Source organism: Acinetobacter sp. ANC 3781 (genome assembly GCF_004331285.1).
Lineage (GTDB): Bacteria > Pseudomonadota > Gammaproteobacteria > Pseudomonadales > Moraxellaceae > Acinetobacter.
This window is the reverse complement of the sequence record NZ_SJOH01000018.1, coordinates 1-57540: the sequence shown is the minus strand read 5'-3', so window position 1 is coordinate 57540 and position 57540 is coordinate 1. Positions and strand designations below refer to the sequence as shown.

Sequence of the window (57540 nt, the reverse complement as noted above, 5' to 3'; positions counted from 1 at the left end):
CAGTTCACGGTAACGGAACAATTCAAAGGTACCGTATTCGGTATCTAGCGTTTGTTGATCAATACGTTCAACTGTTTGCTCATTGGTCATACGATAGTGAATTAGGTCAGCAATCGTACCAATTTTCAAACCATGTTTTTCTGCGAAAACTTCAAGGTCTGGACGGCGTGCCATTGTGCCATCTTCATTAATAATTTCACAAATTACAGAAGCGGGTTCAAGACCTGCTAAACGAGACAAGTCACAACCGGCTTCAGTATGACCGGCACGGTGCAATACCCCACCTGGTTGAGCCATCAATGGAAAAATATGACCGGGTTGTACGATATCCGCCGGTTTTGCGTGTGCCGCAACCGCAGTTTGAATTGTATGTGCGCGTTCTGCAGGGGAAATACCTGTAGTAATGCCATTTGTGGCTTCAATTGAAAGTGTGAAATTGGTACCGTGTTGTGCGCCGTTAGCATCGACCATAAGAGGTAGATTTAACTGTTGGCAACGCTCCTTACTTAAAGTCAGGCAGACTAAACCACGTGCATGGGTGATCATAAAGTTGATGTCTTCCGGACGTACGTGTGTCGCCGCAATAACTAAATCACCTTCATTTTCACGATCTTCATCATCCATCAGGATGACCATTTTTCCTGCACGGATATCTGCTACGAGCTCTTCAACGGTATTGAGCGGCATCAATCTTCACCTTCTTTTTGTCTCAAATGACATTTTGCTTGCATTGATTGCTGCATAGTCTAACGTGTTTTGACGTCATTTGCCTATGCTTATTGATTTCCCTAAACTGTCCATTGTTATACACAGTCGTGGAATGCTTGAAAAGAGGGGGTATTTTAAAAGGGTAAGATTATGCCTAATCTTTAAGCGATTGAAATGCGTAAATGACGAAAAGCTTATGCAAAATGGGAATGATGGATTGCATTTTAAACTGTTACGGCATAAAAAAAAGCCCTATCTTTCGATAAGAGCTTTTTTGAATTTGGAGCGGAAAAAGAGACTCGAACAATCGCCCCCCAGTCTTGGCAAGAGTCACCAACATAAATTACATTAAATATATTAAAATTATATTAATTTAATTATATAAAACATATATTTATAGTTCTAAGATTTTGGGTTGTCATTTAAGGTAGGGTGGGGTAAGAAGAAGTTGGTCACTTTTAAAGTTGTTTATATTCAACAATAATTGCCAACATATATTTTTTAATATTTTTAATTTTTACTGATTGATAAAAAATTAGTTTTGAGTACTGAATTTCGCCAGTAGAAGTAATCAAAATATTGATGAATGATCGGTATTTATTTTTTAGTTAAAAAGCCAATTTATTTTCAATCCGGCTTTGGATCATCGGGAGGGTTTCTGATCGAATCTGCTCAGGTAATCTTTCTTGAGTGATTTTATTGAATCGGCTTGCAACCTCACAAATCGAGCTAATAATTTCATCGACTTCTTTAACAGAAAGATCTGCTTCCTGAGAACCTAGTTTGACCATGGCTTGTTGAGTAATATCCAGCGCCTCACCCATAATATCCATTTGGGCCTTCGCAGAAAGTAATAGCGTAGGCAGGGGCGAGTTTCCATTGCCCATTTTGGGACATCAGAAATAAAAAGCTTTTTACAATGATCATCTCGATTATTAAAACCACATTGAAGACTGCTTGCTTGAATGCAATTACTTTTTCGCGAATATTATTGGTACAAAAGTGTGCAACGCGAAGAAAAGTTACTGTAGTTTAAAGTTCTGGATGATTTAAACTCAGCCACAGTAAAGGCGGCTAAATGAAATGTACCGGTTGATAAGGTAGATTGGTAATGAAGTGCTTTATTAGCTGATTAGATCCTATTAGATTAAAGAAATCTAATTAGACTTTACAATCTAGCAGCCCTGCATTTTAACTGCCTAGCGCAATCCAATAATAAATAATAACAAACCCGCCGCGCAGTTGGCATACAGTAAGTAAAGAAGTGGTTAACTGTGATCATAAAAATAACATCTCAAGCCGGAGGGAAACTAGATGGCTAAGTATAGTGATATCAATAGTTTTAATACCTTAGAAACATTAACCGTCGGTTCAGAACACTATCAGATTTTCAACCTGTCCAAATTGCAAGTGCAGTTGGGCGACCTGTCCCGGCTGCCAAAATCTTTAAAAGTCTTGCTGGAAAATTTACTGCGTTTTGAAGATCAGCTCACGGTGAAAACCGAGCATATTCATGCCTTGGCAGAGTGGCTAAATAACCGAACCTCAGAACAGGAAATCCAGTATCGTCCGGCACGGGTGCTAATGCAGGATTTTACCGGTGTTCCCGCAGTGGTTGATCTTGCCGCGATGCGTGCAGCGGTGGCCAAAGCCGGCGGTGATCCGGAAAAAATTAATCCGCTGTCACCGGTGGATTTAGTCATCGATCACTCGGTAATGGTCGATTACTTTGCCAGCCCGCAAGCTTTTGAGCAGAATGTCGCAATTGAGATGCAACGCAATGGCGAGCGCTACCAGTTTTTGCGTTGGGGACAGGCGGCATTTAATCAGTTTCGCGTGGTACCGCCAGGAACCGGGATTTGCCATCAGGTCAATCTGGAACATCTGGCACAAGTAGTCTGGAGCAATGAGGTCGATGGGCAGCGTTTTGCCTTTCCTGATACCTTGGTCGGTACCGATTCACATACCACCATGATCAATGGCTTAGGCGTGTTAGGTTGGGGGGTGGGCGGCATCGAAGCGGAAGCGGCCATGCTGGGCCAACCGATCTCCATGCTGATTCCGGAAGTGATCGGCTTTAAGCTCATCGGTAAACTCAAAGAAGGTATTACAGCAACTGATCTGGTGCTGACCATTACCCAGATGCTGCGTCAAAAAGGTGTAGTTGGAAAATTTGTCGAATTTTATGGCGATGGTCTGGCCGATTTACCATTGGCTGACCGTGCCACTATTGCCAATATGGCACCCGAGTATGGCGCTACCTGTGGCTTTTTCCCGATTGATGAGGTGACTCTTTCCTATTTACGTTTAACTGGACGTCAGCCCGAAAGAATTGCCTTGGTAGAGGCCTATAGCAAGTTGCAAGGATTGTGGCGCAATCCGGGGGATGAACCAGTCTTTACAGACACTCTGGCTTTAGATATGTCAACGGTAGAAGCCAGTCTGGCGGGTCCGAAACGTCCGCAGGATCGTGTGCTATTGTCGCAAGTACCAAAAACCTTTGATGCCTTCATGGAACTGACGTTGAAACCGGTCAAAGAGGAAAAAGAGCGTCTGGAAAATGAAGGGGGGGGAGGCATGGCTGTTGAAGCGAAACAAGCCAATCTGCCCCATGAAAGTGCTTTTTGTGTCATTGATGATAAAAAATATCCGTTGCAGCATGGCGATGTGGTGATTTCAGCCATTACCTCCTGTACCAATACCTCGAATCCCAGTGTCATGTTGGCAGCAGGACTATTAGCCCAAAAAGCACTCGAAAAAGGTTTGCAGCGGAAACCTTGGGTGAAAAGTTCACTGGCTCCAGGTTCCAAGGTAGTCACCGATTATCTCAATGCAGCAGGGTTGATGCCTTATTTGAATCGGCTGGGTTATAACCTGGTTGGTTATGGCTGTACCACCTGTATTGGTAATTCGGGACCTTTGCCTGAAGCGATTGAAGAAGCTGTGCAATGTTTCGATTTGAATGTAGCCTCAGTGCTCTCCGGAAACCGTAACTTTGAAGGACGGGTGCATCCATTGGTGAAAACCAACTGGCTAGCGTCTCCACCCTTGGTTGTTGCCTATGGTTTGGTCGGGAATATTCGAACTGATCTCACTACTGAGCCGATAGGTGAGGGCTTTGATGGCCAAGCGGTTTATTTAAAAGATATCTGGCCGACACAGGTGGAAATCGATGCCGCACTGCAGAACGTGAATACCGAGATGTTCCATAAAGAATATGCGGAAGTGTTTGAAGGCGATGCCAAGTGGAAAGCGATCCAGATTCCACAAAGTCAAACCTATGCTTGGGATGAACAATCGACCTATATCCGACATCCACCCTTCTTTGCAGAAATTGATCAGCCGGTGCGACCAGTTCAGCAGATCAAACAGGCACGGATTTTGGCTGTATTGGGCGATTCAGTCACGACGGACCATATTTCCCCTGCAGGCAATATCAAAAAAGATAGTCCTGCCGGACGATATTTGCAGCAACAGGGGGTTGATGCAAAAGACTTTAACTCTTATGGCTCCCGCCGTGGCAACCATGAGGTGATGATGCGAGGCACCTTTGCCAATATCCGCATCAAAAATGAAATGCTAGGTGGGGAGGAAGGTGGCAATACCCTGCATATTCCAAGTGCAGAAAAACTCTCGATTTATGATGCGGCAATGCGCTATCAGGCAGAACAAACCCCGCTAGTGATTATTGCCGGGAAAGAATATGGCACCGGTTCTTCACGTGACTGGGCGGCCAAAGGCACCAACCTATTGGGAGTGAAAGCGGTGATTGCTGAAAGTTTTGAGCGGATTCACCGTTCCAATCTGGTTGGCATGGGGGTGTTACCTTTACAGTTTGTAGAGGGTCAGAACCGGCAGATATTGAACCTAACCGGACATGAAACACTGTCAATTTTAGGCTTGTCGGACGATATTCATCCGCATCAAATGCTGCAAGTTGATGTGCAAGATAGCGATGGTACGTGTAGCCATTTTCGAGTGTTGTGCCGCATTGATACCTTGAATGAGGTGGAATACTTTAAGGCCGGTGGTATCTTGCACTATGTCTTGCGCAATTTGCTCGCTTCCTAAATTTAATGAAAAAAGCCCGACACCTGCCGGGTTTTTTGTGTCTGTAAAGACAAGATGGCTGCGGAGAAAATCAGTAAAATAGCGCCAAGTAAATTGCCCATAAATTTCTTGAGTTTCTAGCTGCACTAATTTAACGAGGATTGATTTTTGATTAAATTGTATAGCTCGACGGCTCAATCCGTTACGCAACCAATCATAGAAACCTGAAACAGAAACACTCAATTGACGAACCAAGAAACTAATCGGGAAAGAAGATTTATACTTTTTCATTAGTGCGTACTTCACTGACTTTCTTTGGCGAAGTACGCTGCCGCTTTTTTTAAGAATTCTCGCTCCATTTCAGCAATTTTAAGCAGATTCTTCATTTTTTTGTTTTCTTCTAATAGGGGCAATAAGATTTGGATTATCTTGTTTTGTCCCTGCTAGCCTTCCGGTTTTTGCCTTGTTGAACCAATTTGAAAGTGTCTGCATTGAGATGCCAAGTTTACGTGCGGTAGCACTGACATTGTCATCTTTCTGTTTAATCAATTTAATGACTTCAGCTTTGAATTGATCGTTATAAATCTTTTGTTTTTTGCTCATATAAACTCCTCATGAATATGGTTGTTTACCAAGTTCAAGCCTACGTTTTTATCAGCACACATTAACCACCAAAAGGACGGATGTAGTGAACACCTTCATTAAAGATACTGTCTTTAAGTTGGTTGCAAATAGTACGGGCGTCATACTGAATTTTTTCAGCCAGTTGTTGGGCGGCAAGGTAGGTAGATGTCATAATTGTATTTTTGCAAGAATTCATTGGATTGGTAGAATTTTTATTGGTTATTTGCAAATTACCAATTTTATTGGCAGAAAGAAAAATGCGGGTTACTGATTTAATTTGTGGTACTGGAATTAATAAAACGACTTTGCATAAACTTTATAATGGAGAGTTGACCCGAATCGACTTAAATACACTTGATCGTATTTGTGAGCATTTAGATATTCAAGTCGGAGATTTATTTTTTTTGATAAAATTATTAATAATCATGGTGTTGGATAGTTATTTGGTCATAAAAAAATGGCCATGGTCACAATTTTTTGCTTAAAATAGACTTTAAGAAAGCGAAATGACATGACTGGATATTTTGTAAATAGTTTAAGAAAATTTAATGTAATTTAAGATCATTTATAAAAGTTGGGCACGATTGGGTCACAAAGCTAAATTATATTGCGATGAGAAATAATAAAGCTACCTGAGATATATTGAATGAAATATATAAAATATACTTAAAAATCAATATAAAAAAGCCCCTATCTTCTGATAAGGGCTTTTTGAATTTGGAGCGGAAAAAGAGACTCGAACTCTCGACCCCAACCTTGGCAAGGTTATGCTCTACCAACTGAGCTATTTCCGCAAATTGAGCAGTTTTATAAAAAACTTACACTTAAAAATTTGAGCGGGAAAGGAGACTCGAACTCCCGACCCCAACCTTGGCAAGGTTATGCTCTACCAACTGAGCTATTCCCGCATGCCGTGTATAATACAGTATGCAAAAACAGGGTCAATAACTTTGTGAAAAAACTTGTATCAATTGCATAAAATAAAACCATTTTCCAGGCTTTTGATGATTTTGTAAGCAAAAATAATCTAAATCAGAATGATCACTCATTAAAACTGTTGAATGATTTAGCGGGTTTAGGGTAAAGATTGAAGCGGAACAGGCTATAATCAACCCAGCGCTTAAGTAATTTGGGAATATGATTATGACTTTAGAACAACAACTGATTCAACGCCTTCAGGATTTATCTCCGACACATTTAGAAGTGGTAAATGAATCGTCAGGTCATGGCGGTTATTTTCCCGGTAAAGAATCGCATTTTAAAGTGATTGTGGTCAGTGATATTTTTCAGGGTTTACGTTTAGTGCAACGTCATCAAAAAATTTATGCTGCTGCAGGTGATTTACTGAGTCCAAGCCGTATTCATGCACTGGCAATCCACGCTTTTGTTCCGTCGGAATGGGAAGGACAAGCCACGCCGAGTCCTGACTGTGCCCATGCACCCAAATCTGAATAAGGGATATTGAACAATGGACATGCAGTTGACAGTTAAAATTATACATATGAGCATTGTGGCATTGCTGATTGGTGTGGTGAGTGCTCGGGCTTTTACTCTGTTTGTCGGGGTTCAAGGGAATCAGCCTAATCCTGTAGCACGGAAACTCTTGGTGGCACTTCAACATTTGTCGATGACCTTAATTATATTGACTGGTGTAACCTCTTTAGTAATTAAAAATTTTGAAGTGCAACCATGGTTCTATGCCAAGGTGGTTTTATTCTTGGTTTTGTTTTCATCTTTAATCAAAGCGTATAAAAAAGATGACAGTATTTTATTGGCACAACGTCGCGCAGGCTTAGCCATTGCTGTAATAGCACTGATTGGAATTATTGGTCTAGTTATTATTAAGCCAAATTTCGGTTAATTGTTAGACATAATTGTTTTTGAAGCAAAGCGGGTAGGTTAAACTGTAAGTAATACATAAATATAAAGCATAGAGGGCTGCAATGCGGACACGTGTGGTTTTTAATCAAAAAGGTGGGGTAGGCAAGTCAAGTATTGCCGTAAATTTAGCGGCAATCAGTGCATATCAAGGTTTTAAAACTTTGCTGATTGATCTCGATCCACAAGCCAATTCCAGTCAATATTTGTTGGGAGATGATGCGACTTACTCGGTTGATAAACCTGCATTAGAGCCGAATGTTGAAAATTATTTTGAAGAAGTTCTGGGCAACACCCAGAGTAAGGGACTTTTAAGCAATGCGATTGGTTCAATTTTAAAGAATCGTTCCAAAGGCCTGGAAAGCTATGTTCATCAATCACCCTTTAAGAATTTGGATGTGATTCCTGCCAGTCCGACCTTGGGTGCACTGGCACATGCTTTAGAATCGAAACATAAAATTTATAAATTGCGTGATGCCTTGCAACAGTTGGCTGGGCAATATGACCGGGTTTATATTGATACGCCACCCGCGTTCAACTTCTTTACTTTATCTGCACTGATTGCCGCAGAGCGAGTACTGATTCCTTTTGATTGTGATGTTTTCTCGAAACGTGCTTTAAAAACCCTGATTGAAAATGTCATCGAAACCCAAGATGATCATAATGACCGTCTGGAAATTGAAGGCATTGTAGTGAATCAGTTTCAAGCTCAGGCAAAATTGCCACGTGAAGTGGTACAACAACTCAAAGATGAAGGTTTGCCTGTTTTGGAAAGTATGTTACCACCGTCCATTTTAATGAAAGAATCACATCTTAAAAATCAGCCTTTAATTCATTTGGCTACTGATCATAAATTGACGCAAGCCTATCAATCATTGTTCAATGAAATTGAGCAAAACAAGATTTGAGGTTTTCCATGAAAACAATATATTTAACCCTGTTACTAGGTAGTACGCTTGTATTAGCTGCATGTGCGACCACGGTCAAACCGACTTATGTATCACCAACGCAGTATCAGGCATTGAACTGTCAACAATTACAAAGTGAATATAACCGCATTCAGCAATATGTCGACAATGGTGTACAAACACCGAAGCGCACTGGTGTAGGCGTTGGTGTCGGTGTTGGCGGTGGTTGGGGCAGTCGTGGTGGCTGGGGTATTGGCCCAAGTGTTTCAGTCAATATGGGACAGTCTTCAAATACCAAAAAAACTGAATTATCACGTCTGTTAGGCGAACAGGAAGCTGTGGTTCAGGCGGCTCAATTCAAAAATTGTCCGATTATTATTCGTAATAAAGTACAAAAATGATTTGAATAATCACTCTGTTGTGTGGATTAAAGATACAGCAGAGTGATAAAATTTTAGCAAAATGTTTCAAGAAAATAATTTTAATATCAAATACTTGGTTTTTTGAGAATGAAATTTAAACGTATAAGGTTATGATTTTCTGATCGAAATACTTGTTACTTTTTGTGACTTTCGTATAAGGTGTGCCACTCTTCTAGTGGTGATATCAGGTCTTTATGATTGAGAGTTGGCTTTTTGTGTTGGCAATGATTGCGGTTCTGATGATCCCAGGTCCCACTAACGCATTACTTGCAAGCTCTGCACATCAACAAGGCATTGCCAAGACCAGTTTATTTATTCCAGCAGAGTTGCTCGGATATTTTTATGCGATTAATTTATGGGCATTGCTGATTCATTTATGTAGTCCAGTCTGGCCTAACTTTATTCACATTGTGCATTTTTTTAGTGCTCTTTATGTGGTTTGGATGGCTTTCCATCTATGGAAAGCTTCAGATTTAGAAAAGCATAATCAACGTCATCCTTCTATCCGGCCTCGACAACTGTTCTTTTCCACCTTTAAAAATCCTAAAGCCTTATTGTTTGCCACGGGCATTTTACCGATTGAAACCTGGAATAATCCAACCAATTTTGTCTTGGTGTTTGCATCATTCAGTTTGGTGCTATTGCCTACAGTGATGTTCTGGATGTCGTTTGGAAGTGCAATTTTGGCAGGCCAATCCAAGCAAATAAAAGCCGATCTTTTATATAAAGGATCGGCCATGTTATTGCTGGTGTGTATGTTACCTGTGGTGATTCGTTTCTTTTAAGTTTTAGCGCTGTCTTCACAGGTCCATTAATGTGCCTTTTTCAGCTTTTGACGCATAAAACCAATAATGCCGGGCAATACACTAATAATAATGATGCCAAAAATCAGATGAGTGAAATTGTCTTTGACAATCGGCATATTACCAAATAAATAGCCCAAAGTAATAAATGAACCCACCCAGCAGAACGCGCCAATCAGGTTGTAGGTCAGAAAAAATTTGTAATTCATGCTGCCGGCACCTGCGACAAAGGGAGCAAAGGTACGGGCAAAAGGCACAAAACGTGCAAAAATAATGGTTTTACCGCCATGTTTTTCGAAAAATTTTTGCGTATAGGTTAAATGCTGTTTGTTAATGAAACGTGACTCCATTTCAAAAACACGTGGTCCGATATATTTACCAATATGATAATTTAGCGTGTCACCTAATACGGCAGCAATAAACAGCAGAATCATCAAAATAACAGGATCCATTGCTCCAGTTGACGCCGCTAATGCACCTGCAGCAAATAATAAGCTATCACCCGGTAGAAATGGCATAACCACCAAACCGGTTTCCACAAAAATAATGAGGAAAAGAATGGCATAAATCCAGACGCCATAATTAGTGATAAATTCGAGCAGATGGGTATCAACATGTAATATAAAATCAATCAGTTCCATGGGGTCACAGACAGCGAAAATGTGCTGAAATCCTAGCAGTCTAAGGGGGGAAAGTCAGTATAAAAAAGTAAATAAATTCCGGTTTTATCATTCTATATTTGCAACGATGTATCTACAAATTGCTGCTTTATTCAGCAATAAAATCAGCCTAGTATGAATTCATCATTAAAAAAATATCGAATAGGTGGCCTCATGTTCAATCCGAATGTTGTGGTAAAAAATCTGGTTCAAGGCTCACAAAGCGATGCTTTTATTAGCCTGATCGCACGTGTGCTTATGGCTTATATTTTTATTATGGCAGGATGGGGAAAAATCACAGCTTATAATGCCACGGTGGGTTATATGGAATCGATGGGTGTACCCGGGATGATGTTACCTTTAACCATTTTGGTTGAGTTTGGTGGTGGCTTGGCTTTGTTATTTGGTTTTCAGGCACGTTTGGCCGCATTGGGTCTAGCTGGATTTAGTTTAATCACTGCTTTTCTGTTCCATGGTGGGGCTGAGGATGCAATTAACTTTATGAAAAACATGGCTATGACTGGCGGACTATTGTTCCTGATGCTGCATGGTGCAGGAAAATTCAGTATGGATAATATGCTTGAGAAACCCTCAGTGTAATTGAGCAAATAGCAGGATCATATCAGTGCCGTTATTTCATTTTTGTAATTACATAAATGCTGCGTACCATACATAAAACCTGCGTACAGATAACCCGAACTTTGTTTCAATAATGGTTGAAGCTGCAATAGTGGAGTCAATCATGAACAAAATGTTATTGGCACTGTTTGTTACGGGTTCAATGCTTTCTACAGCATCTGCATGGGCAGGTAAAAGTGATCAGGTGATCATGAGTGAAGCTGCTCAAAACATGGTGACTGTTGCAGAAGCAAAACAACTCCCTGATGAAACTGCGGTAACGCTTTCTGGCATAATTGTTAGAAAAACACATGAGGATCATTTTGAACTGAAAGATAGCTCGGGTGAAATTAGTATAGAAGTGGATGCTGACTTATGGAAACCGATGGGATTGAAAGCAGGCGATAAAGTTAAGGTGATTGGTGAAGTGGATACTCATATGGGACAGCCGACGGATATTGATGTGGTTAAAATTGGAAAAATGACCAATCAATCGGATAAATGGATGTGGTACAACCAGTAGTGAAATCAAAACTTGTCGTCATCAACAGATCAATATAAATGCAGTTAAAATAAAAAATGCAAAATAGAAAAGCACTCGAAAAGGGTGCTTTTTTATGATCGAAATATAATGCAATCAATTGAATGCAGGCCTTGTGCGAATAGTGTGCTTAATGCGACGAAAAATGATAGAATGCAGCGCTTATTTCGTTTGCCTTACATAGTTGTTCGTCATGACTACCAATACTCAAATCACTGAAGACCGCATCCTGATCTTGGACTTCGGTTCTCAATACAGTCAGCTTATTGCACGTCGTGTACGTGAAGCTGGTGTATATTCTGAAATGTATGCCTATGACATGTCTGAAGAAGACATTCGCGCATTTAATCCAAACGGTATCATCTTGTCTGGTGGTCCTGAAAGTGTTCATGAAGAAGGTAGTCCACGCGCACCTGAAGTTGTATTTAACTTGGGTATACCTGTATTGGGTATTTGCTATGGCTTACAAACCATGTCTGAACAACTTGGCGGTAAAGTAGAGCCAGGTACAGTGCATGAATTTGGTTATGCTGCAGTTGACGTTTTAGTCCGTGACCAACTTCTAGGCGATTTAAACGATGGTGAAAACAAACTGAATGTTTGGATGAGCCATGGCGATAAAGTAAGTGCAATTCCAGAAGGTTTTTCTGTGACTGCCAGCACACCTAGCTGTCCATTTGCAGCAGTAAGCGATGAAAAACGTCGTTTCTACGGTGTCCAGTTTCACCCAGAAGTAACCCATACTGCCAAAGGCGCAGAGTTATTATCTAATTTTGTCCATAGCATTTGCGGATGTCGTAATCTCTGGAACTCTGAAAATATTATTGACCTGCGTGTTGAACAATTGCGTGCTCAAATCGGCGACCAAAAAGTATTGCTGGGTCTTTCAGGTGGCGTAGATTCATCTGTAGTAGCTGCACTTTTACACCGTGCGATTGGCGACCAATTGACTTGCGTATTTGTAGACAACGGTTTGCTTCGTTTAAACGAAGGCGAGCAAGTGATGGACATGTTTGCGAAAAACATGGGTATCCGTGTAATTCGTGCTGACGCTGAAGAACGTTTCTTAACTGCACTTGCAGGTGAAGTTGATCCTGAGAAAAAACGTAAAATCATTGGTCGTGAATTTATTGAAGTCTTCGCTGAAGAAGCACGTGGTTTAGATGGCGTGAACTTCCTTGCTCAAGGTACGATTTACCCTGACGTGATCGAATCTGCTGCGACTAAAAACGGTAAAGCACACGTGATTAAATCACACCACAACGTGGGCGGTTTACCGGAAGATTTAGCTTTTGAATTGGTTGAGCCAATTCGTGACTTGTTTAAAGATGAAGTACGTCGTTTAGGCACCACTTTAGGTTTGCCACACGAGATGCTTTATCGCCATCCATTCCCGGGTCCAGGTTTGGGCGTGCGTATTTTGGGTGAAGTGAAAAAAGAATATGCTGACATCCTTCGTTTAGCGGATGACATTTTCATGCAAGAACTTCGTGCCAGCGGTTGGTATGACAAGACGGCTCAAGCATTCGCTGTATTCCAACCGGTTAAATCTGTTGGGGTAGTGGGTGATGGCCGTCGTTATGCATGGGTGATTGCACTTCGTGCGGTTGAAACGGTTGACTTCATGACAGCACGTTTCGCTCATCTTCCATATGAACTGGTTGATAAGATTTCGACTCGTATTATGAACGAAATTAAAGATGTTTCACGTGTTGTATATGACGTGTCATCTAAGCCACCAGCAACGATTGAATGGGAGTAAAACTGGCAAGCAGCACTGCTGCTTGCCAGTTTTAGGCCAAAGGCTGTGCCTGCGGCAGTGAAGGATTTCGGATATCACTGCTGCTTGCCAGTTTTACGCCATGAGCAAAATTCAAAGGGTTGCTTTGAATTTTGTGCAAGATGCTCGCGGCAGTGTTTAAATAAATAGACACCTATTAAGAAAGGACGCTTTAGCGTCCTTTCTTATTTTATACCGAATAAAAATAATACTTTAATGAGTATAAGAATGCCTTTACCGACCTATGATCAACTCATGTTGCCATTGATGAAAATTTTAGCTGAACAAAATAGGCCAATAAAAATTTCAGATATAGTCGATTTATTAGCAGCGAGTTCTAATCTATCAGATGAAGAGTTAGGTCAATCACTCCCAAGTGGTAAAAATATATTTAAAGATCGAGTCTCGTGGGCAAAAACATATTTGGTAAAAGCAGGTCTAGTACAACAGCCTAAAAGAGCATTTTGTGAGATCAGTGATTTAGGTAAGACAATTGATTTAAATGGCTTGAACTCGATTACGAATGATTTTTTATCTCAGTTTGACAGTTTCAAGGATTTTAAATTTAGTAGATCAAATAAAGTTGAGATAGAAAATAGCCTAGTTAGTAATGACGAAGGACATCAAAAAAAATACCAAGAAACGCAAACACCTGAAGAAACGATTCAAAATACAATCAATCTTTTAACATTAAATTTAAAAAATGATTTACTTAAATTTATAAAAGAGAACTCTCCATCTTTTTTTGAAAGATTGGTTGTCGATTTACTCGTTGCAATGGGATATGGCGGATCACATCAAGATGCAGCTCAAGCAATTGGTAAAACCAACGATGGCGGTATCGATGGTGTGATTAGTGAAGATCGTCTAGGTTTGGATAAAATATATATTCAAGCCAAGCGTTGGGAAAATACTGTTGGGCGTCCGGATATTCAACAATTCAAAGGTACTTTGGCGGATCAAGTAGCGAAGAAAGGTGTATTTATAACGACATCAAATTTTAGTAAAGAAGCGAATGAATCAGCTAAAAAATCTGGAATTGTATTAATTGATGGCGATAAACTCACGTCACTCATGATCGAATTTAAACTGGGTGTTCAAGTTGAGTGAAGTTTTCATATCTATAAAATCGACCAAGACCGTTTTGATGAAGAAACTTTTTAGTGATTTATTTTAATTATTCACACGTATAAATAGCGACTTGATTACGTCCATTTTTCTTGGCTTGGTACAGGGCAATATCGGCATTTTTAATCAGTAAATTCAGATCATTTTGATTGGGTTGTAGTTGGGATACCCCAATCGAGACACTAAAATTGAAAAAGAACTTATCTTTAATACAGATTTGATGATTTTCAATGGTGCGGCATAAGCGATTCGCAATCGCGACAGCATCCTCCAGTGTAGTATTTGGCAGTAATGCAATAAATTCCTCTCCGCCAAAACGTGCTAATACATCGGTGTGTCGCATTTCCTTACGAGCAATTTCAGCAAGTATTCGAAGGACTTCATCCCCTATATCATGTCCATAAGTGTCATTAATGTTTTTGAAAAAGTCGATATCGAGCATCAATAAACAGGCTAAATTATATTTTGGCCATTTCTGAATGGCTTGTTCAGCAACCTGCAAAAACTGTCGACGATTATTGAGTTGTGTTAACTCATCTGTATGCGCCAGTTCAGTTAGGGCATAGTAGTTCCAATCATTTAATAGAACCCGCAAAAAATTGCGTTTTGAATTTAAAGTATTATTCCAGCTGATATACATGCTGAGTAATAAAATAGGGGCGTAGATGAACGAAAATAAAACAGTTTCCTCCAAGCTGATCAGTTGAAATACGCCATGAAAAATGACCGCACTAATCAGCAAAGAAGTAAAGATTGAATTTCGAAAGGAGACTTGTACACATAAATTGCCCAATAAAATAAAAATTACGGCAGCATATATATAGGTGGTCACAAGTGCACTATGTGACAAAACCAGAAGACCTAGCCACAGTGCTGCTGCTGCTGCGACGGATAGGGGAAGCAAGCTATCTAGAATTTTAATATTTTTGCAGTAACGGAAGGCAAGCCAGTTGATTAAGATGGCACAGAGTACAAGAATGAGCCGTGAAATACCTGAAAATATACCAATTTCAGGTATGAGCAACCAGTCTACAAAGAAATAACTTAAAAATGTAATCTGACCAATAAAATTGACGCATTTTAAAAATTGTCGTTGGTGTTTATTTTGATAGTCCAAGTAATATTGTTGAAATTGATCTGGAATGCGTGTGGTTGGATCTTGTAATTCCTGTTCTATCACTTTTCGATTTTCAATCGTACACAGTTGCTTAGGTAGAATATAAGCAGTTTCATAATTTGAATTTTTAGCCTCATTTATCCCAATCTGATGAGGATTTTTATTATTGTTATAAGAATTTTTTTGATCTCCGCTCAACATGAAGATACCCCTTTCTGTGTGGGATTCATAGAGCAAGAATAATAGGGAGGGGAATAGACTTTGTATATAACTTAAACAATCAATAAAGCAGACAATTGTGACAAAATTTTATTTATGTATAAAATTCATATGAATAGGAGATAAATAGTGACGTATATAAAAAGTGAAGGGATTGTTTTATGAAGGAAAATTTCAAAACTCATATTGTCCTATACATAGTATTCAGCGTATTAACTTAGCTATAGGCTGAATCCGTAACAGTCTATATGATCATAACAATAGATTCAGGCCATTAAAAAACGGTTAGGCCGTACGATTCAGGATACAAATATGACCAATAGCAACTATACAGAGCTTTCCGATTCAGATGATTGTGAAAAATATGTAAATCAATTTATTCAGGAATTTCCTTTACGTAGCGCGGAAATTGGTCAGGGAACCGTGATTAAACGCGCTTTGCCAAGTCGCCATAAACGCTTAATTGCGGCATGGTGTTTCTTGGATCACGCCGGTCCCGTGACGTTTCCGCAAGGTGATGGACTGGATGTTGGCCCTCATCCACATATCGGTTTGCAGACCTTCACCTGGATGATTGAAGGCACCATGATGCATACTGACAGTCTGGGTACAAAACAGTTGATTCGCCCAAAGCAGGTCAATTTAATGACTGCAGGTTATGGTATTTCACATACTGAAGTTACACCGGAGACGGAAACCCATATGCATGCTGCACAGCTTTGGATTGCGTTGCCGGATGATAAAATAAATATGGCACCCTGCTTTGACCATTATCCAGAACTCCCTGTGGTTGAAAAAGATCAGGTTGAATTTACTGTATTGGTGGGTGAGTTTTTAAAAACCAGATCGCCGGTAGCCGTGCATACAGAATTACTCGGGGTAGATTTAACCGCAAAAGAATCGACCACCACCCGAATTAAGCTCAATCCAAAATTTGAATACGGTTTCATGGCTTTAGATGGGGCTGCTGTCGTAAATGGTCATGAACTGACTGAAGACAATATGGTCGTTCTGGAGCCCGGGATTACTGAAATTGAAATCCAGCTGCATAAGGGTAGTCGTATTTTGTTGTTGGGTGGTGAACCTTTTGAGTCGCCAATACTTTTGTGGTGGAACTTTGTCGGCCGTACTCAGGAAGAACTTTGCAAGGCACGTGACCACTGGATTGAACAACATGAACGCTTTGGTAATATTCCTGATTATCCAGGACCACGCTTGGAAGCACCTACATTCCCAGATAAAATGCGTGCCTCTAGATAAAGATAAAATTTTAAATAAAGATAACATTTAGGAATCATGATTCTTATGGCCATTATTGCAAATGCTGAAGTACATCGCTTGGCTGAACCTTGGTCAGGCGAGATCAGGACGGGTACACACTCATTGATGACCGATAAACCTGAATCTTTTGGGGGGCAAGATAAAGGTCCTGCACCCTATGATTTTATTTGTTCAGGCTTGGTTTCTTGTACTATGATTACGCTGCGAATGTATGCCAGTCATAAAGGCATAGAGCTGGGCGAATTTTCTGTTGAAGCCGATTTTAATGCCAATAAAGAAGGCAAAGAGTGGATTGAACGCCGTTTGTCTTTTGCACAGCCCTTATCGGATGAGCTAAAGCAAAAAATTTTAGACATTAGCAGTAAGACACCAGTGACCAAAACATTGTTACGTAGCCTAGAGATTCATACGGTACTTGTCTAAGTTGATATACAGATAAAAATGACATTTTGTGTAAAGCAGGATGTCATTTTTTTAGGGCTATGCGTATAGTCAAAGCAGAAAAAATAGAGAGCAAAATAATGATTACATTGCACCACTTAGATCAATCGCGTTCTTTTCGAATTTTATGGGCCTTAGAAGAACTGGCCCTCAATTATCAGGTCAAGTTTTATAAGCGCTTACCCACTTTTGCTGCGCCGCCTGAGTTAAAACTGGTTCATCCTTTAGCCAAAGCGCCGGTATTGACCGATGCTGATCAAACCATTGCCGAATCTGCGGTGATTTTACAATATCTGCAAGAAACCTATGATCAGCAGCAGAAATTTAAACAGCAGAATAAAAAAGATCAGCAGCAATATCGCTATTGGATGCATTATGCGGAAGGTTCACTCATGCCTTTATTGGTGATGCAGTTGGTGATGAGCAATGTACCAAAACATGTACCCTGGCTGGTGAAACCGGTTGCAAAAAAAATTACTGGAGGAGTGAAAGCCGGATTCATTCAGCCGCGTTTAAAAGATCATATTAACTATTTGGAAGACTATTTGGCTAAGCATGAATATGTGGCAGGCGAATTTTCTTTTGCCGATATTCAGATGGGTTTTCCACTTGAAGCCCTGCAGTCACGAACATCAGGGTCTTATCCTTATATCGCGGCTTATGTAAAACGTTTGGCGGAACGTCCGGCTTATCAGCGAGCAAAGTTTAAAGAACAGAACTTGGCTTGAGTTGAATTAGATATGCTGTACCTCTAGCTCATGTGATAGAGGCGTTCTTTAGGAAAGATTACTTTAAAGGTCGAACCTTGATTTTCTTTCGATTCAATTTCTAAATATGCGCCGTGTTGCATCAGTACATGTTTCACAATCGCCAGTCCTAAACCGGTTCCGCCAGTTTGACGGCTACGTGCACTATCGACACGGTAGAAACGCTCGGTTAAACGCGGCAGATGTTTCGGGTCAATCCCGATCCCGGTGTCCTCAACCGTAAAGATGCCGTGTTCACCGTCATCATGCCAGCCCATGGTAACAGTTCCGCCTTTAGGGGTGTATTTAATGGCATTGGTAATCAGGTTGCTGAAGGCACTGGCAAGTTCGGTATCTGAACCAATCAGGTCGCAATGACTGTCGATATCCAGATTCAGCGTGTGATGGTAGTCAACGTTGTAGGCTTGAGCATCATCAAACAGTTGGTTCATCAGACTTGGCATTTCAATAATCTGGTTTTTGGCAATTTGCTTGCTACTTTCTAAACGTGAGAGTAACAGCAAGTCATTGACCAAGGCATTCATGCGCTTGGTTTGTGCCTGCATCTGGTCAAAAGCACGTTTCCAGCGCGGATTTAAATCTTCCTGGTCGGTAAAGGTTTCAATATAACCACTGAGTACGGTTAGGGGAGTACGTAATTCATGCGAAATATTATCGACAAAGTCTTTACGCATTTGTTCTAGGTTATGCATGCGGGTGACATCATAAGCCACCAATAGACGACTTTCGCCCCCAAAACGGGTCATTTTGACTTGGACATAATGATCTTCAAAGGCGGAAGATTTCATTTTTAAGCCATCAGGTGCCTCGTCAATATGGTTGAAATATTCAATAAAATTTGGCTGACGCAGCAAGGTTAAAATATTACGACCACGATCTAAAGGTTGAATGCCGAGCAACTTTTCCGCTGCCGGATTCCACCATTCAATCTGGTGTAATTCATCAATTAAAACCACAGCTTCGGCTAATGCAACCAAGGACGATTGAGCGCGATCAATTAAGCCGACCATTTCTGCCTGGACAATACGTTCGTGACGCTGTGCGCGATAAACATTAAACAGCAAGGCACCCCAAATCCCCCCCAAATTGGGTGGGACATCGTAAGGGCGATTAGAAATCCATTCATTCACCAAATACAGTGAACGGAGTTGCAAAGCAAAAAACATCGCGAAAGCGATAAAAATAAAAATCCAGAAATACCCAATCCCGATACCCATTAAACCTGCTATCAGCAGTAAAAAGGCGAGTAAACGTAAGTCTTGCTTGGCAAAAGTCCATAAACTGCTGTAACGGAATCGTTTATGGTCTCGTGCAAGTTCTGGGACAGGGTAGGGTTCATACATAAAACACAATTTACCTAAAAAACGACTAACCTAAAGCGACATCTGTGCGGGTAGAAAAACGATAACCTGTGCCACGAACGGTTTGTATGTAGCGATCTACCCCAAAAGGTTCCAGCACTTTACGTAAACGGCGAATATGCACATCAATAGTACGGTCTTCAATATATACGTTACCACCCCAAACCTGGTCAAGCAATTGAGCACGGGTATAGGCACGTTCTGGATGGGTCATGAAGAAGGCCAATAGACGGTATTCCGTAGGTCCCATCTCTAAAATACTGTCTCCATAACTGACACGCTGGCTGACTGGATCAAGGATCAGGCCATTGGCATCAATGGTTTTTTCGCCACTTAATGCATTGGCACGACGTAACACCGCTTTAATGCGTGAAACCAGTTCCCGAGTCGAGAAAGGTTTGGTCATATAGTCGTCTGCACCTGCATCGAGACCTTGTACTTTATGGTCTTCTTCACCGCGCGCAGTCAACATAATCACTGGAATTTCATTTAAGCTTTCATCGCGTTTCAAGCGACGGCAGAGGTCAACTCCGCTGATACCACCTGGTAACATCCAATCTAATAAAATAAGCGCAGGGCGTTGATCCACGATCATTTGGTGGGCTTGTTTAGCATCTTCTGCCTGTAAGCATTGAAAGCCTGCCATGTCTAAAGATGTATGAATCATCTCTCGAATGGGGAGTTCGTCATCGACGATTAATATATAGTCATCTTTCACAACGCAATATCCTATTTGATGTTAACGGTGAACCGTTTTGTATTTATGACAGGCTTATTACAAAGATTAATTATGACAGTATCATTGCAGAAAAGGGCTATATGCCAATTTTAGCAAAGAAATGTGACAATTTTTATGCGAAAAAAATAAACAATTTAAAATAAATCAGTCATATAAATTTAACTATTTCAATAGATTGTGATGATTTTTAACCTAAATTTTAAGATCAACTTTGTTTTTTCACTATTTTTTCTTTTTCTGAAAAAGTATCGAGTAAAGATAGAAAAACAAGACTGCAAGACGATAAAACATCTTGCATCGATTGTTTGAAGCCACTGACTACCCAGCGAATCGCAATTTGTGTGACATATCCATTTAGCCCGGTTGCGACTAAAGAAATTTCACGTTCAGAACGGTTAATGTGCGGCATCATCAACATGACAAAAGCATGAATCATGCGGTCAAAACGCAACATGGTTTCATGAATGGTGGCTTGATTATGCAGCTCTTGAACCAGCATGGCATCAATATAAATAATCCGTGCCATACCTGGATTGTCTTTTAAAGTGGTGAGTAAAGCGGTTAAGCCAGATTCAATCATTTTTCGCGGATCGGTCGATGCCTGCATGATGGCTTGCATGACATTGTGCTGCAATTGATCGATCAGTTTTAAGAAGATGGTTTGAAAAAGCTCATCACTTTTCTTAAAAGATTCATAGAAATAGCGTTCAGTCAATTTGGCTTCATTACAAATATCTTTTACCGTCACCGCAAAAAAACCATGCGTGCCATAAGCCTCAATACCCGCTTCAATCAGCTTTTCACGACGTGCCTGTTTACGCTCAGTTAAAGACAGGCCTTTAAATTGGCGTTCTTTGGTTTTTGAGGGTTTATTTTGTTTTTCTTCAAGATTTTCGTGTTGTTCAGTCATAAATGTCGTGTGCCGAATTAAATCCAGGTTTTGCCCTATGTTAACAATAATTTAATCGTAGACCTATGCTCGAAATGGACAGATGCTGTCTGATCTTGCGATTGATTCCATATTATATTGACAATGATGATTGTCAAAATTATATTAGAGGGATGAACTGCACATCATCCCTACAGAAAAAGAATCGAAATGTTTAGATAGGTGGCGCAGAAAAAAATTGAATAAGGATGTGTAATGAAGAATTTTAAAAATAAAGTTGCTGCGATTACCGGTGCCGGTTCAGGTATTGGTCAGCAATTGGCTGTACTTTTGGCCAAGCAAGGTTGTCATTTGTCTTTAAGTGATGTGAATGAACAAGGCTTGGCACAAACTGCTGAATTGGTAAAACAAAGTCATGTGCGCGTAACCACCAAAAAGCTTGATGTGGCTGACCGTGATGCTATGAAAGAATGGGCTGCAGATACCGTGCAGGATCATGGTTCAGTAAATATGATTTTTAACAATGCCGGAGTTGCCCTAGGTTCAACTGTTGAAGGGGCAAGTTATGAAGAACTGGAATGGATTGTAAACATTAACTTCTGGGGCGTAGTCTACGGTACCAAAGAGTTTTTACCTTTAATCAAGAAATCGGGTGAAGGCCATGTCATCAATATTTCCAGTCTGTTTGGTTTAACGGCTCAACCGACCCAGTCTGCGTATAATGCCACCAAGTTTGCAGTACGTGGTTTTACTGAATCCTTACGTCAGGAACTGGATATGGAAAACTGTGGAGTGAGTGCGCTATGTGTTCACCCAGGCGGTATTCGTACCAATATTGCCAATGCAGCAAAAATGAATGACAGTATTCGAAGCCTAGGCATGCATCCTGAAAGATCAGCAAAATCTTTTAATAAATTATTGCGCTGTCCTCCTGAAGAAGCAGCGCGTCAAATTATTGAGGCTGTGCAAAAAGACAAGCGTCGTTTATTGATTGGTAATGATGCTAAAGCTGTTGATTTGATGCAGCGTATTTTGCCGACCGGGTATCAGCGTGTTATTGCATTGGCCACAAAATTAGGCAATAGGAACAAGAAATCGGCTTAAAACATAGATATTAAAACCCGCAAATAGCGGGTTTCTTTATGCCTTAAATACCCAAAACTGGCTAAAACAGGATTGAAATCAAAAAGAACTTATATCTAGAAATAAGACATAAGAAATAAGAAATAAGAAATAAGAAATAAGAAACTAACAGAATTTAAATAAGTAAGGGTTTAAATATCAGTACTTAAATTACGTTAAAATCAAATTTTTTAATAATAGAAAAAATAAGTTAGATCAAAAAAATCTTATAGAGTGGGCATGCATTTTGCGAAACAGCAAAGACGAAAATATGAAAAATAGCCCACTGCCTAGATGCAATTTACATAATTTAAAAGCAATACCGCAACGCTTAAGCATGGTCAACATGATTTCAGTTCAGTTCAGTTCAGTTCAGTTCAGTTCAGTTCAGTTCCTGATTTGTATGCCCATTTGTGGTTAGAGATGCTATCCCTAACAGAAATAGATTTAAAAAATCCCTGTTGGATGATCTGGATTATTGATCATGTGAATTATCCGAAGTTTGTTTCAGTAAATAAAAAAAGACTAAAGAGCAAACCAGCCGCATAGTGTAGAAGAAAGCATCCACTTCCTCGCAATCTCCAAATTTTTGTGTCACTTCAATAAAATCATCCGCACGTTCGCAACGGACTTTTGCGTCCGGATGCGCAGTAAACCCAAAGCTGCGTGCCGTATCTGCGGAAAGGGTAGTCACCACATTTCGTGTCACATGACCTTTACTGATATGGTCTAAAGAGGCATATTTAGGTACCAAACGCTAGGATTCTTCATAGGTGGTTGAGGCCGCGGCAATAAAACCAATGTATTTGGTGACTGCTGAAATGGCCGCAAATAATGTTACCGGTTTGAAACCCACCACTTTGTCGCTATAACCCATCCTTTGCTTGTTTTTAGAAGCACTATGGCTGCTATTCACCGATAAGCCATCGGCAAGAAAACAGCCATCAAATCAATTTTTTACTGTAGTTTTCGCCAATTCAATAACGTAATTACTGCTTAAATTATTGTGGGGGCGAGACTGCGGATGACTCCACCCGGCAGCGTGCTGTAAGATGGTTGGAAAAGGTAATAACTGGCCTAAATTGATTTTTAAATTAGGGCTTGAACTGTTTTTTTCTTCCACACAAACTGATAATACAGAGCTTGAAGAATACATAAGCAGACAAAGGCCAATGCATAGGCATACCAGATGCCCTGTAAACCCCACCATTGACTGAACAAATAGGCACATGGCACTTCAATGCCAATAATGGCAACAATATTAATGATCATTGGAACAGTTACGGTACCGCTGGCACGCATGATTGAAGCAAAAATGGCGCTCGCACCAAAAAAGATAATCGACCACAACACAATAAATAAAAGTTGCTGCCCAAGGACAACCACCGTCGGGTCAGTGATGAACAGCGCCATCAAATATTTTGAAAATAGATAAGCCAAAGCCACCAAACCACCGGTAATCAGGATATTCATACCGAGGGCAGTACGCGTCACTTTGTTCAGGAGTTCCGATTTCCCCGCACCAATGGCTTGAGCGGCAAAAATGGAAGCGGCAATAGAAATAGACAGGGCAGGGAACTGAATGTAATTCAATACCTGATTGACTGCACCATAGGCGGCGGTTGCATGTGAACCATAACGATTCACCAAGCCTACAATCACCAAACCGGCAACGGATGTCGTGACCATTTGAATACCGGTTGGAATGCCTAAACGCAGAATAATTTTACTGAGTTCAGGTTGATGACGAATATGGCCGAGCAGATGACGGTCAGGTTTTAAAGGATGATCTTTTTTATTTAAGTACATGGCCAAAAAGATTAGTACTGCCAGATAACCGACAATGGTGGCAATGGCAGGTGCAACAATGCCCATTTTAGGAAAGCCAAAATACCCTGCAATTAGTACCGGAGTAATGAATACGCCAATCAGAATAGTCATACCAGAAGCAATTAGCGGTGTAGTGCTGTCGCCGACACCGCGCAAAATTGAAGTATAAATGATATAGATAAACAGCAAGGGGCTGCCGGCAAGCATCCACTGTACATAAGGCAATGAAAGATGCATCACATCCGGATCTGTCCCTAAGGCAAGCAAAATATGTTCAGCAAAAAACACTCCCAACAGGGCAATAATACTACCGCCAATTAAAGTCATGAACAGGGTTGAACCGACCACACAGCGGACTTTTTCAACATTTTGAGCGCCCCAGGCTTGCCCAACCAATACCGTCGCGCCCGCTGAAAGACCAATCACAAAAGCCATCAGACAAAACAAAATCGGAAAAAATACAGCCACGGCGGCAATGGCATTTACCCCCATCATTTGCCCGACAAAAATGGTATTAATAGTTCCGGACAGGTTTTGTAAAATATTGGTCGCAATCAATGGCAACAGGAAAATTAAAAAAGTTTTCCATAATTTTTGTTGATTGAGCAATGGTTGATGATGAGGCATTGAACGTCCTGTAAAAGGTATTTTTATCATTTTCAGACTTAAGCTCACCCTACCTGAGTTCGCTTAAAAAAGCCTTAGTGATTAAGTAACTAAGGCTTGAAATGATGAAAAAATCATGAACTTAAACAGTGGATAAAATGGCAGATGCCTGTTCTAGGGTTTCATCTTTTTTGGCAAAACAAAAACGGATTAAACGTAAATTTTCGGGAGCTTGCTGATAAAAAACCGAAACTGGAATTGCAACGATGCCATGATGCTCAGCGAGAAATTTACACATTTCGACATCGTTTAAATCGGGGCGAATGGCGCTGTAATTTAAGTTCTGGAAATAAGTTCCTTGCGACGGGGTAAAATGAAAGCGTGAGTTGCGGATGCCAGAATTAAAAAGATCGCGTTTTTCCTGATAGAAGTCGGCAAGCTGATCAATATGTTCAGGATGTTGCTGCATAAACGTCGCCAGTGCCATCTGTATGGGTGTGACACCGCAGAAACTGACAAATTGATACACCTGTCTAAAGAGTTTCATCAGTTCAGGTGAGGCAATGCAGTAACCGGTTTTCCAACCAGTGACATGGAAGGTTTTACCAAAAGAGCCGACCACAATACTTCGATCACGCAATTCAGGAAAAGACAGTGCTGAGTAGTGCTTTTGACCATCATAAACTAGATGTTCATAGACTTCATCGGACAGCACCACAATGTTCTTGTCACGAATCAGTTCAATTAAATTTAACCAGTCCTGATGAGACCAAGTCGCTCCGGTCGGATTATGGGGAGTATTCACAATGATCATGCGGGTCTTGTCACTGATGGCATCTTTGACTTGATTCCAGTCCACGGAAAATCCGGGCGCAAGCAAAGGAATATGGACTGCTTTAGCGCCAACCAGTTTCACGCTGGGTCCATAACTGTCATAACAGGGATCGAAAATGATGACCTCATCACCGGTATGAATGAGTGCCTGAATAGTGCAAAAAATTCCAATGGTTGCGCCGGGGGTAATGGTGATTTCAGAGATGGGATCTATCACCAATTGATCACGTTTTAAAAATTGATGTGCCAATTGTTCGCGTAGTGAAATTAGTCCATCACTTGGTGCATATTGATTAAAACCATCTAAGGTAGCTTGGCTTAAAGCTTTCAATAATGCGGGCGGGGCTGCAAAATCGGGAAAACCTTGAGAGAGATTTAAGGCATTCAGACGATGTGCCATTGCGGTCATTACACTGAAAATAGTCAGCCCTTGTGCAGGTAGTTTGGAATGGATGTCAATCATGACCCGAACTCTTGAGTATTATTATGCTTTTCAGTGTAGCAGTAAGACAGGAACCGAAAAATAAAAGTCTAATTTAATCTCTGTATTTTTTGAAAGATTTAAATAGGCTGGACTGAATTTATGGTTTTTTATCGCATTAACAAAAAATTCACTAGACTAAAAAAACAACATTTCCTAGAATGCAGCCACTAATTAAAATAATATCCTTAAAACAATAAATTATTATGTTAAACACTATTCATGCTGTGATTGAAGGTATGGGCTTAAGTTTGCAAAAGCGTGCCCTGCATTTATATTTTTCCAATGAGTTACTCAACCCTCAGGTCTTTATTCAAAGAATTGAAGGACAACATCGCATTAATCATGGGTTCAAGGCTGAACTGATTTGCTTGTCGACTAATGCTTATATTCCCCTGAAGCAATTTATAGGCGGGCGAGTCGCTGTCGATCAAGTTACTGATATAGGTGAACTTTCTCGAATCACAGGTGTGGTTACGGGTGCGAGCCAAGGTCAGAGTGATGGGGCATTAACGGTTTATAAAATCATGATTGAAGATGCGACGGCACTTTGGCAGAAGCGCCGGAATAGTCGTGTTTTCATGAATAAAAGCGTACGAGATATCAGCGAAATACTGTTTAAAGAATGGCGAAGTAAAAGTAGCTTATTTGCAGCCAGCTTGAGTCTCAATACTCAGGGCTTAACCCGAGATTATGATATCCGTCCTTTTGCAATGCAATCCAATGAAACGGATTATGAATTTCTGACACGACTATGGCGCAGTGAAGGCATTAACTGGCTGATTGATGAGTCTGAACACTGCGTTAAAGTTTCCGCCTCCACAATTCAGCCACAGAAGCTATGTTTAATTGATGATAATCATCAATATAAGGCGTTAAACAGAAGATCGATCCGATTCTATCGCAGTCATGCTACAGAATGCTTAGATAGCATCACCAGTTTTATCGCCGAACGCTATTTGCAATCAACAGCCATTCAGGTACAGCGTTGGCAAGCCAGTAGTCTATCCCAAGATCAAGCCAATAGTCTGCTTAGTAATCATCAACATAGTAATGTACAAGATAATGAAACCTTAAGCTTGGAGCAAGTCTGGAGCATCAGCCCGGCCTGGACAGCAGATTTAACCGATGCGGATCAGACTACAACTGCATGCAGTCAGCAGTTAGATAAACTGAATCAGCAGCTGTCACAGTACCAAGACTTACAGTCAAAATACTTCACTGCCCATAGCAGTGTACGTGATGCACAGGTAGGGTATTGGTTTGAATTAATCGATCATCCAGAAATTGATCTGCATTCAGGTTCAGATAAAGAATTTTTAATTTTGGGCAAAGCTTTTTATAACCATAATAATTTGCCCAAAGATATTCTGCATCAGTTAGATGCCTTACTAAGTTTAAGCCGCTGGCAACATCAAGGTGATGAACGACAAGCCAATGAACTGTATGTGGTACGTCGTAATGTTACCGTGGTGCCTGAATATAGTCCTTTAATGCATCGACCTATGGCCTATCCGCAACGCGCCAAAGTGGTTGGACCTGAAGGTGAATGCATTTATGTGGACGCTTGGGGGCGTATCAAAGTCCGTTTCATGTTTACCCGTGCGGACGACCATGGTCATGATGGCGGAGCCGGAAGCAATGATAATGATACTGACTCGGCCTGGGTAGATGTGTTGACCCCTTGGGCAGGGGAAGGTTATGGCGCGCGATTCCATCCTCGAATTGGTGAAATTGTAGTGATTGATTTCTTTGAAGGTGATGTGGATCGACCTTTTGTGGTCGGACGAATTCATGAAGCTGAACGTCATCAGACCATGTTCGATATTCAAGGTCAGTTACCCGATACGAAAAAACTCAGCGGTATTCGCTCTCAAGAGGTGGGTGGTGCCGGTTTTAACCAGCTCCGTTTTGATGATACGGCAGGACAGATCAGTACCCAATTGCACAGCAGCCATGGTGTAAGTCAGCTAAACCTCGGTAACTTGAGCCACCCTAAAGCTGCCGAGACCAGTGATGGTCGTGGCGAAGGTTTTGAATTAAGGACAGATCAATGGGGAGCTCTACGAGCGGGTAAAGGTTTGCTGATTTCGACACATAATCAAGATCAGGCCAATGCTAACCATCTCAGTACAAATGAAGCAAGCACTCAACTGCAATCGAGTTTGCATAATGCTCAGGTATTGAGTCAAGTTGCGGAAAATCAGCTGACAGATCCGTTGGATGTTTTGGAAAATTTAAAGGCTTTTCTTGAGCAAATTGAAAGTGGGGAAAAAGAAAAGGCGGATAATTTTAAACAGGCTTTAATGCTACTCGCTTCGCCTCATTCGATTGCACTTTCCAGCAATGAAAATATTTATATTTCTACAGATCGACAGATTAATCATAGTGCCGGAGAGAGCATTAGTTTCAGTACGCAAAAGTCTTTGATTGGGCATGCGAGTAAAAAAATTAGTCTTTTTGCAGCACAAGAGGGATTCAGGGCTTTCGCTGCAAAAGGAAAGGTTGAATTACAAGCTCAAGATGATGCAGTTGAACTCATTGCACGCAAAGTCATTAAGCTGATTTCGACCGAAGATAAGATTGAAATGATCAGTCCGAAAGAAATTGTACTGACTGCTGGCGGTTCGCAGTTAAAAATTAATGGTGAAGGGATTTTTACTACTACGGGTGGCAAGTTTGAAAGTAAGGCGGGGCAGCATAGTTTTGTGGGAGGGGGGAAGGTGGCATATGAGATTCCTCAACTTCCGAATAACGCTTTCTACAGCAATAGGCTAGATGTATATGATCTATTTTGGCAGTCTGATTTCAGTTTACTAAGCTATAAAGCTTTTATTCCCGACACGAATTCGTATGTTTCAGGTCAGCTTGATGCGCATGGCCGTACTGGCAAAATTACTACAGCAGATCCTTCTAAAGTAGAAGTCTTGGTGGGCTTAGATGAGTACTGGGGATTAAGTGTTCAGGGCTATGACATAGATAATTTGATAGAACATAATAATAACTAGGGTATAAAAGAAAAATGAAGAATAAGTCTTTAGCGACAGTACAACTTTTAGATTTGTTAGGCAATCCGATTCCTAAAGTCCAATATGAGATTAAAAACAGTAAAACAGGCCAGCATGTAGTACACGGCTCTACTAACTCTAAAGGGTGCCTGCATGAAATACAAAGAGATAAAGGAACGGTCTTAGATGTATACGTTAAAAGTCTTTTTGGCGGCCGTATGAAAAAAGTTCAGACATTTACAATGTCTAAAGATCGTATGCTGGTCAAAGTGATTAGTCCTAAAGTACTCTTGGAGTTAAAGACTATAGAGAATAAGGGGAGCGAAGGAAGTTATAAGCGTAAATCGCATACGGTTAAAAAGGGTGAAACCTTATTTTCTATTGCGCAGCAGCATCATACAACAGTTCGGGTGCTAGAGAGACTGAATGAGATAAAGGATCCTAATAAAATCAGTATCGGGCAAGCGATTAAACTGCCACTCAACACGCCTGCAACAGGAAATAATACAAGTATTGATAGAAAGCCAAACCCTCAAAATAATAAGTCTCAATCAGCAGAGAAAAGTAAAAAAGAGACTAAACAGGCTGATAAAGGAATTGTGAATACATTTGAAGAATACGAGAAGAAAGCATTAGAGCAGCTTAATGAATGGTATGAAGAAGGTAAGAAAGCTTTATCGGATGCAATAAAAATTGATATGAAAGAGAACCGCAGTCAGGATGGCGGAACACCAAAAACTGATACTTTCAATTTATGTAAAACTAATCCTCAATGTATATCTCAAGGAAAAAGTGAACTTATCAGAGAGGTTAATATTAGGCTAGCAGGCTTTGGAGGCGCATTACCTACAGATGAATTTACTCCTTTAACAGCGGAATGTATAAAACAATTTCAACGGGATTATATGGGGGTTCCTGAAACTGGAAAAATATGCGGAAGTATTTTAGCAGCTTTAGATAAGTTCCGTGATGAATATGGAATTGCTAAATTTATAGATTCTTTTAAATGTTCATGCGGTAAGTGTAGTGGATTTGGAATGAGAAGAATCGGGACGTTTACATTCGAAAACTATCAGAAAACTTCAGACAAATATGTAAAAGTTCAAAAAACTATTAAGGAATCAGAAGGGATGCATCGAAGCCTTGTGTGGGGGTTAAAAGCAATGATGTTCTACTTTGATAAGGAAATTAATCCTAAAGGATATAAAATAGCTAAAATATCATCAGGTTACCGTTGTGTAGATAATAACTTAAAAAATAGAAGAGCTACAACTAATCATATGGGTACAGCTATAGATATAGTTATCTATAATAAAAATAGTCAAGTAGTTAGTCTAGATGAATTGGAAAATACCGTCAGAAAAGAGTGGTTTTGCACATATTTAAACGCAACGATGGGGTGGTCGAATAATAGATTTGGATTAGAGCGCTTATCTCATGGAGCAACTACTTGGATTCATTTAGACGTAAGAGAGTTTTCAGATGAATTTAAAATCGATAAGTTATTTTCCAAGACCGCAAATGGTTTAAATGGTGATTATCTAGTTAATTTGTTTAGAAGAGACGGTAAGGCTAGTACAATTTTAGGATGCACTGGACTTGCGACTGCGCCTATGAACAGTCCAGCTTTAAAGGACAGTTCTTTAGAAGAATTGATCAAGCAACTAGGTTCTGCAATTTCACATGGTGAAGGGAATTACGAATCATACAATACAGGAACTATTAAGAATAAAGTGATACATTCCTTTTTGTATCCAGCAAAAGGTACAGTCACTAATAAAACAATTAATCAAATTATTGAAAGTTATACTTTGTCTCCTAGAGATACTTCTAGAATGTTTGCGGTGGGTAAATATCAGATAACTCCAGATCCTATGAGAGAGGCAAAATTAAAACTTAAACTAAGCGGAAATGAGAAATTTGATGAAAATCTTCAAGAAAGAATTTTTCGAGAATACCTAATTCCTTCTAAGAGGCCTAAACTAGGAAATTTTGTTCTTAAAGGGATTGGAAATACGGAAGATGCTCAATATGAGGCAGCAAAAGAATGGGCATCGATCGCTACTCCACAAGGCTATCAAATTAGCCAAAACTGTGGCGGTCATATTTCAGATGGCACTAAATCTTTTTATGAAAGTACGGCTAATCATGCTAATAAAAAATCAACAGAAATGGTTAAAGAAATTTTAGAAAAAATTAATCAATATCATCAACAATAGTATAAGTGTGAGATATAGAATGAATAAAAAAATTAGTATATTATTATTTTCTGGTTTTTTTTGTATAGTGGGCTGTAATGCAAAAGTAATTGAAAGTAATAAGGCATCAAAAATAAAAGTACAGCCTTGTGGATTTGACTATGATATTGATAATTATTATTGTAAAGTTGAAAATATAAAGTTGTATGAAAATAATATTGGTAAAAGTGCAAATTATAATAAAAATTATACAGTTATTAAAATTGATGATGGGAAGTATATTCGACTAGTGGCTTTGAACCAAAAAACATTAATTATCTATCCCCTAAATTATAAAATTGAAAAAGAAAAATCACAAATTAAATTCACCAATTCCAATGAAAATTTATGTGTTACTGGTGATTTATATAGCTACCGGAATACTTATAATGATTCAAAAGTATGCTTTAGAATTATAGAGGATGCATTTGTAAAAATAAGTATTGATGAAAATATAAAAGATCTAAGTTTATCTAAATTTAAACAAATTTTGCTGCCAAATTCTTCAGATTATTTTAATCAATGTTTGAAAATTAATTCGCAAAATAAGTGTGAGAAACTTAGTGACTCAGAAAATCATATTTATAGATTTGATGAAATAAAGAAAAATTCTAAAGAAATAGGAGATATTTTAAATAATGAAAAAATCAAAAAACTGAATTTAGATGGTTTTAAATTTTTACCTTATTCGGAAAAATCTCAATATTTAATAGGTGAAAAATATGAAGATACAGATGAAGAGTCTTCATGTGTATATTATCTCATTAAAATAAAACCTGATATTGAAGCTAGAAGAATTGGAAATTTTTATTCTATAGATAAACAATTTAATTTAAGTTATAGCGATTCTTCAGGAAATAAGAAAAATATTAAATTAGAATTATAGAAAAAAGCCGGCTCTCGCCAGCTTTTTCTTTTTCACCCTTCCAAAACTTTTTCTAACAACTCCTCACTCGGCGCAAAATAATAAGCCCCATCCATCGGAGTAACAAAGTGAAGCAGGCGGTCATGAATACCGTCACCAGCTGTACCAAACATATGTTTTAACATATGGTCGATAATTTCTAAGTTCTTGGTATAAGCAATAAAGAACAAACCTTGGTCACCTCGACCTTCTCCATACGGAAGAGAGTGACGTAAAATTTCCATTTCTTCGCCTTTCTCATCCTCAATCACTACACGGGAAATATGAGCATTTTTAGGTTTAACTTCATCGTCCAGTTCAATCGATTCCAACTTGGTTCGACCCATTACATTTTCTTGGGCATCAACTTTTAACTGTTTCCATTTTTCCAGATTATGTGCATAACGTTGCGCGAATACAAATGAACCATCGGCAAAAATTCCAGCATCTTCCCCCAGTAAAGCGACTTCGGCACGGTCATCGGGAAATTGTGGATTTTCAGTTCCATCAATAAAACCGGTAATGTCACGCCCATCGAAATAACGGAAACATACACGTTCATCCAGTACTTCAACTTTATCTTGAATCCCTTCAAAGAAAGACTGACTTAAGGCAAAACAAATGTCAGTGCGTTGAGATGCAACATGAATCAATATATCAGCAGCGGCAACAGGCATTTGAAATGAACCTTGAATCGGCTCTAGTTGTTTAAAACCTGCAGGTGTCTGGCTATATAGTTTTGCCCAAAGTTCAGGACCAAAAGCGACACCCGTTTTAATTTGCGCGTTAGGATGCTGGGTGATTAAACGATCCCGTGTAGTAAATAAATCTTCAAGTTTTTCTTTTAACTCATCAATTGTTAAGTCTTTTAAACGCAAAACAATAAACCGGGCATGATCTGAAGGTAATGGTAAAATTACAGATTGGGCAGTCATACATGGCTCCTAACAATTTTTATCAAATACGTGGCTGGCTTTATTGTGCCTCATCACTGCCTAGGTGAATAGCCCAATGCTTATTTTTTAATGATCAATTTTTCAAACATATAAAAGGTGAAAAATCATATAATAGCTATACTTTTATTTCTGCCTATATTTTATGTCTTACCAGGTTTGGCTGGCGTATATGCTGGCTTGTTGGGTCATCAGTATTTCACCGGGTGCAGGGGCAATTGCATCTATGTCCAGTGGTCTGAATTATGGCTTCCGCCGTGGCTACTGGAATGCGTTAGGTTTACAGCTGGCATTATTGCTACAAATCGGAATTGTGGCTGCTGGGGTAGGGGTGCTTTTTGCGACGACGCCTTGGGCTTTTCTAGTGGTGAAATGGTTCGGGGTAAGCTATTTATTGTATTTAGCTTATCTGCAATGGAAAGCACCGACTCAGTCGATTGAAATTCAACAGGAACAACCGGATAAATCAATTGCCAAATTGGTCTTGCATGGTTTTTTGATCAATATGAGTAATCCCAAAGCCATTGTGTTTTTACTTGCAGTATTGCCACAGTTTTTGGATTTGTCCAAACCACAAGGGATTCAATATCTGATTATGGCAGCAACCATGGTTACAATTGATTTGATCGTGATGGCGGGCTATACCGGTCTGGCTGCCAAAGTTTTAAGATTATTGAAATCCCCAAAACAGCAGAAATATATGAACCGAACTTTTGCGGTGTTGTTTAGCTGTGCAGCCGGATTACTGAGTTTAATCAGTAATTAATAAAGATTTTTCCCTCTCTTGAAAGGAGAGGGTTAGGCAGAGGTTGTTGGAAAATAAAAAGCATCTTAAAAAAATAATGGATATAAAGGAAAGACTAAGCCATCTTCTTCATTTTCTGCACTGCAAAAATCAGCGCAAATAAAATTGCCATGGTCAGCACAATGGTTAAGCCGGTCGAGGTATCTAAACCTGCACTTGACCATAAACCGACACTAATCCCGATTTGTGCAATCACAAAAGCCCAAATCACCATCTGTTTTGGAGAGTTAGCCAGTAAGCGTGCAGTTAATGCTGGAATCACCAGTAAAGCACCCATCAACAATGAACCGACCGCTTTAAGTGCTAAAACTGTAAATAGTGCCAATAACAACATAAAAACCAGACGCTGCCATTTAGCATTCACGCCTTCACTGACTGCCATGTCAGGATCAATCGCAATTTGAATTTGTGCTTGCCAGTTTTTATACAACACAGCTAAAGCTGCAATAATGACAAAAGCAAACATGGGTAGATTTGACCATGAAATTTGTAGCAGATCGCCAAACAAATAGCTGAGCAGTTCCGGTCTCAAACTTGGAATATGTTGAATAAACATTAAACCAGAGCAGAGCAAGGTGGCTGAACAAAGAGCCAGCAGTGCATCATTGGGCAGACGAGGGTCATGCAGTACCCATAAAATACCGACCAATAAAAATGCCAACGCAGTCACGCCTAACCATAGCGGCAGGCTTAAGGCACCGGCAATAGCCACACCCAGTAAAGTGCCATGTGCCATGGTGTCCGCAAAAAAAGACATCCGTCGCCATAACATTAAACAACCCAGTGGCGCAGTTAGAAACACCAGTAAAGTTCCCATGGTCCATGCAGGTAACAATAGTTGTAACCATTCCATCATGGCTTAAGCTTCCGGTTCTGGGTGAATATGAGGACGCGGATCATGCTGGCACGGAGTTGCACTGTCGCCATGCGCGCAATGATCATGATGATGTTGATAGAATGCTCGGTTGGTGCCAAAAATGGCTTGATACTCTGGATGCTTCTGCACGTTTTCAGGTAAGCCGCTGCAACAGATATGCTTATTCAAACATACCACGCGGTGCGTACCTTGCATGACCCATTGCAAGTCGTGCGATACCATTAATACGGCACAACCATATTTGATCGGCAAGCTTCTTACATATTCATATAGTTCAGCTTCAGATTGAATATCTAAGCCTTGCATCGGTTCATCAAGAACCAGAACATCAGGTTGGCGCAGTAAAGCACGTGCCAACAAGACACGTTGCCGTTCACCACCTGAGAGTTGCTGAACTTTAGAGTCTTGGAGTTTAGTAATACCGGTATCGTAAATAATTTCTGCTTTTCTATTGGCATCACATTTTTCTAAAGCCAATAAGTCGCTTACGCGTAAAGGCAGACTATGCGACGGATTAAACTTTTGTGGCACATAAGAAAATTTTAATTTTTTATTGCTATGAATTTTGCCTGCATTGGCTTTAACAATCCCTAAAAGGACTTTAATCAGGGTAGATTTTCCCGCACCATTCGGACCAATCAGCGTGACAATTTCTCGCTCATGCAAGGCGAAATCGACATTTTTTAAAATGTCACGCTCATCGATACGTACACTGATTTTGTCTAATGTAATCAATGGAAGGGCGGTTATTATTTGTTGCGACACTGCTGACATATCCCAGAAATTTCAATAATACTGTGATGTGCAGTAAATTGATCAGATGCTGAAAGCGCATCTAATTGTGTTAATAAACCCTGTGCAGAGGCTTCTGTCACATTTTTACAATTGGTACAAATTAAAAATGCAGCCTGATGGCCCTCACGCGGATGACAACAAGGAATGTAGGCATTAATAGACGTTAAACGGTGGATCAAGCCTTTTTCTAATAGAAAGTCTAAAGTACGATAAACCGTCGGTGGGGCAGCAGGGCGGTCTGAATCGCTCTTGATTTTAGCCAATAAGTCATATGCCCCCATAGGACCTGTGGCATTTAAAATTAGTCCTAATACTTCTTTGCGTAACGGAGTTAAACGCGCGCCTTTTGTTATACAGAGGCTTTCCGCTTCAGCAAGTCGTGTTTCGACATTATGATGGTCATGTACGCCATGTAATGCATTATGATGTTCGTGAGAACATGAGCTCATAGCAACCTCAAGTGCGAAATTTATAAAAACAAATGGACATTAAATCTTAACATGAAGCGACACCGGTTTCGATTAGACGTAGGTATTTTTGTTGATTTGTTATATTATAACACCTGTTGAATATTTGGTGATCTTCTTTCATGTCCCGTTTCTTTGCATTTTGTGCACTTGCTTTATTCAGTACCTTAAGCTGGTCACAGAGTTTAGTGGTCTCTACGCATCCAATTTATCTTATTGCTGAAGAAATCACGCAAGGAGTTGAAAAGCCTGTACTGTTATTGGCAGATCAAACCGGACATGATGTCACGCTTACGCCTGCACATCGCAAAGCCATTCTAGATGCATCACTGGTGATCTGGCTGGGTAAGGCACATGAAGCACCGCTTGATAAGCTGTTGTCTGATAATCCCAAAGCTATTTCTGTTTTAGAGTCAGGTATCGTGCAAACGTTGCCGCAGCGCAATACCCGTAGGGTCGCTTTAAACAATACTGTGGATACCCATGTCTGGCTTGATCCAAATAATGCGGTGCGGATTGGCTTCTTTATAGCTGCATTGCGTTCACAACAATTACCTGAACATAAAGATCTCTATTGGGCGAACGCCAAGCGCTTTGCACAAGAGATGTTACTCACTGCACAACAATATAATACCAAATCATCTGCAAAGACTTACTGGGCATATCACGATGCTTATCAATATTTAGAGCGTGCCTTAAATTTGAAATTCGCTGGCGCATTGACCGATGATCCGCATGTTGCACCTACCATGGCGCAAATTAAATATCTAAATGATAGCCGTCCAAATCGTAATATGTGCTTGTTGGCAGAAGGACATGCCAGTAAAAACCAATACCAAAAATTGAATCCGATTACCTTCCAAGCAGTAGATGAAAGTATGAGTGGGGCAGGGGATTTTGTCGTGGCTTGGAAAAAACTTGCCGAGCAAACCCATAACTGTGTGCTAAATGCACGAAAGTAATACAAAAAATAAACAGTGATTGATTAGTAACAAAGCAACTTAATCATTGAAAAAAACCAGACTTAGGTCGGGAAAAGATTGCATGTTCAGGGGTGTAACTCTATAATGCCTGCGATTAAAAACGATCATCAGCTAAACTTGTCAAGCATGATTGCTGTGAGTGAATAAATAATGAGCCGAACTAGTCGCATGATTGATCGACGATTAGCGAAAGCTTTGGTCATCTTACAAGCATGCATGATTCCTGTTTCAGCCTTGATAGGGTGGGTCCTGAAAGACTCAACTGCAGCTTACAGCGCTGCACTTGGTGCGTTGGTGTGCTGGCTTGCAAGTTGTTATTTTTCTTGGCAATCGTTTCGAGCTGCAGGTGCGCGAGCTTCAAAGCAGGTTCTTTCGAACATGTATAGAGGTCTGATGGGCAAGTTTGCAATTGTGATCGTTGGTTTCATTTTAATTTTAAGTAACGTTAAACCGTTGTCAGCGGCAGCGTTGTTTTGTGGTTTTATCCTCGTTCAAGCCATGTCGTGGGTCGCTCCTTTTTTAGCGTCACGTCTACAAAAACGGGTTTAAGCACAACAAAAAATTGAAAAGTTTTTTAGGAGATGGACGAGATATCAGGCAGCACGCGATGTTCGTTCACTCTATTTAGTATTTGACATTGACCAGGTGTGATTTATGGCTGCTGAAGAACATGCCCTCACTTCGACCGAGTATATCAAGCATCACTTGACCAATATGACCTATGGCAAGATGCCTGATGGCTCGTGGAAGTTGGCTGAGACTGCTGAAGAAGCTCAACAGATGGGGTTCACTGCTATTCACTTGGATTCAATGGGTTGGTCTATCGGACTTGGTCTGATTTTCTGTTTGTTGTTCTGGTGTGTAGCGAAAGCTGCAAACTCTGGTGTTCCTACCAAGTTCCAGTCAGCAATTGAAATGATCATTGAGTTTGTTGATTCAAGTGTTCGTGATACTTTCCACGGAAAGTCACGTTTGATTGCACCGCTTGCACTGACCATTTTCGTGTGGATTTTCCTCATGAACTTAATGGATTTGATGCCGGTAGATTTCATTCCTCATTTAGCTACGCTTATTGGTAGCAATGTATTCGGAATGGATCCACATAGTGTGTATTTCAAAATCGTACCAACAACAGATCCAAACATCACATTAGGGATGTCTTTATCTGTATTCGCTCTAATCATTTTCTACAGTATTCGTGAAAAAGGTGTGAGTGGCTTTGTTGGTGAGTTGGCGCTGAACCCGTTCAATCCAAAGAATCCAATCGCTAAAGCGCTTTTAATTCCATTTAACTTGCTTTTGGAATTGGTAACTTTCCTTGCACGTCCAATTTCATTGGCTCTGCGACTGTTCGGTAACATGTATGCGGGTGAGTTAATCTTCATCCTTATCGCGTTACTACCGTTCTGGATCCAATGGGCATTGTCTGTGCCATGGGCTATTTTCCATATCTTAATTATCACGCTACAAGCATTTATTTTCATGATGCTGACTATCGTATATTTGAGCATGGCAAGCGAAAAGCATTAATGGTAATTGCCTAACTATCATAAGATGGTTGGGTACAATTTTTAATTTAATTGGGTAAAACCTAACCTCTGAGGAATTTTTCATGGAACTCACTTTAGGTCTAGTTGCAATTGCATCTGCTATCTTGATCGCTTTTGGTGCTTTAGGTACTGCGATTGGTTTTGGTCTTTTAGGCGGCCGTTTCCTTGAAGCTGTTGCACGTCAACCAGAATTGGCTCCACAACTTCAAACTCGTATGTTCTTAATCGCAGGTCTTCTTGATGCTGTGCCTATGATCGGTGTTGGTATTGGCTTGTTCTTCATCTTCGCTAATCCATTTGTAGGTTAATCAGCTTAATTCCTAAATTAAACTATTGAGGAATAGCTATGAATATCAACCTCACATTGATTGGCCAAGCGATTGCATTTGCGATGTTTGTCGCATTCTGCATGAAGTTTGTATGGCCACCACTAATCAATGCGATTAGTGAGCGTCAGCGTCGTATCGCTGATGGGCTAAATGCTGCTGAAAAAGCAAAAGCTGACCTTGCCGATGCGCAAGCTCAAGTGAAAGCTGAATTAGATGCGGCAAAAGCACAAGCGGCTCAATTGATCGAGCAAGCGAACCGTCGTGGTGCACAATTGATCGAAGAAGCGCGTACTCAAGCATCTGCTGAAGGTGAGCGTATTCGTCAACAGGCGAAAGAAACTGTTGACACTGAAATCAATGCTGCACGCGAAGAATTACGTCAACAAGTTGCTGCCTTGGCAGTTACTGGTGCAGAAAAAATTCTGAACCAGCAAGTTGATGCGGAAGCTCACAATGCCATGCTTACTCAGCTGGCTGCTAAACTTTAAGCGAGGCGATTATGGCTGAACTCTTGACGTTGGCACGCCCGTACGCAAAAGCAGCATTTGCTTTCGCTTCTGAGCAAGGTGCAACTGACAATTGGTCGAATGTGTTACAAGTGCTCAGTGCTGCGGTGCAAGACGAAGCATTTTCCGCTTATTTGAATCGCCCTGAGCTTACTCCTGCTGAGCAGGTCAGTGTTTTTGCAAAAGTTTTAGGTGAGAATCAAACTCAAGAAGTGTCAAACTTTTTGACTCTTCTTGCAGACAACGATCGTTTAGCGTTGTTACCTGAAATTGAAACAGAATATGAACTGCTCAAATCACAGAATAACAACACTGTGGATGTTGTGATTGAATCAGCATTCCCTGTGACTTCTGTACAGGAACAATTACTGGCTCAAGCGTTAGAGAAAAAATTTAACGCTGCGGTAAATGTAACTGTAGAAGTTAATCCAGCCCTTATTGCGGGTGTGGTTATTCGTGCAGGCGACCAAGTGATAGATGACTCTGCACTTAACAAGCTTGAAAAAATGCGGACTCGTCTTCTTGCATAATTTTTTGTCAAAAATTACTGCATAGAAGAAGACTGAACTTAAAAAAGATTGAGGTATAGCGCAATGCAACAACTGAATCCATCCGAGATCAGTGCGCTCATTAAACAGCGTATCGGCGATCTGGACACCAGCGCAACCGCTAAGAACGAAGGGACCATTGTTATGGTTTCCGACGGTATTGTGCGTATTCACGGCCTTGCTGATGCAATGTACGGTGAAATGATCGAATTCGACGGCGGCTTATTTGGTATGGCACTGAACCTAGAACAGGATTCAGTGGGCGTCGTTGTTTTAGGTAACTACTTAAGCCTTCAAGAAGGTCAAAAAGCGCGTTGCACAGGTCGTGTATTAGAAGTTCCGGTTGGTCCAGAACTTTTAGGCCGTGTAGTAGATGCTTTGGGTAACCCGATTGATGCTAAAGGCCCAATTGATGCAAAATTAACTGATGCTGTTGAAAAAGTAGCACCAGGCGTAATTTGGCGTCAATCAGTGGATGAACCTGTACAAACTGGTTATAAATCAGTAGATACAATGATCCCTGTAGGCCGTGGTCAACGTGAGTTGATCATTGGTGACCGTCAAACTGGTAAAACAGCAATGGCGATCGACGCGATCATCGCTCAGAAAAACTCTGGCATTAAATGTGTATACGTAGCAATTGGTCAAAAACAATCGACTATCGCTAACGTTGTACGCAAGCTGGAAGAAACTGGTGCTATGGCGTATACAACTGTTGTCGCAGCAGGTGCATCTGATCCAGCAGCAATGCTGTATTTGGCTCCGTACTCTGGCTGTACAATGGGCGAATACTTCCGTGACCGTGGTGAAGACGCGTTAATCATTTATGATGACTTGTCTAAACAAGCTGTTGCTTACCGTCAAATTTCATTGCTTTTACGTCGTCCACCAGGTCGTGAAGCGTATCCAGGTGACGTGTTCTATCTACATTCACGTCTACTTGAACGTGCTTCTCGTGTATCTGCTGACTACGTTGAGAAATTCACTAACGGTGAAGTTAAAGGCCAAACTGGTTCATTAACTGCATTGCCGATTATTGAAACTCAAGCAGGTGACGTATCTGCATTCGTACCGACCAACGTGATTTCGATTACAGATGGTCAGATCTTCTTAGAAACATCATTATTCAACGCAGGTATTCGTCCTGCTGTGAACGCGGGTATCTCTGTATCTCGTGTAGGTGGTTCTGCGCAAACCAAGATCATCAAAAAATTGTCTGGTGGTATCCGTACTGCTTTGGCGCAATACCGTGAATTGGCAGCGTTTGCTCAGTTCGCTTCTGACCTTGATGAAGCAACTCGTAAGCAACTTGAACATGGTCAACGTGTAACTGAATTAATGAAGCAAAAACAATATGCTCCATATTCAATTGCTGACCAAGCTGTTTCAATTTATGCATCTAACGAAGGTTATATGACTGACGTTGAAGTGAAGAAAATCGTTGCATTTGATGCTGCGCTTGTTTCTTACTTCCGTTCAGAACACGCTGCGTTAATGCAAAAAATTGACGAGACTGGTGCTTGGGATAAAGAAATCGAAGCAGCATTCAAAGCTGGTATTGAAAGCTTTAAAGCGACTCAAACTTACTAATTTTAGCAATTGCTAAAAGCTAGTGGGCTTGGTTCACGGAATCAACCTTCGGAGGCTTGAAAGAGCCTTCGAATACTAGGTTAAGCGTATGGCAAATTTAAAAGAAATTCGCGCCAAAGTAGCTAGTATCAAGTCGACGCAGAAAATTACGCGTGCGATGCAGATGGTAGCTGCTTCTAAAATGCGTCGTGCGCAAGAGCGCATGGCTCAAGGCCGTCCGTATGCCGAAAATATGCACCGTGTAATTGCTCATTTGGTCCAAGCGAACCCTGAATACAAACACCGTTATATGGTTGAACGTCCGGTAAAACGCGTTGGCTATATCATTGTGTCTTCAGATCGTGGCCTTGCTGGTGGTTTGAACATTAACCTGTTCAAGAAAGTGGTTAAACACGTCCAACAGCAACAAGAGCAGTCAATTGAAGTTCAATTTGCTTTAATTGGTCAAAAAGCGGTTTCGTTTTTTAAAAACTACGGCGGTAAAGTGCTAGGTGCAACCACTCAGGTGGGTGATGCTCCAAGTCTTGAACAGTTATCTGGTTCTGTACAGGTGATGTTGGATGCGTATGATAAAGGCGAGTTAGATCGTATTTATCTTGTATCAAACGGCTTTGTGAATGCCATGACTCAAAATCAAAAGATTGAGCAACTCGTTCCTTTGGCAGCGGCTGAAGAAGGCGAGAATCTGAACCGTTCATACGGTTGGGATTACCTTTATGAACCAGAGGCTGAAGAGCTATTAAATGGTTTGTTAGTTCGCTATATCGAGTCTGTGGTGTATCAGGGTGTGATTGAAAACATCGCATGTGAGCAATCTGCACGTATGGTGGCAATGAAAGCTGCGACCGACAATGCAGGTGACATCATCAAGAGCCTACAACTTATTTATAACAAGCTGCGTCAAGCCGCGATTACTCAGGAAATTTCTGAGATCGTTGGTGGTGCCGCTGCCGTTTAACATTATTTTGAATTGAGGAGACAGCAATGAATAGCGGTCGTATCATTCAGATCATCGGCGCGGTAATCGACGTCGAGTTTGAACGCAACAGCGTTCCTAAGATCTATGACGCTCTCCATGTTGATGGTACTGAAACTACTTTAGAAGTTCAGCAACAACTTGGTGATGGCGTAGTTCGTACTATTGCAATGGGTTCTACTGAAGGCCTTAAGCGTGGTTTGAACGTAGTTAACACTGGTGCTCCAATCTCTGTACCTGTAGGTACTGCATGTTTGGGTCGTATCATGGACGTTCTTGGTCGACCAATCGACGAAGCTGGTCCTGTTGCGACTGAAGCACGTTTACCGATTCACCGCGCAGCACCTTCTTATGCTGAACAAGCGGCTTCTACTGACCTTTTAGAAACTGGTATTAAAGTCATCGACTTACTATGCCCGTTTGCTAAAGGCGGTAAAGTTGGTCTGTTCGGTGGTGCCGGTGTTGGTAAAACTGTAAACATGATGGAATTGATCAACAACATCGCGAAAGCTCACTCAGGTTTATCTGTGTTTGCTGGTGTTGGTGAGCGTACTCGTGAAGGTAACGACTTCTATCACGAAATGAAAGATTCTAACGTTCTAGACAAAGTAGCAATGGTCTACGGTCAGATGAATGAGCCACCGGGTAACCGTTTACGCGTAGCGTTGACTGGTTTGACTATGGCCGAATATTTCCGTGACGAGAAAGACGAAAACGGTAAAGGCCGTGACGTATTGTTGTTTGTTGACAACATTTACCGTTACACATTGGCTGGTACCGAAGTGTCTGCACTTCTAGGTCGTATGCCATCTGCAGTAGGTTACCAACCAACTCTTGCAGAAGAGATGGGTGTTCTTCAAGAACGTATTACATCTACTAAGTCTGGTTCTATTACGTCAATCCAAGCGGTATACGTACCTGCCGATGACTTAACAGATCCATCGCCTGCTACAACGTTTGCTCACTTAGACGCAACTGTTGTATTGAGCCGTGACATCGCATCTTCTGGTATTTATCCAGCGATCGATCCACTAGACTCAACTTCACGCCAACTTGATCCATTAGTAGTTGGTGCTGAGCATTACGAAATTGCTCGTTCAGTTCAAAACGTTCTTCAACGTTATAAAGAATTGAAAGACATTATCGCAATTCTTGGTATGGACGAGCTTGCTGAAGAAGATAAATTGGTTGTTTACCGTGCGCGTAAAATCCAACGTTTCTTCTCTCAACCGTTCCACGTAGCTGAAGTATTTACTGGCGCGCCTGGTAAATTAGTATCTCTTAAAGAAACGATTCGTGGCTTTAAAGGTCTTCTCGCTGGTGAATACGATCACATTCCAGAACAAGCGTTCTATATGGTTGGTGGTATTGACGAAGTTATTGCTAAAGCCGAGAAACTTTAATTAGCTGCTCTAATTTAGGAGATTCTCATGGCGACTATGCAATGTGATGTTGTAAGTGTAAAAGAGTCTTTGTACTCTGGCACTGTAACTATGCTAATTGCGAAAGGTGCTGGCGGTGAGTTGGGTATTATGCCTGGCCATGCTCCGTTGGTAACTTTGCTTCAACCGGGCGCAATTCGCGTTCTGTTGGAAAACGGTACAGAAGAGTTGATCTATGTATCTGGTGGTGTTCTAGAAGTTCAACCGCATGTCATCACGGTTCTTGCAGATACTGCAGTTCGTGCTGAAAACTTAGATGAAGCTGCAATTCTTGAAGCGCGTAAAAATGCTGAAACTTTGCTAGCTAATCAAAAGAGCGATTTGGACTCTGCTGCTGCTTTGGCTGCTCTTGCAGAAACTGCTGCTCAGTTGGAAACCATCCGCAAAATCAAAAACCGCGCTCAATAAGAGACGGTTCGAGATTGAAAGACCACCCGAAAGGGTGGTTTTTTTATGCCCAATTAAAAGCATGAGTTTCTTAATTGATATATCTAAAGTTGCATATATTTTATTCATCCCCTGTATTAAGTTGAATTCATTCCATTCACAAATTTTATCTTATGAACCTCATTGAACATGAAGCCCACTTTTGGGAACTTTACCAAGACTTTGAACAGTATTATCTCGGCATTGCTGTAGATATGAGTTCAGTCGTATCTTGCTGGGACTTGGTTTTAACAGAGGATGAAATTCAAACTTATAAACAGCAGGGTCGAGCGGGTATTCAGGAGCTAGCAAAATCCATGGTTGCTGCAGCTTATAAAGGTGATTTTTCCATAATGGAAAGCCGTTTAGCCGAACCTGAAGCACAGCAAGCGATGCAAACTGCTTTTAAAGCATGGCGTGAACAGTAAAATCAATTGATCAGAAAAGATTAGCAGGACATAGGCAATACAGAAAACTCGCCATTACCGATGATTTTCACTACGTAAATTTCAGTAAAGCCTTCCTCTAAAGTTGGCATTCCCAGTTTTTTATAAGTCGCTCGAACCCCGACTTCAGGAATATTGGCTTTACCGATACGATAACTATTACGCACTAAAGTGTTTGTTAAATCGGTTTCAAAATAATAAGCAATCACTTCAAAGCCAGCAGCTTTAGCACGCTCAATATAACGTGCGCGATCTGCTTTTGTCGGGTTGGTATTATCAATGACACATTTGGCTTTACTGGCTAAACACGCTTCAAAAATTAAATTTTCACGGTGCCGGGTCTTCAGCATATCCAGATTAATCCGCAAATGGCTGTGATGCAAATTCAGTAAATAAAAAGAAGATTTACCCGAAGCCTGAACACCAGTAAAAATAATCAGTTGCATGAAAAAATCTGCGAACTAGAAAGAGAGACCTGATTAAATCATGCAATGAAGGATATGGCGAAATTTACCGTGAATGACAGGACTTAAATTATCTATTTTAGTTGTAGTTAGAATGCATAAAGATGATGAAATTTTTATAATAAGTCTAACTCTAAAAGAAGCACCAGAGATAATCGTTCATAGCACGGTGAAAGCAGATATCAGTGTAGAAAACTCTAGACAATATCAATGATCAATTTCGACCCACCCAGTTATGCTGAATGGGTCGAAACTGGTTGAAATATTAGCTTTCCTGGTTTTGTTCATTTGAGTCTTGTTCATTCTGATCTGATTCATCCTGACCTTGTGGAATGATCATACCAGCCAGTTTGATCATTTCCATTTGAATGCTGCCCATCTGTTTTTCAATTTTCTTGAAATCGACCTGACTTAAATCGACATCACCATTTAACAACGGGGTAGCTAAAACTTGCTGATTGGCTTGCATAATATTTTGACGAATCGAATCAATCTCCTGACTTTTCAGGTTCAAGCCAGTCAATGCCTGATTAAATCCAGTCAGTTCCTGTTGCAGATTTTTGGCAGTAGCTTGCAGCTGCTGTTGATCTTTATCATTAATTGCGGTTTGCAACTCACTTTGAGTTTGCTTCAGCTGTTCAACATAATCACCGGCTTTAAGCTGCATATCTGCAACGTCACGCACGATATAAAACATGTTTCCACTTTTCAGCTCAGCCTTAGAGGTTGCTGCCGATTCTGTAGCTGATTCTTTAGATGGCTGTTCAGATATTTCGCTTGATTGTGAAGTTTGGGTTTCTGTTGAATCAGGTGAGTTTGCTTGTTCACAACCAATCAATAACAGACCCGCACTAAACATCACAAAAGGAGAAACCACATTTTGGATGATTTTTTTCATAATCAATTCATATCTTTACTTTAATGGTTGTTAATATAAGGGCGAAATGTGGAGAAAAAACTGATTGTTGCAAAGCGATAACAAATTTATTTTTAAAGTATAAAAAGAGCACCGAAGCACTCTTTTTTGACTAAGATTGTTGAAATTAACTGCTAATAATTTTAATGATTTTATGATTCATGACATTGGTTAACACATAATCGCCATTCACTTTAATCCATTGCTGGTTTTTACCGGGTTTGCTCAATTTTTTAAATTTTTTGTGATCCACTTTATAGCTTTGACTATAGTATTGAGTTGGGACTTTTTGACCCACTCTCCAGTCATGTGACGGATTGACCGCTTTTTTATAGACAGTATGGTGATGTTGCTGAACAGGTGCTTTATGGTGATTTTGAACTTGATGAGATTGACCGTAATGATCTTGTGGGGCAGCCATTGCAGGTGCAGCAACTAAAGCAGTAGAAAATGATAAAACAATTGCTTTGACTAGAGTATTCATACTTCACCTTGTCTATATGGCGGTTGGTTGATAAGTTCATCCTATGCCTAAGTCATTGATAGATAGTGAACGTCGTGTTATTGAATAATTAAAATAAAGGATGAAATATGAAGTAGGGAAGATGGATTTTCATTACTTTAAATTATTGTTTTTATAATAAAAAAATAAGCACCTACACGGTATGTAGATGCTTACATTGTTGTTACAAATTATTTGGCAAGTTCGGCATTCACTGCATCAACAATACGGGCATCATCCGTTGTAATATCCGGTGCAAAACGTGCCACCACTTCACCTTGTTTATTCACTAGGAATTTTTCAAAGTTCCACAGCACTTCCGGTTTTGGATTCGGTGTTAAACCATAATCGACCAGATCTTTCCACCACGGCCCTTCACCAGTACGTTCTGGAATGGCTTGAGTCAAAGTTTGATAAAGCGGATGCTTATCTTCACCAGCAACCGAAATTTTAGAAAAAAGCGGGAAATCTACTTGATAATTGAGTGAACAGAATTCTTGAATTTCGTCGTCAGAACCTGGTTCTTGTGCCAGGAAGTTATTGGCCGGAAAACCTAAAATCTCAAGTCCTTGATCTTTTTTGTCCTTATATAGTTTTTCTAAACCTTCATATTGTGGCGTTAAACCACATTTAGAGGCAGTGTTTACAATGAGCAGAACTTTACCTTGATATTGGTTCAGTGTGGTTTCATTGCCTTGAATAGTTTTGACAGGAATGTCATAAACGGAATGGCCCATTCTATTGTCCTTAAATACTTGAGATAATCACTGTTTTGTTTTAACGGTTATTAACGCTATCGACAAGCATTTATTTTGATTTGTAGATTAATTTTATTTGGGATAAAAGAATTAAAAAACAGGTCAATAGACCTGTTTTTTAATATCAAGCTTAGATTAGGGTGCTGTTTTGGCTTTATTTTGCAAAGCTTGGGTTTCAGAAACCAGTTCTTTTTGCAATGCAGCAACACGGTTTTGAAGCTCGGTTATTTTTTTCTTGTCAGGGGTATTGGCAATACTTGCTTCAGAAAACTCTACACCCACATTATTGGATTCTTTAATTTTTTTACGTAATGCATCCACTTCTGAACTTTTCAGGTTTAAAGCATCAAGGTCTTGGTTAAAGCGTCCAATATAGGTTTTCATTTCTGCAACAATTGTATTTAAAGAAGCTTTATCGCCTTTTTGCGCGGCTTCATTGGCTTTATTTTGCAAAGCAGAAGCTTCTTGGGTTCGGCTGGTAGAGAGGGTTTCGATCTGGTTTAAATCGTTTTTAATATCTGCAGCATTGTTTGAGCTTAAGGCAACAGTTGCAGGCTGAGTACTAGCAGGAGTAGATACCGCTGAGCTACTCGTCGATGACGATGCAGGTGCTTCATTTGTTTTTTTATCACATGCTGTTAATGCCAAAGTGGCAAAACACAGTGAAGCTAATAATCGTTTTTTCATAATGCATCCTCACAGGTTTACATCACTAAACCTGATTCTATTCATTCAAATTTAAAAAATATGGCACATACTAGGCGGAGTCCAAAAAGTAAAGTCGCATATCTGACTGGCTGCTGACTATGGTGTTTTTGTTGGTAAGCTGCTGCAAATTGCAAAAAGAGTTACTTATTTAATAACATGAGAATTTAGATGTCACGCAATTGTGCAGGGGTTTGTTCGGTATAACGCTTAAAGAATTCAATAAAACTGGAACTGTGCTGATATCCCAATTCATAGGCCAGTTTTTTTACTGTTTTGCCTTGGCGAATCTGGGTGATCGCATATAAAATTTTGGCCCGATTGCGCCACTCAGATAAACTCAACTGTAATTCCTGCTGGCTTAAACGCAGTAAATGTCGTTCGCTGATGGATGAATCCCTAAGAAGTTGCTGCAAGCTTTTGTGAAATAGCTCTGGACTGGCCAATTGCTGTAATAGGGGCTGAAGCAAAACATGATTGGTTTGCGGTAAATAATGCTCATACGCAGGTGCAGTTTTCAGTTGATCAAATAATACCTGTAATAAATGCTGATAATGGGGCGTGGTTATGTTTTGCTGTTTTTGTCCCAGAATTTCATGCACCAGGTGACGCAGAAAAGGGCGAATACTTAAAGTTTTGGTGCAAGTAGAAAAATGCTCACACAGGTAAGGATGCACTCGAATACAGACATAGTGAGTAATTTGTTCATCCAGCGCGATCGAGGCATGCGCGGTTTTTGGTGGCAACCACAGACCATAATTGGGTGGTGACAGATACCTTTTTCCTTCTATTTCATATTCCAGAATACCGTTCAGACTAAAATTAAAATCACCCCATAAAGAACTGTGTGGCGCCACAATTTCATCTTTTTGATAAAAGAAATCATTCACTTCTATATACTGTTCAATATGCTTTAGCATATAAAAATCCTTGTGCTCATTTTTTATTGATCGATTGATGATGGAAATATTCTGAAGCTGATTTGAATAACCACAACCCGATCAATCAGTGTCTGTAGCTCAATACTGATGTCTGAAATTCGATATTCTAATTATTTCAGACTTCGGTAAAAATGAATATCGAATATTCAGGTACGGGAAAGGGTATGACACAGCAAAATAAAACAGTCTGGTGGGCACTGGCTTTGCCATTACTGGCAGTTTTAATCTGGTCTTTGAATATTACTGTGACCCGGTATGTCGCTGACTATATTTCCCCGGTCAGTATCAGTTTTTATCGCTGGTTAGTAGCCTTTGTGGTTTTAACGCCTTTTATGTTGGTTAAAGTCTGGCGTGAACGTCAATTGATTATGCAACATTGGAAACAGCTCGTAGTATTAAGTGCTTTTGGCATGGTGTTGTATCAAGGGCTGGGCTATACCGCTGCACATTATACGACTGCGACTAATATGGGCATTATCAATGCCTTTATTCCGGTGTTTACCATTTTTGTTTCCATGCTTATGTTGAAGGATATTCCCAACCGTTTTGCAGTGGTAGGCAGCATTTTATCTTTTATCGGCTTGTTGTATGTGATGGCACAGGGAAATCTGCTCAATCTGGTTCAGTCAGGTGGACATCTGGGCGATGCCATGATGGTGCTTGCTGTGTTTTTCTATGCCTTTTATGGAGTATTTCTTAAAAAGTGGCAACTCCAAATTCCATTGATGATTAGTTTGTATGTGCAGATCGCTTTTGCCTTGCTTTACCATTTACCCTTTGTTTTATATTTAGGACTGGATCCAGTTGATCAACACAATCTAGGCAGTGTGCTATATGCCGGAATTTTTCCCTCTTTGATTGCACCATTCGTCTGGATGCTGGCAGTACAAATGATTGGGCCGAACCGAACCAGTATTTTTATGAACTTAATGCCGGTCTGCACTGCAATTATTGCCTATGTGTGGTTAGCAGAAGCGTGGACGATTTATCACAGTATTGGGGGAGTCATCATTTTGCTGGGAATTTTATTGGCACAAAAGAAAGCAATTCCAGTCAAGACAGCAGAAAAACTGAATGCTGAAGTTAAAATGTGGTTTAAAAAATAAGCAAACGAATCTATTTTATTTATTTATTCTTCATCGAGTTTGGCTATGAATCATGGTTTCTCAGTGTACAGAAAACAGTGATTTGAAGAAAACATAATTAAAAAATAGTGAGATAATTTAACTTATTGAGAAAATATGATGAATGTTTCATAGTTTTTAAGTGTTTTATAAGATAAATAAGATATTTGTATTACAAAACAATTTATTAGATAATATATATATCGTGAATGTTTAAGTTATTTTTAACAATATTTAGACTTTTGCAACCAAATTTACCGACCCTCTGGATGTGATTTATGCACATCCTTTTTATGCTCAGCCGTCCCTATATGGCTGAGCTTTTTTTTGCCTAAAAATCAGCATTTATTATCAAATCATGAAATGACCCCCGCTTAAGCGCGGATCACTTCACCTGTTTCGGCATCAATGATGCGGCTCGGTTCTTGGCTAAGCCCTAAATCACCATTCAAGTAATCGATTTGCATTGAGAAATATTGGTTGGCTTCTTGCAGTGAGCGGGCAGGTTGGCCACCGGCAGGATTGGCACTGGTCGATACAATAAAACCATCAAATGCATTGCATAGCGCTACGCATAAAGGGTGGGTGGTTACACGGACGGCCACTTTAGAATGATTACCTCTAATCCAGTTGGGAATATGGTTGCCAGCAGGCAGTAACCAGGTGGTTGCTCGTTCACCGGGAGAGCGATGACTCCATGAATCAAGCACTTTTTGACGCATTTCTGCGGTGAGGGATTCTAAGAGATGCTCAACTTGTGCGATCTGAGCCGCCAGTAAAATCACCCCTTTTTCCATCGGACGCTGTTTTAAACGTAAAATTTCCAAAAAAGCCTGTTGGTTAAAAGGATCACAGCCTAAGCCCCAAACTGCCTCTGTAGGATATGCTAAAACATGTCCTTGTTTTAAACATTCAGCAGCTTCGGCAACAGAGGTGGTAATCATTGGATTTTATTCCTTCAAATATATTCAAAGGCTTATTGTGAACCTTATTTGCTTGGACGACAACGTAGATACAAACCCGCCTGCTGCATACATAAGCCCAGCAATTCCAATTCCATCAGTTGGCTGGTCAGTGTGCCGATATCTAATGGCTGTTTAACAATAATCTCATCTATATTTTGCCCCACCCAATCCAGCTGGTTATACAGTGACGTTAAGTGAGGCGGTAATTCGGTTGGTGCTTCAAGGCTATGTGAATTTTTTGTTTGTTCGCTGTGCTGTTGAGTATGCCATTGGGTAGGGAGGGCCAAGTCTTCAATCACCTGTTCAGGATGCTCGACCAAAATAGCACCTTCCCGAATCAGTTGATGACAGCCTTGATGATGCTCACTATAAATATGTCCTGGAATGGCAAACACCAATTTGCCTTGTTCAGCAGCAAGTTTGGCCGTAATCAGTGAACCACTCTTTAACGTGGCTTCAGCAACAATTACGCCCAGACTTAAAGCGCTGACAATTCGATTACGCCGTGGGAAATGGTGTTGTAAAGGCGGTGTTCCCGGTAAAAATTCAGTCATCACCGTACCCGAATGAGCAACAATTTGTTGTCGCAGCTGCTGATGCTGGGTCGGATAGGTTTGATCTAAGCCGGTGCCCATTACGGCAATAGTTCGACTATGACGTAAAGCCCCTTGATGTGCGGCTTCATCAATCCCTTGCGCCAAACCACTACCAATATAAAAGCCCTTTTCACTGAGATAAAAAGCAAAATCATAAGCCACTTGGCGTCCATGACTGCTGGGTTTACGACTACCGACAATGGCAACTTGCGGTTGCAACAAGGCTTGAGCATCTCCTTGACCAAACAGAATAGGCGGTTTATCTGCATAGGGTAACAGTTGAGTCGGGTAGTCGGGATGGTCGAGCGTAAGGATAAAATCGCTATTTTTTTGAATCAGGGCAATACAATGCTGAAATTGCAACTGTGCTTCGGCAAGGTGAAAATCTCGCAGGCGTTGAATATGATTTTTGTGAATGCCAAGCTTTTGCCACGTTTCAATTTGATCAGGCAGGGTTGCCTCGGCCAGATGGGTATAGTGTGCATTAATTTTATAAAAGCTGGTCAGCGAGTGTTGCACCAGAAACCACAAGCGAATGTAATCCAGCTGTACGGAGCTTAATGAATTGAGCATAACGAGACCTTTAAATATGTCTTCTTTTTATTGTTTAAAATAGGGTCTGTTGCCAGTTCATAAATGGTTTGCAGTGCAAGACGCAGCTGGGGACTAGAGTATTTTTCAATGCTACGTTGTTGTGAACTACGCACTTCGAATGACTAAATTGTGTCGTTCACGCCTCGTATCCTTTAAAAAATACTCGTCGTCGCAAACATAGACGAATTGTCAACAGACCCTAGAAATGAGGCCAAATTGCAGCCTCATTTCTAGATGTAAGGATTAGTCATCCATCAGGGGTGGCTGAATGTCAGCACCGACTTTAATCGGTAATTCGCTATCAAGCACATAAGCATAGCTTAAGTTTTCAAAGCTTTTGAATACCATGATGTTGCCAATACGTTGACCGGGTAATTGAACACGTTCTTTAGTTTTCGGATCGGTAACCACTTCACCTTTTTGGTTCACTGTAAGCACATGTCCGACTTGGACGCCTTGCAAGCTACCACGGTCAATGGTCACTACGCTGTGTTTTGCAGCTGTTCCGATGGAACCCATTACGCGAACCACTTGGCCACCGGCAATCACATCTTCTGCATTGGTCGGATAGAACAGGGTAGGAAGCATTGCATCAAATTCAGGCAGAACACGGTCACCACGACGAACTTCAGAATTATACGTATCTGTCAGTTCAAGGGTGGTAATGTCGTTTTCACCGCTTATAGCCACACCAGAGGCAACTTGAATTAACTCAAGACCAGCATTGTACTTTTTACCCTTGGCGTCGCTAAACATATACGGTTCGCCTTCACGATAAACTGCATAGCGTTGACCAACTTCCAAGCCATTTCCGCGTGCATAAACGGTTTGACCTTTGGCAGCAAGAACACGTTGATCCGCAGTACCTAAAATGTATGGGGTACCTGTAATAGATTCAGGCGCCACAATGGTGCTACGTTCTAACCAGTGTTTAATGTATTCCAGTGGAATGACAGGAATGGCGTTGTTTAAAGATTCAACCCGAACTTGAGGTTGAAGTTTTGTACCCGTACCACCCGTATAACGACGGATAATCCCTTCACAGCCATCACCTTCATCTTTACCGATGATTGGTTTGCCGTTATAGGTACACATGAGCAGACGGTCGCCCGGGAAAATCCAGTGCGGATTTTTCACATGTTTGTTGCTTGCCCAAATTTCAGGCCAACGTACCGGATTCTTTAAGAATCTTTTAGAAATATCCCATAAAGTATCACCTTTTTTCACCACATAAACTTGTGGTGCTCCGGCTTTTAAGGCCGGTGGGTTGATATTACGGGCCGGGGCTGCTTCAGCAAGGCTTACCATCCCGATTCCAACACTTACACATACGGCAAGTGCCAATAATTGTTTTTTAAACCCCAAGGCACTAAAATTTGGTGTGCCTTTCAAAACCTTTTTCATTATCATAATTCCTAAAATTATGTATGTAGTTGCGTTATAATAACGATATTACACACATTTTTTTGATGAAGCATTCCTTCATTTTGTTTTTTGATCAATGGCATAAGTGAGGACACCGTATGGCCTTATTACCTGTTTTAAGTTTCCCGGATCCCCGTCTTCGTACCATTGCTAAACCAGTCGAAGAAGTCACTGATGAAATTCGTCAGCTTGCAGCAGATATGTTTGAAACCATGTATGAAGCGCCTGGTATTGGTTTGGCTGCAACACAGGTCGATCATCATATTCAGCTGATTGTTATGGATTTATCTGAACATAAAGATCAACCCATGGTATTTATTAACCCCAAAGTCACCCCATTAACTGAAGAAACTCAGCCCTATGAAGAAGGCTGTTTATCAGTGCCTCAAATATACGATAAAGTTGAGCGTCCGTCACGTGTAAAAATCGAGGCAATTAACCTTGAAGGTCAGTCATTTGAGCTAGAAGCAGACGAACTTCTCGCTGTTTGTATTCAACATGAAATGGATCACTTAAATGGTAAGTTATTTGTCGACTATTTATCGCCATTAAAACGTCAACGTGCACGTGAAAAAGTCGAAAAAACTATTCGTCAACGCCAGAAAGAGAAAGTTACGGTAAAACGTTAAGCCCAAATTGGCAGGTAAAATGAACATTTACAAAGTCCAATTCCGATTGGGTTTTGCTATACTTAAGTTAGACAAATTTTAGGGTCTGCTGGTGCTTTTGCGTAGTGGTCTGCTGCTATCGTGTATAGCGGTATTTTTACAGATTGCTGTTTTTTTACAGCCTTTGCTTCCGAAGCAATATCAGATTGCTCCGGTCTGTGAAACCATTACGCGTGCATTATTACTCAGCGCTACTCCTATTCATCAAACTTCAACTTCTGAACACTCCCATCATCAAGTAACTCAAGACACTCAACGGCATGATTCGCATGCCGGGCATGATCATGATGCCAGTCATAAGTGTCAGTACTGTACCGTCTACGGTAATTTGGTTTTACCCCCTGACTTAGACGTCAAAGAAGTTTTAGACCGTATTCAAATTCGCTTAATTGCATTCCAAAAGACGTTTAGTCATGTCTGGTTTGTTTTACAGCGACTCTTTCTGCTGCCCCAAGGGCGAGCCCCGCCACTATTTGCATAAATCAACCATTTGAAATTTCTGGGTCTTGGATGACTCCAGCCTAGTTGTATTTATGTATTAGTGAGATTTAAAAATGGCTCAGCCTAAATTTTATTTACAGCCTCTTGCGGCTGCAATTTGTGTGGCTTGTTATTCAGCTTCGGTATTTGCCGAGCAACAAAATACCATCGTTCAAACTTTAGCACCGATTGTGGCAACAGCTCATTCCGGCAATGATGCCAATGGACTCATTGTGCGTGCAGATCCTAAACAGCCGATTCAGCCAATTCCAGCCAGTGATGGTGCTGATTATCTGCAAAGCATTATGGGATTTAGTTCGATCAAAAATGGCGGTACCAATGGCGATGTGACTTTCCGTGGCATGTTTGGTTCGCGGATTAAAATTTTAGCCGATGGCACAGAAAATCTGGGTGCCTGCCCAAACCGTATGGATGCGCCGACATCATATATTTTACCTGAAAGTTATGACCGTATTTCGGTGATTAAAGGACCGCAAACGGTGCAATATGCCAATACCGGTTCGGCTGCGACCGTCATCTTTGAACGCGAAGCCGAAAAATTGAGTCAAGATAAGCCTTACCGAGGTCAAGCCAGTGTGCTGATGGGTTCATACGGTCGTCTTGATCATAATGTCGAAGCGGCAGTCGGGGATGAGAAAAAATATATTCGCTTAAATGCCAATCGCTCAGTTTCAGATAGTTATAAAGATGGGGAGGGCAACACGGTTCCTTCGGATTGGCAACGCTGGAATGCTGATGTGGCGTTAGGTTGGACGCCTGATGAAAATACTTGGATCGAACTTACTGGCGGGAAAGCAGATGGCGAAGCGGTCTATGCAGGTCGTGAAATGGATGGTTCTCAATTTGCACGTGAAAGCCTTGGGCTTCGTGTAGAAAAGAAAAATGTCACCGATGTGATCAAGAAAATTGAAGCGCAGGTGAACTATAGTTTTAACGATCATGTCATGGATAATTTTAGCTTACGTGAATTCAAACCAAGTGGGATGATGAGTATGCCAATGGCTTCAAACGTCGCACGAGAAACCTTAAATGCGCGTCTGGCTGTGACGCATGAATGGGACAAGCTGCAATTTATTAGCGGTTTGGATAGTCAAAATAATGAACATTCCAAGCGCAGCGGCAGCTTAATGACCCCCTATCAAGATCAAGCGCGTAGTAAAGATATGAAATTCCGCTCTTATGGCGCTTTTGGCGAACTTAGTTATGAGTTGAGTGAGCAAAATAAATGGGTCGGTGGTGCTCGTTTAGATCAAGTCAATGTAAAGGACCTGCGTACGGAATCTCTCATCAGTGGCTATAACCGCGAATTGGATAAAACTCTACCCAGTGCATTTATTCGTTTTGAAAACCAACATCCGGAACATGATGCCAAAACCTATATTGGTGTAGGTTATGTCGAGCGTATGCCGGATTATTGGGAGTTATTTAGTACAGCTCATGGAAATGCCGGTACAGTGAATGCCTTTAATGGAATCGATACCGAAAAAACCTTACAGCTGGATTTGGGCTATCAACATGAGCATGGCGCCCTGAATTCTTGGGTTTCTGCTTATGCAGGTTTAATCAATGATTATGTGTTGATGAGTTATCACGTGCATAGCATGCCTGGAATGATGAACCATGGTAAAACAGCGGGTGCTAAAAATGTCGATGCCACGATTGCCGGAGCTGAAGCAGGGATTGGTTACCAATTTACCGATCATCTACAGGCCGATGTCAGTGCTATGTATGCATGGGGTAAAAACACTACCGATGATAAACCTTTACCGCAAATCTCTCCTTTAGAAGGGCGTGTCAATCTGCGCTATGTGCAAGATCAATATACTTTAGGTGCATTATGGCGTGTAGTGGATAGTCAAAATCGTATCAGTAAAGATCAAGGCAATATTGTGGGGTATGATCTAGCTGAAAGCAGTGGTTTTGGAACCTTGTCACTGAATGGCACCTACCATGTTCGTGAGGGAGTAGATCTTTCTGTAGGCATTGATAACGTATTGGATAAAACTTATAGCGAGCACTTAAATAAAGCCGGTAGTGCAGGCTTTGGTTTTGCAGCGGATGAGCAATTCAATAATATTGGTCGTAATTATTGGGCGCGTGTGAGTATGAAGTTCTAATCATTTCGTATTTATAAAAGTAAATGAAGTCAAAAAAGCCATTGTTGTAAAACAATGGCTTTTTACTATTTGGAGGTAAGCAAAGAAACTTTAGGAAAGGCTGTTATAAAATCTGAACAGTAAGTAATTGAGCTTTACAGCATATTTTGTATGTTTGAACAGCATCTTGGTGAATAAGAAAACAAAAATAGAATTAATACTGAACGATCATCTTGAGATTGAAAATAATTTTCAAACTAAAATATATATAAAACAGTATCTTAATAGTAATTTGGCTAGATTTTAAATAGGGGTCTAAATAAAATAGAAAAATAATTAAAATAAATTATTATTAAATAACAATAACTTATTTTTTTATTGGTTTGAAAAATAAACACACGATAAAAAATGTTTTTTAGAAGTGTTGCAACCCCTCTGAAATGCTGTAGAATGCACATCCATCGGCGGTGATGTTGATTAAAACTTGTTGAGAAACAAGGATTTAGCCTAAAGGGTTTAAATCTGGAAGTCTTGAAGAAGTTGAAAATTAATCAATAAAACCTGTTGACTTTCTTTAGATAGAGAGTAATATAGCCGACCTAGCTTGCTGCTGATGAAGTTGCAAGACACTCATTAA

At 40.5% G+C, this 57540-nt stretch carries 58 protein-coding genes, 2 tRNA genes and 2 pseudogenes (1 of these 62 only partly in view); 34 read left to right on the top strand and 28 right to left on the bottom strand.

Translation table 11 applies throughout. The annotated features are described in order from the left end of the window. Positions 1-687: the 5' portion of a bifunctional 3,4-dihydroxy-2-butanone-4-phosphate synthase/GTP cyclohydrolase II gene (gene ribBA / locus E0H89_RS13250; RefSeq protein WP_131217753.1), read on the bottom strand. Its footprint begins 429 nt before the window's first position; 687 of the gene's 1116 nt are visible here — the first part of the coding sequence; its start codon is at positions 685-687; its stop codon lies off the left edge, out of view. A 629-nt stretch (positions 688-1316) separates the two neighbouring features. Continuing rightward, positions 1317-1786, bottom strand: a pseudogene (locus E0H89_RS16930) (HipA domain-containing protein); the annotation flags it as partial. 236 nt (positions 1787-2022) lie between these two features. On the opposite strand from E0H89_RS16930, the gene acnA reads away from it, so the two are divergent. Continuing rightward, positions 2023-4779 (top strand): aconitate hydratase AcnA, encoded by a 2757-nt coding sequence (gene acnA, locus E0H89_RS13235; protein WP_131217752.1) that lies wholly within the window; start codon positions 2023-2025, stop codon positions 4777-4779. A 96-nt stretch (positions 4780-4875) separates the two neighbouring features. Here acnA and E0H89_RS16760 read toward each other — a convergent pair. Beyond that, a pseudogene (locus E0H89_RS16760) lies at positions 4876-5361 on the bottom strand (transposase); the annotation flags it as partial. Positions 5362-5422: 61 nt separating this feature from the next. Then, a complete protein-coding gene (locus E0H89_RS16865; RefSeq protein WP_284702747.1) occupies positions 5423-5554 on the bottom strand; it encodes a hypothetical protein in 132 nt (43 codons plus the stop codon). 43 nt (positions 5555-5597) lie between these two features. Between E0H89_RS16865 and E0H89_RS13225 the strand changes: the two genes are divergently transcribed. Continuing rightward, positions 5598-5867, top strand: a complete 270-nt coding sequence (locus tag E0H89_RS13225) for a helix-turn-helix domain-containing protein (protein WP_250697876.1) — start codon at positions 5598-5600, stop codon at positions 5865-5867. Between the two features lie 233 nt (positions 5868-6100). On the opposite strand, the gene E0H89_RS13220 is transcribed toward E0H89_RS13225, so the two are convergent. Together E0H89_RS13220 and E0H89_RS13215 are read right to left on the bottom strand one after the other, a co-directional pair. Next, positions 6101-6176 (bottom strand) — tRNA-Gly (locus E0H89_RS13220). Positions 6177-6217: 41 nt separating this feature from the next. Continuing rightward, positions 6218-6290: transfer RNA gene (locus E0H89_RS13215), tRNA-Gly, on the bottom strand. A gap of 235 nt (positions 6291-6525) precedes the next feature. Here E0H89_RS13215 and E0H89_RS13210 point away from each other — a divergent pair. The 5 genes from E0H89_RS13210 (at position 6526) to E0H89_RS13190 (ending at position 9375) form a co-directional block, all read left to right on the top strand. Continuing rightward, positions 6526-6837, top strand: a complete 312-nt coding sequence (locus E0H89_RS13210) for a BolA family protein (RefSeq protein WP_131217750.1) — start codon at positions 6526-6528, stop codon at positions 6835-6837. Positions 6838-6850: 13 nt separating this feature from the next. Continuing rightward, a complete protein-coding gene (locus E0H89_RS13205) occupies positions 6851-7243 on the top strand; it encodes a SirB2 family protein (RefSeq protein ID WP_131217749.1) in 393 nt (130 codons plus the stop codon). Between the two features lie 82 nt (positions 7244-7325). Continuing rightward, positions 7326-8168 (top strand): ParA family protein, encoded by an 843-nt coding sequence (locus E0H89_RS13200; protein WP_131217748.1) that lies wholly within the window; start codon positions 7326-7328, stop codon positions 8166-8168. Between the two features lie 8 nt (positions 8169-8176). Then, the gene (locus E0H89_RS13195; RefSeq protein ID WP_131217747.1) at positions 8177-8569 is read left to right on the top strand and encodes a hypothetical protein; all 393 of its coding nucleotides are present in this window, start codon (positions 8177-8179) and stop codon (positions 8567-8569) included. 215 nt (positions 8570-8784) lie between these two features. Continuing rightward, positions 8785-9375, top strand: coding sequence for a LysE family translocator (locus E0H89_RS13190; protein WP_131217746.1), 591 nt, complete (start codon positions 8785-8787; stop codon positions 9373-9375). 26 nt (positions 9376-9401) lie between these two features. Here E0H89_RS13190 and E0H89_RS13185 read toward each other — a convergent pair whose 3' ends face one another. Further along, positions 9402-10034, bottom strand: coding sequence for a DedA family protein (locus E0H89_RS13185; RefSeq protein ID WP_131217745.1), 633 nt, complete (start codon positions 10032-10034; stop codon positions 9402-9404). 192 nt (positions 10035-10226) lie between these two features. Between E0H89_RS13185 and E0H89_RS13180 the strand changes: the two genes are divergently transcribed. The 4 genes from E0H89_RS13180 to E0H89_RS13165 all read left to right on the top strand — a co-directional run bounded on the left by E0H89_RS13180 (position 10227) and on the right by E0H89_RS13165 (position 14101). Further along, positions 10227-10652 (top strand): DoxX family protein, encoded by a 426-nt coding sequence (locus tag E0H89_RS13180; RefSeq protein WP_131217744.1) that lies wholly within the window; start codon positions 10227-10229, stop codon positions 10650-10652. A 142-nt stretch (positions 10653-10794) separates the two neighbouring features. After that, a complete protein-coding gene (locus E0H89_RS13175) occupies positions 10795-11193 on the top strand; it encodes a NirD/YgiW/YdeI family stress tolerance protein (protein WP_131217743.1) in 399 nt (132 codons plus the stop codon). Positions 11194-11404: 211 nt separating this feature from the next. Next, entirely contained in the window at positions 11405-12973 is a 1569-nt protein-coding gene (gene guaA / locus E0H89_RS13170; RefSeq protein ID WP_131217742.1) for a glutamine-hydrolyzing GMP synthase, read from the top strand. A gap of 246 nt (positions 12974-13219) precedes the next feature. Beyond that, complete coding sequence (locus E0H89_RS13165) at positions 13220-14101, top strand: restriction endonuclease (RefSeq protein WP_131217741.1); 882 nt, start codon at positions 13220-13222, stop codon at positions 14099-14101. Between the two features lie 67 nt (positions 14102-14168). Here E0H89_RS13165 and E0H89_RS13160 read toward each other — a convergent pair whose 3' ends face one another. Then, entirely contained in the window at positions 14169-15437 is a 1269-nt protein-coding gene (locus E0H89_RS13160; RefSeq protein ID WP_131217740.1) for a GGDEF domain-containing protein, read from the bottom strand. Between the two features lie 330 nt (positions 15438-15767). Between E0H89_RS13160 and E0H89_RS13155 the strand changes: the two genes are divergently transcribed. From E0H89_RS13155 to E0H89_RS13145, 3 genes are all read left to right on the top strand, one after another. Continuing rightward, on the top strand, positions 15768-16715 hold the full coding sequence (locus tag E0H89_RS13155) for a pirin family protein (protein ID WP_131217739.1): 948 nt from the start codon (positions 15768-15770) through the stop codon (positions 16713-16715). Between the two features lie 45 nt (positions 16716-16760). Next, positions 16761-17159 carry an OsmC family protein gene (locus E0H89_RS13150; RefSeq protein ID WP_131217738.1) on the top strand — a complete coding sequence of 133 codons (399 nt, stop codon included), beginning with the start codon at positions 16761-16763 and terminating at the stop codon, positions 17157-17159. Positions 17160-17257: 98 nt separating this feature from the next. Further along, entirely contained in the window at positions 17258-17905 is a 648-nt protein-coding gene (locus tag E0H89_RS13145; protein WP_131217737.1) for a glutathione S-transferase, read from the top strand. 23 nt (positions 17906-17928) lie between these two features. Here the strand turns inward: E0H89_RS13145 and phoR are convergent, their stop codons facing one another. The 3 genes from phoR to E0H89_RS13130 all read right to left on the bottom strand — a co-directional run bounded on the left by phoR (position 17929) and on the right by E0H89_RS13130 (position 20954). After that, positions 17929-19287, bottom strand: coding sequence for a phosphate regulon sensor histidine kinase PhoR (gene phoR / locus E0H89_RS13140; protein ID WP_131217736.1), 1359 nt, complete (start codon positions 19285-19287; stop codon positions 17929-17931). 25 nt (positions 19288-19312) lie between these two features. Further along, on the bottom strand, positions 19313-20023 hold the full coding sequence (phoB, locus tag E0H89_RS13135) for a phosphate regulon transcriptional regulator PhoB (protein WP_131217735.1): 711 nt from the start codon (positions 20021-20023) through the stop codon (positions 19313-19315). Positions 20024-20249: 226 nt separating this feature from the next. Then, entirely contained in the window at positions 20250-20954 is a 705-nt protein-coding gene (locus E0H89_RS13130) for a TetR/AcrR family transcriptional regulator (RefSeq protein WP_131217734.1), read from the bottom strand. Positions 20955-21188: 234 nt separating this feature from the next. On the opposite strand from E0H89_RS13130, the gene E0H89_RS13125 reads away from it, so the two are divergent. Next, positions 21189-22037 (top strand): SDR family NAD(P)-dependent oxidoreductase, encoded by an 849-nt coding sequence (locus tag E0H89_RS13125; RefSeq protein WP_131217733.1) that lies wholly within the window; start codon positions 21189-21191, stop codon positions 22035-22037. A gap of 493 nt (positions 22038-22530) precedes the next feature. Here the strand turns inward: E0H89_RS13125 and E0H89_RS16560 are convergent, their stop codons facing one another. The 4 genes from E0H89_RS16560 to E0H89_RS13110 all read right to left on the bottom strand — a co-directional run bounded on the left by E0H89_RS16560 (position 22531) and on the right by E0H89_RS13110 (position 25788). Beyond that, positions 22531-22809, bottom strand: coding sequence for a hypothetical protein (locus E0H89_RS16560; protein WP_205755860.1), 279 nt, complete (start codon positions 22807-22809; stop codon positions 22531-22533). Positions 22810-22812: 3 nt separating this feature from the next. Next, entirely contained in the window at positions 22813-22971 is a 159-nt protein-coding gene (locus E0H89_RS16555; RefSeq protein WP_205755858.1) for a hypothetical protein, read from the bottom strand. 173 nt (positions 22972-23144) lie between these two features. Next, the gene (locus E0H89_RS13115; RefSeq protein ID WP_131217732.1) at positions 23145-24512 is read right to left on the bottom strand and encodes an MATE family efflux transporter; all 1368 of its coding nucleotides are present in this window, start codon (positions 24510-24512) and stop codon (positions 23145-23147) included. 121 nt (positions 24513-24633) lie between these two features. Beyond that, on the bottom strand, positions 24634-25788 hold the full coding sequence (locus tag E0H89_RS13110; RefSeq protein ID WP_131217731.1) for a methionine aminotransferase: 1155 nt from the start codon (positions 25786-25788) through the stop codon (positions 24634-24636). Positions 25789-26012: 224 nt separating this feature from the next. On the opposite strand from E0H89_RS13110, the gene E0H89_RS13105 reads away from it, so the two are divergent. The 3 genes from E0H89_RS13105 to E0H89_RS13090 are packed head-to-tail and all read left to right on the top strand — an operon-like array spanning position 26013 to position 31937. Further along, positions 26013-28814 (top strand): type VI secretion system Vgr family protein, encoded by a 2802-nt coding sequence (locus E0H89_RS13105; protein ID WP_131217730.1) that lies wholly within the window; start codon positions 26013-26015, stop codon positions 28812-28814. A gap of 14 nt (positions 28815-28828) precedes the next feature. Further along, on the top strand, positions 28829-31033 hold the full coding sequence (locus E0H89_RS13100; protein ID WP_131217729.1) for a LysM peptidoglycan-binding domain-containing protein: 2205 nt from the start codon (positions 28829-28831) through the stop codon (positions 31031-31033). Positions 31034-31052: 19 nt separating this feature from the next. Next, positions 31053-31937 (top strand): hypothetical protein, encoded by an 885-nt coding sequence (locus E0H89_RS13090; RefSeq protein WP_250697873.1) that lies wholly within the window; start codon positions 31053-31055, stop codon positions 31935-31937. 32 nt (positions 31938-31969) lie between these two features. On the opposite strand, the gene E0H89_RS13085 is transcribed toward E0H89_RS13090, so the two are convergent. Then, complete coding sequence (locus E0H89_RS13085) at positions 31970-32890, bottom strand: Dyp-type peroxidase (RefSeq protein WP_131217727.1); 921 nt, start codon at positions 32888-32890, stop codon at positions 31970-31972. A gap of 163 nt (positions 32891-33053) precedes the next feature. Here E0H89_RS13085 and E0H89_RS13080 point away from each other — a divergent pair, with 163 nt between their 5' ends. Continuing rightward, on the top strand, positions 33054-33674 hold the full coding sequence (locus E0H89_RS13080) for a LysE family transporter (protein ID WP_131217726.1): 621 nt from the start codon (positions 33054-33056) through the stop codon (positions 33672-33674). Between the two features lie 94 nt (positions 33675-33768). Here the strand turns inward: E0H89_RS13080 and znuB are convergent, their stop codons facing one another. Genes znuB through E0H89_RS13065 form a run of 3 tightly spaced genes read right to left on the bottom strand, consistent with a single transcriptional unit; the run spans position 33769 to position 35834 of the window. Next, positions 33769-34569, bottom strand: coding sequence for a zinc ABC transporter permease subunit ZnuB (znuB, locus tag E0H89_RS13075; RefSeq protein WP_131217725.1), 801 nt, complete (start codon positions 34567-34569; stop codon positions 33769-33771). A gap of 3 nt (positions 34570-34572) precedes the next feature. Continuing rightward, complete coding sequence (gene znuC, locus E0H89_RS13070) at positions 34573-35364, bottom strand: zinc ABC transporter ATP-binding protein ZnuC (RefSeq protein ID WP_131217724.1); 792 nt, start codon at positions 35362-35364, stop codon at positions 34573-34575. Then, a complete protein-coding gene (locus E0H89_RS13065; protein ID WP_131217723.1) occupies positions 35340-35834 on the bottom strand; it encodes a transcriptional repressor in 495 nt (164 codons plus the stop codon). Before E0H89_RS13065 ends, znuC begins: the two co-directional genes overlap by 25 nt. Positions 35835-35974: 140 nt before the next feature. Here E0H89_RS13065 and E0H89_RS13060 point away from each other — a divergent pair, with 140 nt between their 5' ends. From E0H89_RS13060 to E0H89_RS13010, 11 genes are all read left to right on the top strand, one after another. Then, positions 35975-36814 carry a metal ABC transporter solute-binding protein, Zn/Mn family gene (locus E0H89_RS13060; RefSeq protein ID WP_131217722.1) on the top strand — a complete coding sequence of 280 codons (840 nt, stop codon included), beginning with the start codon at positions 35975-35977 and terminating at the stop codon, positions 36812-36814. A 171-nt stretch (positions 36815-36985) separates the two neighbouring features. Next, entirely contained in the window at positions 36986-37384 is a 399-nt protein-coding gene (locus E0H89_RS13055) for an ATP synthase subunit I (RefSeq protein WP_131217721.1), read from the top strand. Between the two features lie 105 nt (positions 37385-37489). Continuing rightward, entirely contained in the window at positions 37490-38365 is an 876-nt protein-coding gene (gene atpB, locus E0H89_RS13050) for a F0F1 ATP synthase subunit A (protein ID WP_131217720.1), read from the top strand. Positions 38366-38447: 82 nt separating this feature from the next. Next, positions 38448-38693, top strand: coding sequence for a F0F1 ATP synthase subunit C (gene atpE, locus E0H89_RS13045; RefSeq protein ID WP_000424060.1), 246 nt, complete (start codon positions 38448-38450; stop codon positions 38691-38693). Between the two features lie 38 nt (positions 38694-38731). After that, positions 38732-39202 carry a F0F1 ATP synthase subunit B gene (locus tag E0H89_RS13040; protein WP_067725895.1) on the top strand — a complete coding sequence of 157 codons (471 nt, stop codon included), beginning with the start codon at positions 38732-38734 and terminating at the stop codon, positions 39200-39202. Positions 39203-39213: 11 nt separating this feature from the next. After that, positions 39214-39750: a F0F1 ATP synthase subunit delta gene (locus E0H89_RS13035; protein ID WP_067725897.1), complete on the top strand. Its 537-nt coding sequence runs from the start codon at positions 39214-39216 to the stop codon at positions 39748-39750. Positions 39751-39813: 63 nt separating this feature from the next. After that, a complete protein-coding gene (atpA, locus tag E0H89_RS13030) occupies positions 39814-41358 on the top strand; it encodes a F0F1 ATP synthase subunit alpha (protein WP_131217719.1) in 1545 nt (514 codons plus the stop codon). A gap of 88 nt (positions 41359-41446) precedes the next feature. Further along, entirely contained in the window at positions 41447-42316 is an 870-nt protein-coding gene (gene atpG, locus E0H89_RS13025) for a F0F1 ATP synthase subunit gamma (RefSeq protein ID WP_131217718.1), read from the top strand. 26 nt (positions 42317-42342) lie between these two features. Continuing rightward, complete coding sequence (atpD, locus tag E0H89_RS13020) at positions 42343-43737, top strand: F0F1 ATP synthase subunit beta (RefSeq protein WP_131217717.1); 1395 nt, start codon at positions 42343-42345, stop codon at positions 43735-43737. A 27-nt stretch (positions 43738-43764) separates the two neighbouring features. Continuing rightward, complete coding sequence (locus E0H89_RS13015) at positions 43765-44184, top strand: F0F1 ATP synthase subunit epsilon (RefSeq protein ID WP_086204403.1); 420 nt, start codon at positions 43765-43767, stop codon at positions 44182-44184. A gap of 152 nt (positions 44185-44336) precedes the next feature. Beyond that, positions 44337-44630: a hypothetical protein gene (locus E0H89_RS13010; RefSeq protein ID WP_131217716.1), complete on the top strand. Its 294-nt coding sequence runs from the start codon at positions 44337-44339 to the stop codon at positions 44628-44630. Between the two features lie 20 nt (positions 44631-44650). Here E0H89_RS13010 and E0H89_RS13005 read toward each other — a convergent pair whose 3' ends face one another. The 6 genes from E0H89_RS13005 to E0H89_RS12980 form a co-directional block, all read right to left on the bottom strand. Beyond that, complete coding sequence (locus tag E0H89_RS13005; RefSeq protein WP_131217715.1) at positions 44651-45094, bottom strand: AAA family ATPase; 444 nt, start codon at positions 45092-45094, stop codon at positions 44651-44653. Positions 45095-45377: 283 nt separating this feature from the next. After that, positions 45378-46010 carry a PM1805 family lipoprotein gene (locus tag E0H89_RS13000; RefSeq protein WP_131217714.1) on the bottom strand — a complete coding sequence of 211 codons (633 nt, stop codon included), beginning with the start codon at positions 46008-46010 and terminating at the stop codon, positions 45378-45380. Positions 46011-46155: 145 nt separating this feature from the next. After that, positions 46156-46512, bottom strand: coding sequence for an RcnB family protein (locus E0H89_RS12995; protein WP_131217713.1), 357 nt, complete (start codon positions 46510-46512; stop codon positions 46156-46158). A gap of 209 nt (positions 46513-46721) precedes the next feature. After that, entirely contained in the window at positions 46722-47267 is a 546-nt protein-coding gene (locus tag E0H89_RS12990) for a glutathione peroxidase (protein WP_131217712.1), read from the bottom strand. A 156-nt stretch (positions 47268-47423) separates the two neighbouring features. After that, entirely contained in the window at positions 47424-47975 is a 552-nt protein-coding gene (locus E0H89_RS12985; protein ID WP_131217711.1) for a PM1805 family lipoprotein, read from the bottom strand. A 185-nt stretch (positions 47976-48160) separates the two neighbouring features. Then, on the bottom strand, positions 48161-48940 hold the full coding sequence (locus tag E0H89_RS12980; RefSeq protein ID WP_250697875.1) for a helix-turn-helix transcriptional regulator: 780 nt from the start codon (positions 48938-48940) through the stop codon (positions 48161-48163). A gap of 158 nt (positions 48941-49098) precedes the next feature. Between E0H89_RS12980 and E0H89_RS12975 the strand changes: the two genes are divergently transcribed. Continuing rightward, positions 49099-50040, top strand: a complete 942-nt coding sequence (locus tag E0H89_RS12975; RefSeq protein ID WP_131217709.1) for a DMT family transporter — start codon at positions 49099-49101, stop codon at positions 50038-50040. 392 nt (positions 50041-50432) lie between these two features. On the opposite strand, the gene tsaC is transcribed toward E0H89_RS12975, so the two are convergent. The 3 genes from tsaC to E0H89_RS12960 all read right to left on the bottom strand — a co-directional run bounded on the left by tsaC (position 50433) and on the right by E0H89_RS12960 (position 53617). Then, a complete protein-coding gene (tsaC, locus tag E0H89_RS12970; protein ID WP_131217708.1) occupies positions 50433-51002 on the bottom strand; it encodes an L-threonylcarbamoyladenylate synthase type 1 TsaC in 570 nt (189 codons plus the stop codon). Positions 51003-51046: 44 nt separating this feature from the next. Next, a complete protein-coding gene (gene dprA / locus E0H89_RS12965; protein ID WP_131217707.1) occupies positions 51047-52192 on the bottom strand; it encodes a DNA-processing protein DprA in 1146 nt (381 codons plus the stop codon). Between the two features lie 264 nt (positions 52193-52456). Then, positions 52457-53617 (bottom strand): LysM peptidoglycan-binding domain-containing protein, encoded by a 1161-nt coding sequence (locus E0H89_RS12960; protein ID WP_131217706.1) that lies wholly within the window; start codon positions 53615-53617, stop codon positions 52457-52459. Positions 53618-53736: 119 nt separating this feature from the next. Between E0H89_RS12960 and def the strand changes: the two genes are divergently transcribed. The 3 genes from def to E0H89_RS12945 all read left to right on the top strand — a co-directional run bounded on the left by def (position 53737) and on the right by E0H89_RS12945 (position 56924). Next, positions 53737-54267: a peptide deformylase gene (gene def, locus E0H89_RS12955; RefSeq protein WP_131217705.1), complete on the top strand. Its 531-nt coding sequence runs from the start codon at positions 53737-53739 to the stop codon at positions 54265-54267. Positions 54268-54358: 91 nt separating this feature from the next. Further along, the gene (locus E0H89_RS12950; protein WP_131217704.1) at positions 54359-54787 is read left to right on the top strand and encodes a DUF2946 family protein; all 429 of its coding nucleotides are present in this window, start codon (positions 54359-54361) and stop codon (positions 54785-54787) included. Between the two features lie 73 nt (positions 54788-54860). Beyond that, positions 54861-56924: a TonB-dependent copper receptor gene (locus E0H89_RS12945; RefSeq protein WP_131217703.1), complete on the top strand. Its 2064-nt coding sequence runs from the start codon at positions 54861-54863 to the stop codon at positions 56922-56924. The last annotated feature ends 616 nt before the right edge of the window (positions 56925-57540 follow it).

Excerpts from the sequence above, each read along its gene's own strand:
- acnA (WP_131217752.1), top strand. The coding sequence starts at position 2,023 with ATGGCTAAGTATAGTGATATCAATAGTTTTAATACCTTAGAAACATTA.
- E0H89_RS16865 (WP_284702747.1), bottom strand. The coding sequence starts at position 5,554 with ATGACATCTACCTACCTTGCCGCCCAACAACTGGCTGAAAAAATTCAG.
- E0H89_RS13210 (WP_131217750.1), top strand. The coding sequence starts at position 6,526 with ATGACTTTAGAACAACAACTGATTCAACGCCTTCAGGATTTATCTCCG.
- E0H89_RS13205 (WP_131217749.1), top strand. The coding sequence starts at position 6,851 with ATGGACATGCAGTTGACAGTTAAAATTATACATATGAGCATTGTGGCA.
- E0H89_RS13200 (WP_131217748.1), top strand. The coding sequence starts at position 7,326 with ATGCGGACACGTGTGGTTTTTAATCAAAAAGGTGGGGTAGGCAAGTCA.
- E0H89_RS13195 (WP_131217747.1), top strand. The coding sequence starts at position 8,177 with ATGAAAACAATATATTTAACCCTGTTACTAGGTAGTACGCTTGTATTA.
- E0H89_RS13190 (WP_131217746.1), top strand. The coding sequence starts at position 8,785 with ATGATTGAGAGTTGGCTTTTTGTGTTGGCAATGATTGCGGTTCTGATG.
- E0H89_RS13185 (WP_131217745.1), bottom strand. The coding sequence starts at position 10,034 with ATGGAACTGATTGATTTTATATTACATGTTGATACCCATCTGCTCGAA.
- E0H89_RS13180 (WP_131217744.1), top strand. The coding sequence starts at position 10,227 with ATGTTCAATCCGAATGTTGTGGTAAAAAATCTGGTTCAAGGCTCACAA.
- E0H89_RS13175 (WP_131217743.1), top strand. The coding sequence starts at position 10,795 with ATGAACAAAATGTTATTGGCACTGTTTGTTACGGGTTCAATGCTTTCT.
- guaA (WP_131217742.1), top strand. The coding sequence starts at position 11,405 with ATGACTACCAATACTCAAATCACTGAAGACCGCATCCTGATCTTGGAC.
- E0H89_RS13165 (WP_131217741.1), top strand. The coding sequence starts at position 13,220 with ATGCCTTTACCGACCTATGATCAACTCATGTTGCCATTGATGAAAATT.
- E0H89_RS13160 (WP_131217740.1), bottom strand. The coding sequence starts at position 15,437 with ATGTTGAGCGGAGATCAAAAAAATTCTTATAACAATAATAAAAATCCT.
- E0H89_RS13155 (WP_131217739.1), top strand. The coding sequence starts at position 15,768 with ATGACCAATAGCAACTATACAGAGCTTTCCGATTCAGATGATTGTGAA.
- E0H89_RS13150 (WP_131217738.1), top strand. The coding sequence starts at position 16,761 with ATGGCCATTATTGCAAATGCTGAAGTACATCGCTTGGCTGAACCTTGG.
- E0H89_RS13145 (WP_131217737.1), top strand. The coding sequence starts at position 17,258 with ATGATTACATTGCACCACTTAGATCAATCGCGTTCTTTTCGAATTTTA.
- phoR (WP_131217736.1), bottom strand. The coding sequence starts at position 19,287 with ATGTATGAACCCTACCCTGTCCCAGAACTTGCACGAGACCATAAACGA.
- E0H89_RS13130 (WP_131217734.1), bottom strand. The coding sequence starts at position 20,954 with ATGACTGAACAACACGAAAATCTTGAAGAAAAACAAAATAAACCCTCA.
- E0H89_RS13125 (WP_131217733.1), top strand. The coding sequence starts at position 21,189 with ATGAAGAATTTTAAAAATAAAGTTGCTGCGATTACCGGTGCCGGTTCA.
- E0H89_RS13115 (WP_131217732.1), bottom strand. The coding sequence starts at position 24,512 with ATGCCTCATCATCAACCATTGCTCAATCAACAAAAATTATGGAAAACT.
- E0H89_RS13110 (WP_131217731.1), bottom strand. The coding sequence starts at position 25,788 with ATGATTGACATCCATTCCAAACTACCTGCACAAGGGCTGACTATTTTC.
- E0H89_RS13105 (WP_131217730.1), top strand. The coding sequence starts at position 26,013 with ATGTTAAACACTATTCATGCTGTGATTGAAGGTATGGGCTTAAGTTTG.
- E0H89_RS13100 (WP_131217729.1), top strand. The coding sequence starts at position 28,829 with ATGAAGAATAAGTCTTTAGCGACAGTACAACTTTTAGATTTGTTAGGC.
- E0H89_RS13090 (WP_250697873.1), top strand. The coding sequence starts at position 31,053 with ATGAATAAAAAAATTAGTATATTATTATTTTCTGGTTTTTTTTGTATA.
- E0H89_RS13085 (WP_131217727.1), bottom strand. The coding sequence starts at position 32,890 with ATGACTGCCCAATCTGTAATTTTACCATTACCTTCAGATCATGCCCGG.
- E0H89_RS13080 (WP_131217726.1), top strand. The coding sequence starts at position 33,054 with ATGTCTTACCAGGTTTGGCTGGCGTATATGCTGGCTTGTTGGGTCATC.
- znuB (WP_131217725.1), bottom strand. The coding sequence starts at position 34,569 with ATGATGGAATGGTTACAACTATTGTTACCTGCATGGACCATGGGAACT.
- znuC (WP_131217724.1), bottom strand. The coding sequence starts at position 35,364 with ATGTCAGCAGTGTCGCAACAAATAATAACCGCCCTTCCATTGATTACA.
- E0H89_RS13065 (WP_131217723.1), bottom strand. The coding sequence starts at position 35,834 with ATGAGCTCATGTTCTCACGAACATCATAATGCATTACATGGCGTACAT.
- E0H89_RS13060 (WP_131217722.1), top strand. The coding sequence starts at position 35,975 with ATGTCCCGTTTCTTTGCATTTTGTGCACTTGCTTTATTCAGTACCTTA.
- E0H89_RS13055 (WP_131217721.1), top strand. The coding sequence starts at position 36,986 with ATGAGCCGAACTAGTCGCATGATTGATCGACGATTAGCGAAAGCTTTG.
- atpB (WP_131217720.1), top strand. The coding sequence starts at position 37,490 with ATGGCTGCTGAAGAACATGCCCTCACTTCGACCGAGTATATCAAGCAT.
- atpE (WP_000424060.1), top strand. The coding sequence starts at position 38,448 with ATGGAACTCACTTTAGGTCTAGTTGCAATTGCATCTGCTATCTTGATC.
- E0H89_RS13040 (WP_067725895.1), top strand. The coding sequence starts at position 38,732 with ATGAATATCAACCTCACATTGATTGGCCAAGCGATTGCATTTGCGATG.
- E0H89_RS13035 (WP_067725897.1), top strand. The coding sequence starts at position 39,214 with ATGGCTGAACTCTTGACGTTGGCACGCCCGTACGCAAAAGCAGCATTT.
- atpA (WP_131217719.1), top strand. The coding sequence starts at position 39,814 with ATGCAACAACTGAATCCATCCGAGATCAGTGCGCTCATTAAACAGCGT.
- atpG (WP_131217718.1), top strand. The coding sequence starts at position 41,447 with ATGGCAAATTTAAAAGAAATTCGCGCCAAAGTAGCTAGTATCAAGTCG.
- atpD (WP_131217717.1), top strand. The coding sequence starts at position 42,343 with ATGAATAGCGGTCGTATCATTCAGATCATCGGCGCGGTAATCGACGTC.
- E0H89_RS13015 (WP_086204403.1), top strand. The coding sequence starts at position 43,765 with ATGGCGACTATGCAATGTGATGTTGTAAGTGTAAAAGAGTCTTTGTAC.
- E0H89_RS13010 (WP_131217716.1), top strand. The coding sequence starts at position 44,337 with ATGAACCTCATTGAACATGAAGCCCACTTTTGGGAACTTTACCAAGAC.
- E0H89_RS13005 (WP_131217715.1), bottom strand. The coding sequence starts at position 45,094 with ATGCAACTGATTATTTTTACTGGTGTTCAGGCTTCGGGTAAATCTTCT.
- E0H89_RS13000 (WP_131217714.1), bottom strand. The coding sequence starts at position 46,010 with ATGAAAAAAATCATCCAAAATGTGGTTTCTCCTTTTGTGATGTTTAGT.
- E0H89_RS12995 (WP_131217713.1), bottom strand. The coding sequence starts at position 46,512 with ATGAATACTCTAGTCAAAGCAATTGTTTTATCATTTTCTACTGCTTTA.
- E0H89_RS12990 (WP_131217712.1), bottom strand. The coding sequence starts at position 47,267 with ATGGGCCATTCCGTTTATGACATTCCTGTCAAAACTATTCAAGGCAAT.
- E0H89_RS12985 (WP_131217711.1), bottom strand. The coding sequence starts at position 47,975 with ATGAAAAAACGATTATTAGCTTCACTGTGTTTTGCCACTTTGGCATTA.
- E0H89_RS12975 (WP_131217709.1), top strand. The coding sequence starts at position 49,099 with ATGACACAGCAAAATAAAACAGTCTGGTGGGCACTGGCTTTGCCATTA.
- tsaC (WP_131217708.1), bottom strand. The coding sequence starts at position 51,002 with ATGATTACCACCTCTGTTGCCGAAGCTGCTGAATGTTTAAAACAAGGA.
- dprA (WP_131217707.1), bottom strand. The coding sequence starts at position 52,192 with ATGCTCAATTCATTAAGCTCCGTACAGCTGGATTACATTCGCTTGTGG.
- E0H89_RS12960 (WP_131217706.1), bottom strand. The coding sequence starts at position 53,617 with ATGAAAAAGGTTTTGAAAGGCACACCAAATTTTAGTGCCTTGGGGTTT.
- def (WP_131217705.1), top strand. The coding sequence starts at position 53,737 with ATGGCCTTATTACCTGTTTTAAGTTTCCCGGATCCCCGTCTTCGTACC.
- E0H89_RS12945 (WP_131217703.1), top strand. The coding sequence starts at position 54,861 with ATGGCTCAGCCTAAATTTTATTTACAGCCTCTTGCGGCTGCAATTTGT.